This window comes from Streptomyces sp. NPDC030840 (assembly GCF_055572015.1).
In genome coordinates, this window is record NZ_JBVIEE010000006.1 from 186,420 (window position 1) to 241,867 (window position 55,448).

Genomic DNA, 55,448 nt, shown 5'->3' on the forward strand with positions numbered 1-55,448 from the left:
TCCAGGTGACCGCGCCGCCGTTCGGTGTCCGCGTCCACGTCGAGCCGGTCGAGGTACGGCTGAGGGATCATCCCCACGTAGGCGGTCCGCCAGCCGCCGATCCGGATCTCGGACACCGGACGGCAGTCGGCCAGGCTCATCTCACGTATGCGGAGTCCGTCGAGTGGGTCGAGTGGGTCGGCCATGGCGGCACCCTAGGCGGGTGCGGACGTCTCGCGCGCGTCAATTGCCGGGACGGGGCTCAGCCGCGGAAGCCGAGGAGCCCGTGCAGCGTCGCACCCCGTGAGGACGCGGGTGCCTGTTTCGCGGCCGGTGGTTCGGGGTCGGGTGTGCGCTCGCACACCGCGTCGGCCTCGCCGCCGCCACGCGGCACCGTGCCGTCGGTCAGGTACGCCGTCAGGTGCTTGTCGAGGCAGGCGTTCCCGCTGAGCGTGATGCCGTGGTTGCCGCCGCCCTCCTCCACCACCAGGCTGGAGTTCCTCAGCAGTCGGTGGACCGTGACACCGCCCTCGTACGGGGTGGCCGCGTCGCCCGTCGCCTGGAAGAGCAGCACTGGTGGCACCGCCTCGTTGGAGACGTCCACGGGCTCGGGAGTACTCGCCGGCCAGAAAACGCACGGCGCGTTGTACCAGGCGTTGTTCCAGGTCATGAACGGCGCCTTCGCGTACACACCCCAGTTGTCGCCGCGCCACTGCTTCCAGTCGCGAGGCCAGGCCGCGTCACGGCACTGCACCGCCGTGTAGACGCTGTAGCCGTTGTCGCCCGCCGCGTCGACGGCGCCGAAGCGCTCGTAGGCCTTGACCAGCGGGGCGGCGTTCTTGTCGTTCACGTAGGCCGCGAACGCCTGGGCGAGGGAGGGCCAGTAGCCGTTGTAGTAGCCGCCGGGGACGAAGGTGTCCTCCAGCTCGGCCGCACCGACCCTCCCGTCCGCGGGCTTCCTGGCGAGGGCCGCGCGCATGGCGTACCACCTGGCCTCGACCTTCGCCGGATCGGTGCCCAGCCTGTACCTCGCGTCGTGTTTCGCCACCCACGCGGTGAACGCGAGGTGGCGGTCGTTGAACGCGTAGTCCTGCCGGATGTTGTCGTCGTACCAGACGCCCGTGGGGTCGACGACCGAGTCCAGCACGGCCCGCCGCACGCGGCCGGGGAAGAGCTTCGCGTAGACGGCGCCCAGATAGGTGCCGTACGAGTACCCGAAGTAGTTGATCCTCCTGGCGCCGAGCGCCCGCCGGATCGCGTCCATGTCCTTGACCGCGCTGACCGTGTCGATGTACGGCAGCACGTCGGCGTACTTGGTGACGCACGCCTTGGCGAAGGCGGCGGCGCGTCGGAGGTTGGCCTTCTCCACGGTCCGGGAGGCCGGCAGGGAGTCGGGCCGTAACGGCGCGAAGTGCTTCGGCACGCAGTCCAGCGCGGGCTTGCTGGCGCCCACACCGCGCGGGTCGAAGCCGATGACGTCGTACTGCGCCGCCAGCTGCTTGGGCAGTGAGGACGCGACGAACCCGGCCAGCGTCAGCCCGCTGCCGCCGGGGCCGCCGGGGTTCACCAGCAGGGGCCCCTGGTACTTCTTCGCCGTGTGGGGGATCCGCGAGAGGGCGAGCGTGATCCGCCTGCCGTGCGGGTTTCCGTGGTCGAGCGGCACCTCCAGGGACGCGCACTGGAGCGCCGGGTACTCGCTCGTCCCGCACTTCTTCCAAGTGGGCTTCGCCATCGGGTCGTTGGGTGTGTCGGACGGGTCGGGCGGGTCCGGCGCGGTGCGCGGTGCGGAGGCGGGGCCGGCGCTCGCGTCGGCCTGCACACCCGTGACCATCCCGGCCACCACCGCGGCGGTACCGCACAGTGCGACTGCGCGTTTCCTCATCGTCGGGCTCCCAGGGCGGAGGAGTCGAGCCGTGCACACCACGGCCCTCGTCGCACTCGTCCCGGCGAGGACGTCCGCAAGAACGCGTTCTGCTCTGACGTGACCCGAACGGGCCGGGAGAAGCACCCGGACGCCCCTGCCGTGCCCGCCCGCCGTCCCGGCGCCCGTGCGCCGAGGTCAGAGCAGGGTCAGCTGGGTCGCCGTGGGCTCCGGTGTCCGGAGTTCCGGCGCCTCGGGCCCGGGCACCGGGATCCGGCGGGGCAGGCCCGCGCGCGTGGGGCCCATGCCGTACTCCTGGGCCAGGTCGTGGACCTGACCGGTGATCCGGCGCTGGTACCACTTCGGGGCGTACGCGCCCTCCGCGTACAGCCGCTCGTAACGCCGCACGAGATGCGGGTGGTAGCGCTCCAGCCAGGCCATGAACCACTCCCGGGCGCCCGGCCGCAGATGCAGCACCAGTGGTGTCACGGAGGTGGCCCCCGAGGCCGCGATCGCCCGTACGGTCGCGCGGAGCCGGTCCGGGCTGTCGCTCAGGAACGGGATCACCGGGGCCATCAGGACACCGCAGCCGATGCCGTGGTCGGTGAGGGTGCGCACCACGTCCAGACGGCGCTCCGGGGCGGGCGTGCCCGGCTCGACGGTGCTCCACAGCTCCTGGTCGGTGAAGCCGACGGAGACGGAGATGCCGACCTCGGTGACCTCGGAGGCCTGCCTCAGCAGGTCCAGGTCGCGCAGGATCAGCGTGCCCTTGGTGAGGATCGAGAAGGGGTTCGCGTGGTCGCGCAGGGCGGAGAGGATGCCGGGCATCAGCCGGTAGCGGCCCTCGGCGCGCTGGTAGCAGTCGACGTTGGTGCCCATCGCTATGTGCTCGCCGTGCCAGCGGGGTGAGGCGAGGTGGCGGCGCAGCAGCTCGGGGGCGTTGACCTTCACGACGATCTGCGAGTCGAAGTCGACGCCGGTGTCGAGGTCCAGGTAGCTGTGGGTCTTGCGGGCGAAACAGTAGACGCACGCGTGCGTGCAGCCCCGGTACGGGTTGACGGTCCACTCGAAGGGCATGCGGGAGGCCCCCGGCACCCGGTTCACGATCGACTTCGCCCGGATCTCGTGGAAGGTCACGCCGGCGAACTCCGGGGTGTCGAAGGTGCGGGTGGTCACCGCGTCCGCGCCGAACAGCGCGGCGTCGCGGGCCTGGGGGGAGTTCTCGGCCAGCTGGTCCCAGCGCATGGGCGCCTCCTCGGTAGCACTGACCACAGAATAGAACACACGTTCCCTTGATCGTGCGAACCTGTTTTCGAATGTCGTGTGAAGGTCTCTGTCGGTCCTGCTCGTGGCGGTGTCCACGGGTGTCGTCCGAGGCCCTCGGCGGACCCCGATTTGGGCGGCTCGGCCGCCTGATGGTTGGCTTTCCCCGACCCGAGCAACAGCGAGTGCTGGAGGAAGTGCAATGGCGCAGGTCGAGGCCACCACGGAGCGAGTCGTCGCGGCGGACGCGGAGACGGTGTTCGACACCATCGCCGACTACAGCGGCACCCGCGGGAAGCTGCTGTCCGAGCACTTCAGCGAGTACGAGGTGCGTGAGGGCGGCGACGGCGAGGGCACCCTCGTCCACTGGAAGCTCCAGGCCACCAGCAAGCGCGTCCGCGACTGCCTGCTGGAGGTCACCGAGCCCACCGACGGCGAGCTCGTCGAGAAGGACCGCAACTCCTCCATGGTCACGACCTGGCGGGTCACGCCGGCGGGTGAGGGGAAGTCGCGCGTCGTCGTCACCACGGTGTGGAACGGCGCGGGTGGGATCGGCGGGTTCTTCGAGAAGACGTTCGCGCCGAAGGGGCTGGCGCGGATCTACGACGTGGTTCTGGCGAAGCTGGCGGCCGAGGTCGAGAAGTAGGCGGTTCCCTGCGGAGGTTGGGTTCCTCTCGTCCGCCGGGTCCTGTGCGTTGGCGGCTGCGGGCCGTCTGTGGCTGTCGCGCCCAGGCGGCGGAGCCGCACCACGGACACAGCCCCGCGGCCCTCTCACCGGTTCGAGTGGACCTCCCCCGGCCCCCGGCCGTTCGCCGTAACTCGTCGTACCTGTTCCTGGTTGTCGCGTAACGCGGGAATCGCGCGGCAGGTGCGACGAGGGGAGCGGCACGTGGGCGGGATCATTCTGACGAGGGCCGAGAAGGCCGAACCGGCCGCCACGCCTTCGCAGTCGACGTCCCGGCCGCGGACCCCGTCCCCCCGGCTCTCCCGGGTTCGGCGGTGGCTGGTGTCCTTCGGGCTCCTGCTCGCGCTGACGCTCGCCGCGGTGGAGCAGATGGTGGTGGCCACCGCGCTCCCGGCGATCGCCGGCGAGCTGCACGGCCCGGAGCGGATGTCCTGGGTGGTCACCGCGTTCCTGCTCGCCGCCACCGTCACGCTGCCGATCCACGGCAGGTGCGCGGAACTGCACGGGCGCAAGGGTGTCCTGCAGTGCGCGGTCGCCGTCTTCGTCGTCGGCTCGGCGCTCGCCGGCCGGTCGCGCACGATGGAGCAGCTCATCGCCTTCCGGGCACTCCAGGGCGTCGGCGCCGGCGGTCTCCTGATCGGCGTACAGGCGATCATGGCGGACCTCGCGCCGGCCCGTGGGCGCGGCCGCTTCGTGGGGCTCGCCGGTGCCGTCTTCGGATTCGCCTCCGCCGCCGGTCCGCTGGTGGGCGGCTACGTCACGGACCACTTCTCCTGGCGGTGGTGCTTCTACGGCAACGTGCCTCTCGGGCTCGTGGCCCTGGTGCTCGTCACCCTGGCCCCGAAGCCGCCGAAGCACGGGGTGAGGGCCCGCTTCGACGTCCTCGGGGCGCTGCTGCTCGCCATCGGGTCCACCTGCCTGGTGCTGCTGGCGAGTCGGGGCGGCGGCGGGTACGCCTGGGAATCGCGTGCCGTCCTGGGCCTGGCCGGGGGAGCCGTCGGCGCGACCGTCCTCTTCCTGGTCGTCGAGCGTCACGTCCCCCAACCCCTTGTTCCGCTACGGCTGTTCAGGGACCCCGTCTTCCATGTCACCGGCTTCGTCGGCCTGGTGACCGGGATCGCCCTGTTCACGGCCGGCTCCTGCCTGCCGGTCTTCCTGCAGCTGGCCGACGGCGCCTCGGCCACCGAGGCCGGGCTGCTCATGCTGCCGATGACGGGCGGCATCGTCGTCGCGTCGGTCGTCGTCGGCCAACTCGTCGGGCATACCGGGCACTACCGGGCGTACCCGATCCTCGGCGCTGCCCTCGCCGCCGCAGGCATGGGGCTCCTCGCCGGCCTGGAGACCGACACGCCCCAGCTGCACTTCGCCGTCTGGACGGCCGTCCTCGGCGCCGGCATCGGCATGGTGATGCCGGTCCTGGCCCACGCGATGGAGAAGTCCGTGCGCCCCGCCGACCTCCAGGCCGCCACCAGCGCGAACAGCTTTCTCCGGCAGATCGGCGGCAGCGTCGGCGTGGCCGTCTGCGGCGCGCTCGTCGCGGCCCGGGTCACCGAGGTCCACACCCGGCCCGCGGCGCTGCGCGACGAACACGCCGAGGCGTACGCCGACACCCTGCCGAAGGTGTTCCTGTACCTCGTGCCCCTGCTCGTCGTCGGCGTGCTCGTCGCCTGCTTCCTCAAGAGGAGGCCGGCGGTCTCCGACGACGCTCCGGCCGAGCCCGCGGCTGCTGTCCGCGTACCGCACGCCCGGTCCCCGCGGAGCCCCGGCGTCCCCGTACGGGGCATCGTCCGGACCTACGAGGGAACCGTCGTGCCACGTGCCGCGCTCACCCTCATCGACGCGACCGGCCGGCAGATCGGGCGCGGGACCAGCGGTGAGGACGGGCGGTACGCGCTGCCCACGCCCGGGGCCGGGGCGTACATGCTCATCGCGGCGGCGGGCGGTCACCAGCCGCAGGCGGTGACGGTGATGCTGGGCGAGGGGCCCCTGGAGATCGACGTGGTGCTCGGCGGCACGGGCCGGCTCGCCGGGCGTGTGGTCACCGCTGACGGGCGGCCCCTGCGGGACGCGACCGTCACCCTCACCGACGTCCACGGACAGGTCGTCGCCACCACCCGCAGCGGGAGCGAGGGAGGCTACCTCGTCACCGAGGTGCCGGCCGGTGAGTACACCCTGGCCGCCGGCGCGCACACCTTCCGCCCGGCCGCCCTCCGCGTCACCGTCCGGGCCTCCCGCGAGACCCGCAAGGACATCGAGCTCGCGGGCGGCGCGGTCCTGTGCGGCACGGTCCGCGCCGGCGGCGGGCGCCCCGTCGAGGACGCCCGCGTCACCCTCCTCGACACCACCGGCACCGTCGTCGGAACCCTCACCACCGGTGCCGACGGCGAGTTCCGGTTCGGCGACCTCGCCCCCGGCGAGTACACGGCCGTCGCCTCGGGCCACCCACCCGTGGCCACCGTCCTCCGGATCGCGGGTGGCGGCAGCACGGAACGGGACCTGCGACTGGGGCACGCGGACTGACGCGCGGTCGCCGCAGGAGTCGCCACCGCAGTCGCGTACCGCAGTCGTGCGCCGGGGTGCGCGCGCCGGAGGCGACCCCGGGCGTCAATTTCGCGCATTGCCACACATCGCGACCGGACGTGGCCGTACGGTAGTGGCGGCGGCACAGATCTTGCGGAGCCGTGGGGAGAGAGGGCCTGGCCATGGACCGTGGCGGAGAGAGCGGCACACCGCCCAGCCGCGGGGCTGGAGAGGAGGCGCCGGCGGGGCAGGCCACCGTCGGCCGTATCCCGCTCGCCGTGATCGTGGTCGACCGCGAGGGACTCGTCTCGCACTGGAGCACCGGCGCGCGTCGGCTGTTCGGCGCCGTGAAGGAGCAGGCGGTGGGCCGCCCCGCCGTGGACCTGCTGCCCGTGTCCGGCGTACTGCCCGAGCCGGACGAGGCCGCCCCGTCGCACGACGAGGCCGACCCGTACGGGGCGTACGCCGCGTACGACGGACTCGGCCCCGACCTGGAGTCGTCCCTGGACGGGCGGCTCTCCTACCCGGCGGCCGGGCGGGCCCGCCTGACGGTCGTGGAGCGGGACCGGGGCCGCGTCGACGTGCTGTGGTGGGCGTACCCGCTGGTCGGACCGGGGCGGGAGCGGCTGCTCGTGCTCGCCGCCGACGCGGACGGTGCCCGGCTCGACGACGAGGACGGTGAGGCCGCCGTCGAGCGGATCGCCCCCGGCTTCGCCCTGCACACCGACTTCCCCGGCGCCGAGGAGCTCGCCCGCAGGCTCCCCGAGATCCTGCCCAGCATGAGCGTCGGCGAGAGCGCCCGCATCGTCGCCCAGGTCCTGGAACTCGGCTACCCCGTCCTGGAGTTCAGCCAGAACGACCGGGTGCCGGTCACCCCCGACTGGGGCGTCCCGCGCCGCGCCGAGCGCAGGGCGCGCCGGGAGCGGGCCGCCCGGGCCGTCGCGGAGGGCCTGCCCGTGCCGGACGACCTCCGGGACGACGGCGAGGACCTCGAGTACGCCGCGGTGCGCGAGCGCCTGGAGTTCCTCAACGAGGTCAGCTCACGCATCGGCACCTCACTCGACCTGTCCCGGACCATCATCGAGGTCAGCAAGGCGGTCGTACCGCGGTTCACCGACGTCGCGGGCACCTATCTGCGCGAACAGGTCGTCGCCGGTGAGGGCTTCCCCGACGGCGTACCCGACACGACCACCATGTGGCACCGCGTGGCCGTGGAGCACACCGACGAGCCGGGGCGCTGGGACGACGTCGTCCCGGTCGGCGAGGCCATGCCGTTCCCCGCGCACACGCCGTTCTTCCAGTGCATGACCACCGGCGAACCCGTCCTCGTGCCGCGCATCAGCGAGGAGATGGGGCACGCGATCGCCGCGCAGTTCGAGAAGCGCGACATCCGGCCGCTGATCACGGGCCGCTCCATGCTGGTCGTGCCGCTGAAGGCGCGCAACGTGGTGCTCGGCTTCATGATCCTGCTGCGCCACCCCGAGCGGCCCGTCTTCAACGACATGGACCGCGTCACCGGCGCCGAACTCGCCGCCCGCGCGGGCCTCGTCCTCGACAACGCGCGCATGTACACGTACCAGGAGAACGTCGCCGAGACGCTCCAGGACAGCATGCTGCCGCAGATAGCGGCCCGCATGCCGGGCTGCGACATCGCCACCCGCTATCTGCCGGGTACGTTGCTGGGACGCGTCGGCGGTGACTGGTTCGACTCCGTGAAGCTGCCCGGGGCCCGCACCGCCCTCGTCGTCGGCGACGTCATGGGGCACGGCCTCAACTCGGCCGCGATGATGGGCCAGTTGCGCACGGCCGTCCAGACCATGGCCGGACTCGACCTGCCGCCCGCCCAGCTTCTGCGCAACCTCGACGACCTCGCCCAGCGCCTCGGCGAGCACTACCTCGCGACCTGCCTGTACGCCGTCTACGACCCGATCGCGAGCGAACTGCACCTCGCCAACGCGGGCCACATCCCACCCGTGCTGGTCCGCGCCGAGGACGGCTCCAGCGAACTGCTCGACCTGCCCACGGGCGCGCCCGTCGGCGTCGGCGGGGTGCCCTTCGAGGCCGTACGGGTGCGGGTGGAGCCCGGCGACCGGCTCGTGATGTGCACCGACGGCCTGGTCGAGGTGCGCGGCGAGGACATCGGCGTCGGTCTGGCCACGCTCTGCGAGTCCGCCGCCCACCCGGCCGCGTCCATGGACGACGCCTGCGACACCATCATCCGCGCCCTCAACACCCGCGGCGGCCGCAAGGACGACGTGGCCCTGCTGATGGCCAGGCTCAACGGCATCGAACCCGAGGACGTCGCCGAGTGGCGGCTCGCCCGGGACCGGGCCGAGGTCGCCAGGGCCCGTGCCGCCGTCCGTGAACAACTCCATGTGTGGGGCCTGGCTTCGCTCGTGGACACCGCCGAGACGCTGGTCAGCGAGCTGGTCACCAACGCCGTACGGCACGGATGCGGCCACCGTGTCGGGCTGCGTCTGGTCCGGGGCGACACCCTGCTGTGCGAGGTCGAGGACGACGAGCCCGTTCTGCCGACGCTGCTCAGCGCCGGCCCCACCGAGGAGAGCGGCCGGGGGATGCGCGTGGTCAGCACCCTGGCCCGCGAGTGGGGGACCAGCCGGACCAGCACCGGCAAAACGGTGTGGTTCGAGCTGACGCTGCCGCGCCGCTCCCGCTGAACGTCCCACACCGCGCCCCAACCAGGCGAGCCCGCTTGTGAGTTCACCCTCGGCGCGATACACCCGACCTGGCCCGCCACCACCGGTGGGCCGCGGTCGCACCCAGGGGAGTGGGCATGAGCGTGACGAGTCGGTACCGGGAAGCCTGGGAGGGCTTCTGGAGCGAGGCGCCCGGGGAACAGGGGGCCGTCTTCTGGGACGCGGAGCCCGCGCTGACCGCGGGTGTCCACCTCGTTCTCTTCGAGCCGTACCTGCGGGACCCCGGCCTGCCCCTGGTGGACCTGGGCTGCGGCAACGGCACCCAGACGCGGTTCCTGGCCGACCGCTTCCGGCACGTCGTGGGAACCGACCTGTCGGCCGCCGCGCTCGACCACGCCCGGCACGCCGATCCGGCGGGACAGGCCCGGTACCGGCAACTCGACGCGGTGGAGAAGGCGGAGGTGCAGGCGCTGCACGCGGAACTCGGCGACGCCAACGTCTACATGCGGGGTGTCCTGCACCAGTGCGAGCCCGACGACCGCCAGCCGCTCGTCGACGGCCTCGCGACCCTGGTGGGCGAGCGCGGCCGGGTCCTCCTCGTCGAACTCGCCGAAGCCGCCCGCCCGCTGTTGCTGGGCCTGGCCCAGGGCGCCGACGGGCCGCCTCCCAAGCTCGCCCCCGTCTTCCGGCACGGCATCGCCCCCGGCGCGGTCGCCGACGACGCGGTTCCCGCATACCTCCGGGCGGCCGGGCTCACCGTCCTCGCCGAGGGCGAGGTGCCCCTCGTCACCACCGAGTACGCACCCGACGGCACCCGGGTGGAACTGCCCTCGAAGTGGCTGGTGGCGGGGCGAACGGCGTAACCGGAGGCGAGGACGCGGCACGGCTGCCCGGTGCCCGATCCGTCGGCGCGTACGGGAAGTGGGCGCCCGTGCTCACGGCCGGGGATTGGTGCGGTGCCACCGTGGGCGCGCGTCACTCCCACGGCGTCCGGCGACGGAGGCGCAGCGCGGGCACTGGCGCTGGACCCGGTCGGCCGCGCCGCCGGACTCCGGGAAGGTGTCCAGCCAGGTGACGTGCGGGAAACGGGCCAGCTGGGAGCGGCTGAGGGACAGACCGCAGACGGTCTGGTTCAGGCCCGGCTCCCAGGCATGTACCTCACCGGCGGGCAGACGACGGCCGTCCTCCTCGTCGGTCCACTGTCCGGACGCGGCGACGGCGTACCGTGTGGCGCGTGCCATGTCGTACCCGGGCCGCCGGTCAGCCGGCCGCGTTGTCGACGCGCAGCCGCACCTGTTCCTCCAGGCGCCGAAGGCTGGTGTCCAGGGCGTCCCGCACGGCTTCGCCGCCCGGATCGTGGCTGTCGTCGAGGAACGACAGGTGCACCGTCACCTCACTGGCTCCGCTGCCGATGCCGGCGACCTGGAGCCAGCCGGTATAGCTGCCCTGCTCCCGTGTGCCCCATTCGAGCCGCATCTGGTCACGCTGGGCGCGCAACAAGGCAGGGGTGTCCTCATCGGTGCGGTCCTCGTGCACGGTGACGGCGGGAAGATCCCCGGCGTGCACGTGCAGGTCCTGCGGGAGCCAGGTCTCCAGCTGGTCGACATGGGCGGCCTGGTCGAAGACGTGTTCGGGCTGTGCGGGCATCGTGCGCGAACGCTCGTACTCGGTCATCGCGGTACTGTCCTCGGCTCGGTGTCGTACAGCGGAACGCCCGGGCGGCAGTGCCCGGCGTTCCGGTCCATGGGCGCGGAGCCGCGTGGACGCGCCGGGTACCCAGCGGCTCGGGCCCTGAATCCGTCCCGCTGCCTCGTAGGGCGCCCGGCGGGCACGGAGTCGGACAACCGGCCGGAGACGATGCCTGTGGCTGCGCGACCACGCGCAGCCGACCGCGGCTCGGGCCGGGGCTCGCGTGTCAGAATGAAGGCGCCTGTTCCGTCCTGCCGTCATCGAGGTCGCTCCGTGTCCCAGCCCGCCGGTCGCGTGCCGCAGCGACGCAACGCACGGTCCAACCGGGCGCGCATCCTGGCCACCGCGCGCCAGGAGCTCGGGCGGAACCCCGACATCACCCTGGAGGAGCTGGCCCGCGCCTCCGGTGTCGTCCGGCGCACCCTTTTCGGGCACTTCCCCGGACGGGCGGCGCTCCTGGAGGCGCTGGCCGAGGAGGCCGCCGAGGCTCTCCGGGCCGCCGCGGCGGTCGGAGGGAGGACGACGGGGCGCTCGGAGCGGGCGCTCGCGCACTTCTCGCTGTCGATGTGGCCGGTGGGTGACCGTTACCGGATGCTCCTGGCGCTCGCCCGGCGGGACCTGGGTATGGAGCGCGTCGCGGAGATCCTGGAGCCCGCCCGTGTCAAGGTCGCGGCCATTCTGGAGCAGGGGCAGCGGGAGGGCGTCTTCCACTCCCATCTGCCGCCCGCGGTGCTGAGCGCGGGTCTGGAGGCGATGACGGTGGCCCTGCTGGAAGAGGTCAACACCGGGGCGCTGGAGGACGACGGCACGCGGGTGGCCGTCGCCACGCTCATCGCGGCCGGTGTGCCGGAGAAGCAGGCGCGCGTCGTGGTCGACGAGGTGGCCGCCACGGCCGCCGCGGAGGCTGCCGCCGACGACTGAGCCCGCGGCAGGCCGAGCCCGCGGCACGGCAACGGGAAGGCACGAATGGCACGAAGGGACGGTGCCGGGCGTCCCCTCCCGGCACCGTCCGGGGCCGTGCGCCGCTCAGGCACGGCCCGTCCTGAGAGGAGGCGGGAAACGCGTTCCCGCGTCCGGTCGGCGGCCGTGGGCCGCGTCCACCTCGTGGGCTCAGGAGGTGCCCACGGTCTCGGTCTCCTTCGAGGTGTCCACCGTTTCCCGCTGGTCCTCCTGGCGGTGCTCGCCGGTGTGCCTGCGGCCGGGCAGGACGGCGATGACGATCATGCTTCCGGCGGCCATGATGATGCCGCCGATGAGGCTGGTGTGGGCGATGGCGTGGGCGAAGGACTCGTGCACCGCTTCCACCAGGGCCTGGGCCTGCTGGGCGCCGCCGCCCGGAGTCCTCGCGACCTCCTCGGCGACCGCGAGGCCGCCGCCCACCGAGTCCTTGGCGGTGTCCATCGCGGAGGCCGGGAGGTGGCCGCCGACCAGGCCGGTCAGCTTGTCCTTGTAGGACGTGGCGAGGAGCGAGCCGAGGACGGCGATGCCGAGGGAGCCGCCGAGTTCCAGCGCGGTGTCGTTGGCGCCACCGCCGACGCCCAGCTCGGACTCGGGGAAGGAACCCATGATGGTGTCGGTGGCCGGGGACAGGCTGAGGCCGATCGCGAAGCCCAGCAGCACCATCGGCGCCAGGAAGTCCGTGTACGTCGAGCCCGTGCCGACCCGGGTGAGCAGGAAGACACCCGCCGTGCCGAGGACCATGCCGATGCCCACGACCGCCTTCACACCCAGCCTCGGCGCCAGCTTCGCGGTCACCGCGGCGCCGGCGAAGACGGCTCCGGCCAGCGGCAGCAGTCGTACGCCGGTCTCCAGGGCGTTGTAGCCGAGGACGAACTGCAGGAACTGGGTGGAGTAGTAGATCGAGCCGAAGGTGCCGAAGAAGAAGAACAGCACCGCGAGCATCGAGCCGCTGAAGGGACGCTCGGTGAACTTGCGCACGTTCAGCATGGGGTTGGGGTGGCGCAGTTCCCAGGCGACGAAGGCGAGCAGACCGACACCGGCGACGACGGCCGCGGTGATCGGGCCGGTGCCCCAGCCGAAGTGCGGGCCCTCGATGGTCGCGTAGACCAGGCAGCCGACCGAGACGATCGACAGCAGACCGCCGGCATAGTCGATCCGGCCCATGCCCGCGGCCTTGGACGGCGGCACCAGGAGCAGTGCGCCGACGACGCCGGCCACGGCGATGGGGACGTTCGTCAGGAAGGTGGAACCCCAGGCGTGGTCCTCAAGCAGCCACCCGGCGGCCAGGGGGCCGGCGGCGATGGCGAGGCCGGAGGTGGCGGACCACGCGGTGATGGCCTTGGCGCGCTCAGCCCTCGGGAACATCGCGACCAGCAGCGACAGTGTGGCCGGCATGACCACGGCGGCGCCGACGCCCATGATCGCGCGGGCGGTGATGACCAGGCCGGTCTCGTCGACCAGGCCGCCCATCACCGAGCCGCCCGCGAAGACCAGCAGGCCCACTATGAGGGCGCCGCGGCGGCTGTACTTGTCGCCGATCGCGCCCAGCACCAGCATCAGCGCCGCGTAGGGGACGGTGTAGCCGTCGATGACCCACTGCAGGTCACTGCTGGACAGGCCCAGGTCCTTCGTCATGTCCGGCGCCGCCACGATCAGTGACGTGTTCGCCATGACCACGATCAGCAGGCTCAGGCAGAGCACGAGCAGGGCCCACCAGCGCCGCGGATAGGGCTTTGTCATCTTCTCGACGGGTGTGTTCAGAAAGAGCGGCAACGGAAACTCCTCGGCTGAGGGTGATGCGGAGGCTTTGGGGGCAGGGGCGTCGGCCATGGGTCGGCGACGCACCGGGGCACTTAATTGCCCATCCGTGTGCAGGCTAGTTTATTGCCCGCTGGTGTGCAAATATTGGGGTTGCCCTCCCACCGCCGACCGGAGGCCCCGCCATGACCCCCGCACGCGTCGCAGGCCCGCAGGGCCGCACCCGGACCCGCCTCACCCGGGCCCGCATCCTCGAGGCGGCCAGGCGGGAACTCGGCCGTGACCCCGACAGCAGCCTCGGTGACATCGCCGAGGCGGCGGGCGTGGTGCGGCGTACCGTCTATGGGCACTTCGCCGGCCGGGCCGCGCTCGTGGAGGGGCTGGTGGAGGACGCCGAGCGGGCGTTGCGGGAGGTGCTGGCGGTCCCGGAGGTGCCAGGACCGGACGCCGTCACGGCCCTGGCGCGCTTCGTGCTCGCCGTGTGGCCCGTCGGTGACCGCTACCGCATGCTGCTCGGCCTCGCACCCCAGGACCTCGGCGCCGGGCGGGCCGACGAGGTCCTCGCCCCCGCGCGCGAGACGATGGCGGAGATCATCGCCCAGGGCCAGCGGCAGGGGGTCTTCCAGACCGGCGTTCCGCCCGGCCCGCTGAGCCGGGCGCTGGAGGGGTATCTGCTGGGGCTCCTGGAGTGCGTGAACGCCGGGACCTGGACGGACGACGGCACCCGCGCGGCGGCCGCCACGCTGGTCGCCGTTGGCGTGGATCGGGAGCTCGCCGCCGCGGAGGTGCGCGCGGCGGTTCGCCGGTAGTGCCGTGGTGTGTCGTGGTGTGTCGTCGTTGTGCTGCGCTGGCGCCCGCTTCACCGGCCGCGCGTCGCCTTCCGCCCGAGCCCGTCGTCCGTGTGGACGCGGATGGTCGGCGGATGGTCAGGAGGTCGGGGAGGGGGCGCCGGGCGACGTCGTGGACGTCGTCCGGCGGGACGCCCGGCATTGTCAGTGAGGCGCTCGTCATCGGCGCGGAGGAACTGAACGCGGCTACTGGATGCCGCTGTTCGTGGTCCCGGCGGCCGGGGTGACGCTGGACGACGGCCTGCGCGAGCGCATCCGTGATGCCATCCGCACCGGCGCCTCACCCCGCCACGTCCCCGACGAGATCATCGAAGTGCCGGGCATCCCGCACACCCGCACCGGCAAGAAGCTGGAGGGCCCCGTCAAGCGCATCCTCCAGGGCGGAACAGGTCGCCCATCCCGCGACGGTGGACGTGCCCGACCTCATCGGCCACTACGTCCGCATCGGCGCCGCACACCGGGAGCGTTCGGCATGACGACCGCGCAGACCACCCTCGCCGTCGCGCTGTCCCTGGTCTTCGCCGCGTAGGGCCTCGCGAAGATCGCCGCGGTGCCGTTCACGCGCCGGACGGCGGCGCATCTCGGCATGTCACCGGGCCGGCACCGCGTCATCGGCTCCCTGGAGGCGGCCGGTGCCGTCGGTCTCCTCCTCGGCCTGGCGTCAGCCCCGCTCGGGGTCGTCGCCGCGACCGGCCTGGCGCTGCTCACGGCCGGGGCGGCGGCCCACCCGCGCCACGGCGACCCGCCCCTGCGAGCCCTGCCCGCCGCCGTACTCGCCCTGCCGGCGATGGCCCGCGTCGGCGCGGCGGTCGCGGCCGGCTGACGTCCCGGGCCCCGGCCCCTTCCGCTTCGCCTCGTGGGAAGTTCTCCTGCCGGCGCGTAACGTGAGGCACCATGAAGATCCTCATCAGCGCCGACATGGAGGGCGCCACCGGCGTGACCTGGCCGGCCGATGTGCTGCCGGGGACACCGCAGTGGGAGCGGTGCCGGTCGATGTTCACCTCCGACGTGAACGCGGCGGTGCTCGGCTTCTTCGACGGCGGGGCGGACGAGGTGCTGATCAACGAGGCGCACTGGTCGATGCGCAACCTGCTCCTCGAGCGTCTCGACGAGCGGGCCGAGATGCTGACCGGACGTCACAAGTCCCTGTCCATGGTCGAGGGCGTGCAGCACGGGGACGTGGACGGCATCGCGTTCGTCGGCTACCACGCGGGCGCGGGCATGGAGGGCGTCCTCGCCCACACCTACCTCGCGAACCAGATCACCGGGGTGTGGATCAACGACGTACGCGCGAGCGAGGGGCTGCTGAACGCGCACGTCGTCGCCGAGTACGGCGTCCCGGTCGTCCTCGTCACCGGCGACGACGTGGCGTGCGAGGACGCCCTCGGCTACGCGCCCGAGGCACTCAAGGTCGCGGTCAAGGACCACGTGTCGCGGTACGCGGCCGTGTGCCGGACACCGGCCAGAACGGCCGCCGACATCCGCGCGGCGGCCAAGGAGGCGGCCCGGCTGGCGGTGCGTCACGACCCCGTCCACGGCGGGCCGTTCACCGTGGCGCTGGAGTTCGACGCCGAGCACCTGGCGATGGCGGCGACCGTCGTCCCGGGCGTGGACCGGATCGGGGAGCGGAAGGCCGCCTACACCAGCGCGACCATGTACGAGGGCATTCGCACGTTCAAGGCGGTCACCACGATCGTCTCGGCCGCCGTGGAGGAGCAGTATGGCTGACAACACGCGACGACAGGTCGACCAGCAGGCGCTCGACGAGGTCGTGCGGTTCACCTCCGACCTCATCCGCATCGACACCACCAACCGCGGCGGCGGGGACTGCCAGGAGCGCCCGGCCGCCGAGTACGCCGCCGGGCAACTGGCGGGTGCCGGTCTTGAGCCGACGCTGCTGGAGCGCACCAAGGGGCGCACGAACGTCGTCGCGCGTGTCGAGGGCACCGACCCGTCCGCCGGCGCGATGCTCGTCCACGGTCACCTGGACGTCGTGCCCGCCCGGGCGGAGGACTGGACCGTGCACCCGTTCTCCGGTGAGATCCGCGACGGCGTCGTCTGGGGCCGGGGCGCGGTCGACATGAAGAACATGGACGCGATGATCCTCGCCGTCGTGCGCGCCTGGACGCGCCTCGGGGTGCGGCCCCGGCGTGACATCGTGATCGCCTTCACCTCCGACGAGGAGGCCAGCGCCGAGGACGGCTCCGGGTTCCTCGCCGACCGGCACGCCCCGCTGTTCGAGGGGTGCACCGAAGGCATCAGCGAGTCCGGGGCGTTCACCTTCCACGACGGCGCGGGCCGGCAGATCTACCCCATCGCGGCGGGCGAGCGCGGCACCGGCTGGCTGAAGCTCACCGCGCGCGGCCGGGCGGGCCACGGCTCCAAGGTGAACAACGCCAACGCCGTCACCCGGCTGGCGGAGGCCATCGCGCGCATAGGCGCCCACGAGTGGCCCGTCCGGCTCACCCCGACCGTGCGCGCCTCCCTCACGGAGCTCGCCGCGCTGTACGGCATCGAGCCCGACCTCGGCGACGTCGACGGACTGCTCGACAAGCTCGGCCCGGCCGCCGCGTTCGTCGAGCCCACGGTCCGTAACAGCGCCAACCCGACCATGCTGAACGCCGGTTACAAGATCAACGTGATCCCGGGGGAGGCCGTCGCGTACGTGGACGGCCGGTATCTGCCCGGCGGCGAGGACGAGTTCCGCACCACCCTGGACGAGCTCACCGGGCCCGACGTGGAGTGGGAGTTCCACCACCGCGAGGTGGCCCTCCAGTCGCCCGTGGACTCGCCGACGTACGCGCGGATGCGGGCCGCCGTCGAGGAGTTCGCGCCCGAGGGCCACGTGGTGCCGTTCTGCATGTCGGGCGGCACGGACGCCAAGCAGTTCTCCCGGCTCGGCATCACCGGCTACGGCTTCACCCCGCTGAAGCTGCCGGAGGGCTACGACTACGGGGCGATGTTCCACGGTGTCGACGAGCGCGTACCGGTCGAGGCACTGCACTTCGGGGTAGAAGTCCTGGACCGCTTTCTGCGGACGGCCTAGGACCACACGACCGAAATGGGGGATCAGGTGCACACGCTGGCGTACGGTTCGTGGCCCTCGCCGATCGACGCGAGGCTCGCCGCCACGCACGACGGCCACGCCGAGTTCGTGGGCTTCGTCGGCGAGGAGGCCTGGTGGACCGAGCCGCGGCCCACCGAGGGCGGCCGGCGCACCCTCGTCAGACGCCGGGCCGAAGGCACCGAGGAGTCGGTGCTGCCCGCGCCGTGGAACGTGCGCAGCCGCGTCATCGAGTACGGCGGACAGCCCTGGGCCGGAACGGTACGGGACGGCGAGCCCCTGGTGGTGTTCGTGAACTTCGCCGACCAGCGGCTCTACCGGTACACGGCGGACGGCGAGCCGCAGCCCCTGACCCCGCTGTCCCCGGTGGGCGGCGGCCTGCGCTGGGTGGACCCCCTGCTCCGGCCCGACCGGGACGAGGTGTGGTGCGTCCTGGAGGAGTTCACCGGCGACGGCCCCACCGACGTACGGCGCGTCCTCGCCGCCGTACCCCTGGACGGCTCGGCGGCCCAGGACCAGGACGCCGTACGGGAACTGACCGACGCCCGCCACGGCTTCGTCACGGGCCCCCGCGTGTCACCCGACGGGCGGCGCGCGGCCTGGCTCGCCTGGGACCACCCGCGGATGCCCTGGGACGGCACGGAACTGGTCGTCGCCGACGTGACCGAGGACGGCGCGTTCCGGGAGCCGCGGACCGTGGCGGGCGGCCCGGAGGTGTCCATCGCCCAGGTGGACTGGGCCGCCGACGGCACCCTCGTGTACGCGGGCGACCGAACGGGCTGGTGGAACCTGTACGGAGTGGGGCAGGACGGCCGGGAGAGAGCCCTCTGCCCGCGGGACGAGGAGTTCGGCGGGCCGCTGTGGCAGATCGGGCTGCGCTGGTTCGCCCCGCTGGAGAACGGACTGATCGCGGTCGTGCACGGGCGCGGCGCCACCGTGCTCGGCATTCTCGACCCGGAGACCGGCGAGGTCGTCGACGCGGCCGGCCCCTGGACGGAGTTCGCACCGTCGCTCGCCGCGCACGGCAGCCGCGTCCTCGGCATCGGGGCGAGCCCCCGCAGCGCCTACGAGGTCGTCGAGCTGGACGCCGTCCCCCACGCTCGAACGAGCTCGCGCGGGGGCACCCCCATCGGCCACGCCCGGGTGATCGGTGCCGCGCACGACGACCCGGTGGACCCGGCGTACTACCCGGAACCGCAGATCCGCACCTTCCACGGACCCGCAGGACGCGAGATCCACGCGCACGTGTACCCGCCGCACCACCCGGACCACGTGGCACCCGGCGACGAACTGCCGCCCTACGTGGTGTGGGCCCACGGCGGCCCCACCAGCCGCGCCCCGCTGGTCCTGGACCTGGCGATCGCCTACTTCACCTCCCGCGGCATCGGCGTCGCCGAGGTCAACTACGGCGGGTCCACCGGGCACGGCCGGGCCTACCGCAACCGGCTGCGCGAGCAGTGGGGTGTCGTCGACGTCGAGGACTGCGCGGCCGTCGCCCTCGCGCTCGCCGACGAGGGCACCGCCGACCGCGCGCGGCTGGCCATCCGGGGCGGCAGCGCCGGCGGCTGGACCACGGCCGCGTCCCTCGCCACGACCGACGTCTACGCCTGCGGCACGATCCTGTACCCGATCCTCGACCTCACGGCCTGGGGCTCGGGGGAGACCCACGACTTCGAGTCGCAGTACCTGGAGACCCTGGTCGGCCCGCTCGCCGAGGTGCCCGCACGGTACGCGGAGCGCTCGCCCGCCGAGCACGCCGAGCGGGTCACCGCGCCGTTCCTCCTCCTGCAGGGGCTCGACGACGTGATCTGCCCGCCCGCGCAGTGCGAGCGGTTCCTGGCGAGGATGGAGGGACGGCGCGTGCCCCACGCGTACATCGCGTTCGAGGGCGAGGGGCACGGATTCCGGCGGGCCGACACCATGGTGCGCGTGCTGGAGTCGGAACTCTCCCTGTACGCACAGGTCTTCGGCCTGAACCCACCCGGAATCCCCACCCTGGAGCTCGCCAAGTGACACCACCGAACCCCCAGGCCCCCCTGGCCCCGCTGACCCGGCCCGCGCGCCTCGCCTCCGGAGCCCGCGTGGCGGTCGTCGCGCCCAGCGGACCGGTGCCCGAGGAGCGGTTGAGCACCGGGCTCGACCTCCTGCGCGGCTGGGACCTGGACCCCGTCGTGGCGCCCCATGTGCTCGACCGGCATGCCCGGTTCGACTACCTCGCGGGCACGGACGCCGACCGGGCCGCCGACCTCCAGGCCGCCTGGTGCGACCCGTCCGTGGACGCCGTGCTGTGCGCCCGCGGCGGCTACGGGGCGCAGCGCATGGTGGACCTGCTCGACTGGGACGCGATGCGGGCCGCGGGCCCCAAGGTGTTCGTCGGGTTCAGCGACATCACCGCGCTGCACGAGGCGTTCGCGACCCGCGCCGGGCTCGTCACGCTGCACGGGCCGATGACGGCGGGCGTCGACTTCCTCAAGAACGCACGGGCCCAGGAGCATCTGCGGGCCACGCTCTTCGAGCCGGAGACGGTACGGACCATCGCCCCCGCCGGCACGACCGCGCTGGTGCCCGGGCGGGCCCGGGGCGTCCTGCTCGGGGGCTGCCTCTGCCTGCTCGCCGCCGAACTGGGCGGCCGTCACGCCCGGCCCTCGGCACGCGGAGGGCTGCTCTGTCTGGAGGACGTCGGCGAGGAGACGTACCGCCTCGACCGCTACCTCACCCAGCTGCTGCGCGCGGGGTGGCTCGACGGCGTCAGCGGGATCCTCCTCGGCTCCTGGGCCGAGTGCGCTCCGTACGACGAGGTGCGCGCCCTGCTCACCGACCGGATCGCGGGGCTCGGAGTTCCGGTCGTGGAGGAGTTCGGGTTCGGGCACGGGGAGGGAGCACTGACGATCCCGTTCGGAGTGAGCGCCGAACTGGACGCGGACGCGGGCACCCTGACGCTGGACGAGCCGGCACTGGTGTGAGCCGCGAGCAGTCGCCGACGGGACCCTCCTTCACCGAATCTCCCTCAGGAAACGCACGAACCGGTGATTGACCCTTCCTCGCCGGTGTCACAACATGACTACCGACAGTTACTGACTGGTTGGTAGTCGCGTGTCCTCTGCGTGGAGGTCCTCGTGTCCCGTCGCCGCACTCGTGCGTCCAGAACCCGATCCCTGCTCACCCTCGTTCTCGGCACGGCGCTGACCGTTCCGCTCCTGACCGCGGCGCCCGCACCGACGGCCGGTCAGTACACCGTCACCCCGCTCAGGTTCACCGTCCAGGCAGGCGGCCGGACCTGCGCGATCGACGCCGACCTCTACCGCCCGGCGGGCGTGGACCGCGCCCACCGGGCGCCCGCCGTGCTCGCCACCAACGGCTTCGGAGGCAGCAAGTCGGACGGCTCGACCGACGCCATCGGCAAGGCGTTCGCGGCCCGGGGCTACGTCGGACTCGTCTACTCCGGCCTCGGCTTCGGCCGGTCAGGCTGTCTGATCTCCCTCGACGACCCGCGTGTCGACGGCGCGGCGGCCTCCCGGCTCGTCGACTTCCTGGCGGGCACGCGAGCCGCCGACGACGGTACGAAGGCCGACTTCGTCACCCGGGACGGCGAGAAAGACCCGAGGGTCGGCATGATCGGCGCGTCGTACGGCGGCGCCGTGCAACTGGCGACGGCCTCCGTCGACCACCGCGTCGACGCGCTCGTCCCGCTGATCACCTGGAACGACCTCGTCTACTCGCTCGACCCGAACAACGCGGCGGGTGCCGCCGCGGTGCCCGGAGCCTTCAAGTGGCAGTGGACCAACGGCTTCTACCTGATGGGAGAGGGCCAGCCGCTGCTCGCGCCGAACCTCGACCCGTCCCGCGTCAACTCCCTGCGCTGTCTGCACTTCGTGAGCCGGGCGTGCGAGACGATCCGGACGCTGAACTCGGGGAGCTACCCGGCGGACCGGACCAAGCGGCTCCTGGCGTACGCCCGCAGCGTGTCCCCCGTCTCCTACCTCGGCAAGGTCAGGGCGCCGACCCTTCTGGTCCAGGGCCAGGCGGACAGCCTGTTCAACCTCAACGAGGCGACGGCCACGTACCGGACGCTCACCGCGCAGGGCACCGAGGCCAGGATGATCTGGCAGTCGTGGGGCCACAGCGGCGGCGGAACCAACCCGGCGGCCGGCGAACTCGACCTGGCGCGGGGCAACCTGGAGACCAGTTACGTCGGCCGCCGCATCCTCGCCTGGTTCGACCGCCACCTGCTCCGCCGCCCCGTCGACACGGGACCGGCGTTCGCGTACCACCGGGACTGGATCACGGACCCGGGGCGCACGTACGCGACGGCCGCCCAGGTGCCCGCCCTCACCGAGACCCTGTACCTCTCCGGGGACGGCACCCTCGTCGACAGCCGCGAGAAGGTCACCCGGGGCAGCCGCTCCTACACCAACGGGCCGACGCCGACGAGCCATTCCGAGAGTTCCCTCGCCGGGCAGCTGGGCCTGCCCGATCCGGCGCCGTACGACACGCGGGGGACGTATCTCGCCTGGACGACGAGTCCCCTCACCGCACCGGTCGACGTCGTGGGCGCGCCACGGGCCACGCTCCGGGTGACCTCTCCGGATGCCGAGCGGGTGCAGGGCTCGGGGGACGCGGCGGACAGGCTCGTGCTGTTCGCGAAGCTGTACGACGTCGCGCCCGACGGCACGCAGACCCTCGTCCGCCGGCTGGTGGCACCCGTGCGCGTGCCGGACGTCACCAAGCGGTTCACCGTGTCGCTGCCGGGCATCGTGCACCGGTTCGAGGCGGGGCACCGGCTGCGGTTCGTGGTCGCGGCCAGTGACGACGCGTACATCGGCAACCGCGGCACCAAGCGGGTCACGGTCAGCAGCACACCTGAGGACACGGGGCTGCTGCGGCTGCCGGTCGTCCGCTGAACTCCGGCCCGGAGGCCCTCGCCGGGCTCTAGGCCGCCGGCTTCCGGGCCGAAGGTTTCCGGGCGGCGGACGGTGCGAGCACGGCGTACCGTGGCGGAGTGTCCGACACCGCTCCTTACCTCGCCGAAGGCCCCCGCGTGGGAATCCGGCACTTCACGTACGACGACGGCGCCGAGTTCACCGCCCGGGCGCGCGAGAGCAGGGACCTGCACCACCCGTGGCTGTACCCGCCGGTCACCTCCACCACCTACGCCGCCTACGCGGGGAAGCTGATCGAGGACCCGACGAGGGCCGGGTTCCTCGTCTGCGAGAAGGACGACGGGGCCATCGCGGGATACATCAACATCAACAACATCGTCGAGGGCGCGTTCCTGTGCGGGGCCCTCGGCTACGGTGCCTTCGCGCACGCCGCCGGGCGGGGGCTCATGACCGAGGGGCTGCGGCTCGTCGTCGAGTACGCCTTCACCACCATGGGCCTGCACCGGCTGGAGATCAACGCGCAGCCACGCAACGCCGCGTCCATCGCGCTCGCCAGGCGCTGCGGCTTCCGGCTGGAGGGGTTCTCGCCGGACTTCCTCTTCATCGACGGAGCGTGGCGGGACCACGAGCGGTGGGCCATCACCACCGAGATGGCCGCCAGGGAGCGTTAGGGGTCCTCACTCGGGGCCGCGGCGGTCCACGTACTCGTAGATGGAGCCGTCCGGGTGCATCGCGATCAGGTTGCGGCCCACGGGTGTCGCCACCGGGCCCGCCACGATGTGGGCGCCCGAGTCGGTGAGAACCTGGTGGGCCTCGTCGACGTCCTTGACGGCGATGGTGGCGGCGACCTTGCGGAGGACCTCCAACTCGGCCTCGGGGCCGCTCATCAGCAGGAAGCAGCCGACGGCGGCCACCTGGACGCCACCGCGCTCGAAACGCAGGGCTCGGCCGCCCGCGAGCCGTTCGTAGAAGGGGACCGTGGTCTCCAGGTCGTCGACGCAGATGCGCAGCGTGGCTCCCAGAATTTCCATGGGGCCGAGCCTAGTTGGGGCCGACAGAGCAGGAGATCGTTTTCCGTGGATCCTCAGGATCTCCCCGGAATCCACCGGGTGTGACGGGTGCCGTCACACCCGGAGTTAAGCGGGAAGGGCCACGGGTACCCGGTGGGCCATGAATCGCTTGGATCATCTCGAACATCTCGACAGGCACCTGGTCGACGAGCTGGCGCAGGTGGCCCGCGAGACCGTACGCGACGAACTGCGGGAGCAGACCCGCAAGCAGCGCCGTACGGCCATGCTGTACGCCGCGTCCGGCACCGTCGCCCTCTACGCGGGTGCCGCGCTCGCGCTCACCCTCGGACTGCTGCTCGCGCTGGGCCTGCCCGACTGGGCCGCCGCGCTGATCACGGCCGTGGTGCTGGGCGCCGTGGCCTACGCGCTGCGCGCCGCGGCGCGCCCGTCGGCGTCCCGCCCTGCCTCCGCGCACGACGCGGACGTCGTGGCCGGTACGTCCCGCGCGGCGGCCGCGGGCGGGGCGGGCCCGGGCGTTCCGCCGATGCCGTCCGTCGCCCCCGGCCAGGCCGGCGGCACGGGGACGGCGACGCCGCGCCCGGACGACGCCGGCCACGGCGCCCCGCACCAGCGGGAGCGCTGACCGGGGCGGCGGTCCTTCGACACGAACGCCACCACCGCTCGGGACCTCGGGACAGGGAACGGGAACGGGAACGTGCTGCGTCAACGGCGGCTGGTGCGGGGCGCCGTGGCCGGAGGCGGCGTGGGCCGGGCGACGGCCTGCGCCGCCTCCGCGCGGGGGAACCCGGGTCGCCCGGCTCGACCGGGGCCGCGCCCGGGCTCGCAGCGCGCCCTGGGCCAGTCGCGTTGGCGGTGCCGTGCGATCTGTCGGGCCAGGTCGCGCAGGGAGACGGCCTTCCGGGATCGGACCATGGACACCCGGGATCGGACCATGGACAGGGGATCGGACGGACAGGGGATCGGACCACGGTCAGGGTCAGGATCCGTGTGCGTACGACGATGCCGTGCCGGCGGTGGGGCGGCAGGCCGACCGCCGCGGGTGCCTGCGCGGGTGTCTGGCGTGCGGCCGTACTCGGCCCGGACGGCGAGGAGAGGGGAACACCGTCCGGGCCGAGAATCCGCGGTGACATCACCGGGCAGGACCCGGTCAGGGGTCAGGACGCGGCCTGCTGCAGCTGCGGCAGCACCTTCGTGCGGTAGAAGTCGAAGAACCCACGCTGGTCGGGGCCGATCTGGTTGACGTACACACGGTCGAAACCCGCCTCCGCGAAGGCGTTGAGGGCCGCGACGTGTTCGTCGACGTCGTCCCCGCACACCGTGTTCTCGCGCACCATCTCGTCGGTGACCAGCGGTGCCAGCTGCTCGAAGTGACGGGGCGTCGGCAGGATCTGGCCCATCTCGCCGGGCAGGAACTGGTTCGGCCACAGCTCGCGCACCGTGCGGACCGCCTCGTCGCGGTCCTGGCCGTAGCACAGCTTCATGCCGCCGCTGACGAGCTTGCCGCCTCCGCCGCTCTTGCGGAACTGCGACACCATCGGCTCGTCGGGCGCCATCGTGATGTAGCCGTCGCCGATCCGTCCCGCGAGCGCGGTGGCCTTGGGGCCGAAGCCGGAGATGTCGATCGGAATGGGCTCGTCGGGAACCGTGTAGAGGCGGGCGTTCTCCACCGTGTAGTGGGTGCCCTGGTGGTTGACCTCCTCGCCGGTGAACAGGCGCCGCATCACCTGGATCGACTCCTCCAGCATCTCCAGGCGCACGTGCGTGGGCGGCCACCGGTCGCCGAGGACGTGCTCGTTCAGGGCCTCCCCCGTCCCCACGCCGAGACGGAACCGGCCGCCCGTCTGCACCGCGCTGGTCGCCGCCGCATGGGCCACCACCGCCGGGTGCATCCTGACGGTCGGGCAGGTCACGGCCGTCTCGATCGGCAGCGACACGGCTTCGGAGAGCGCGCCGATCACGGACCACACGAACGGGCTCTGGCCCTGCGCGTCGTTCCACGGGTGGTAGTGGTCGGAGATCCACAGGCACTGGAACCCGGCCTGCTCGGCCATCCTCGCCTGCTCGATCAGATCCGCCGGACCGAACTCCTCGGTCGACAGGAAGTAGCCGTACTCGGGCATGGGAGGTACCTCCGGAACGGGGGCGGGTCGGGCAGCGGTACGGGTACCCGGGGGCCGGGGGAGAAACCCACCGGACGTTTGGGTGCCCTGCCCAGGGGGACGCGGAAGGCCCGTACGCGACCTCGCCGGAGGCGAACCGTGAGTCGACCCCGCATTGTGATCGTCGGTGCCGGCTTCGCCGGCTACCGGACGGCCCGCGAACTGTCGCGGCTGACCCGGAACAAGGCCGACATCACCCTGCTCAACCCGACCGACTACTTTCTGTACCTGCCCCTGCTGCCCCAGGTCGCCGCCGGAATCCTGGAGCCGCGCCGTGTCAGTGTCTCCCTCGCCGGCACCCTGCCGCACGTACGGCTGGTGCTCGGCGAGGCCGACGGCATCGACCTCGAGGCGCGCACCGTGCACTACACCGACCCGGAGGGCGACGGAGGCACGCTGGGCTACGACCGGCTCGTGCTCGCCGTCGGCAGCGTCAACAAGCTGCTGCCCATCCCGGGTGTCGCCGAGCACGCGCACGGATTCCGCGGGTTGCCCGAGGCGCTGTACCTGCGCGACCACGTGACCCGGCAGGTCGAACTCGCCGCCGCGTCCGAGGACCCGAAGAGCTGCGCGGCGCGCTGCACCTTCGTGGTCGTCGGCGCGGGGTACACGGGCACCGAGGTCGCGGCCCACGGGCAGCTGTACACCGACGCGCTGGTGCGCAAGCAGCCCCTGCGGGAGGGCATGCGGCCGCGCTGGATGCTGCTCGACATCGCGCCGCGCGTGCTGCCCGAACTGGACCAGCGGCTCTCCCGCACCGCCGACCGCGTACTGCGTGAGCGGGGCGTGGACGTGCGCACGGGGACGTCCGTGCAGGAGGCAACGCCCACCGGAGTGCGGCTCAGCGACGGGGAGTTCGTCGAGACGAACACCCTCGTGTGGTGCGTGGGCGTCCGGCCCGATCCGTTCGTCGAGGGCATCGGACAGCCCCTGGAACGCGGGCGGCTGCTCGTCGACCCGCACCTTCAGGTGCCGGGTCACCCCGAGGTGTTCGCCTGCGGCGACGCGGCCGCCGTGCCGGACCTGGAGAAGCCGGGCCAGTACACGCCGATGACGGCGCAGCACGCCTGGCGGCAGGGCAAGGTCGCCGCCCACAACGTCCTCGCCTCCTTCGGCAGGGGCGAACGGCGCGCCTACCGCCACCGCGACATGGGCTTCACCGTCGACCTCGGCGGCGTCAAGGCCGCGGCCAACCCCCTCGGCATCCCGCTGTCCGGCCCGATCGCCGGCGCCGTCACCCGCGGGTACCACCTCGCCGCCATGCCCGGCAACCGTGTCCGGGTCGCCGCCGACTGGCTGCTCGACGCCGTACTGCCGCGCCAGGGCGTCCAGTTGGGGCTCGTACGGTCCTGGTCGGTGCCCCTGGACACGGCATCGCCGGAGCTGGCGCGGGTGCCGGGAGAACCGAGGTCCGCGGGACGGGAACGGACCGGGGAGGCACCCGGGAAGCCCGGCGCGACCGGCCCGGCCGAGCCGCAGGAGGCACCCGGGAAGCCCGGGCCCACGGCAGTGCCCGGAGCGCCTCAGAAGCCGAGGACGGCCGAGGAGCGGGACAGCGCGAACCAGCCCGCGCCGGTGAAGTCGCCGGATCCCCGGCCGGCGGAGGCGTCCGGAACCGAGCCGGACAAGCCGGGGCCGGTGAAGAAGACGGACAGCGGACCGGCGCGGACCGCGGAGCAGGAAGGGACGGAGGAGGATTCATGAAGACCCGTCAGCTCACCGAGTACGCCCAGCAGTTGCGCGTCGACAGCGTCCGCGCGGCCGCCGCCGCGCACTCGGGCCACCCCACCTCCTCCATGTCGGCGGCCGATCTGATGGCCGTCCTGCTCGCCCGCCACCTCCGCTACGACTTCGAGCGCCCCCAGCACCCTGCCAACGACCGTTTCGTCCTCTCCAAGGGCCACGCCACCCCGCTGCTGTACGCCGCGTACAAGTCGGTCGGCGCCATCAGCGAGACCGAGCTGATGACCTACCGCAAGCTCGGCAGCCGGCTCGAAGGGCACCCGACCCCGCAGCGCCTGCCGTGGGTGGAGACCGCCACCGGCTCGCTCGGCCAGGGGCTGCCCGTCGGCGTCGGCCTCGCGCTGGCCGGCAAGCGGCTCGACCGCACGGGTTACCGCGTGTGGGTCCTGTGCGGTGACAGCGAACTCGCCGAGGGCTCCGTCTGGGAGGCCGCCGAGCACGCCGGGTACGAGCACCTCGACAACCTCGTCCTGATCGCCGACATCAACCGGCTCGGCCAGCGCGGACCCACCCGGCACGGGCACGACCTCGACGCGTACGCCCGCCGCTTCAAGGCCTTCGACTGGCACACCATCGAGGTCGACGGGCACGACGTGGACGCGGTCGACCGGGCGTACGGCGAGGCCCTGTCCACCAGCGGTCAGCCCACCGTGATCCTCGCCCGCACGCTCAAGGGCAAGGGCGTCGAGTCCGTTCAGGACCGCGAGGGGCTGCACGGCAAGCCGCTGCCGGAGGCCGACGAGGCCATCGCGGAGCTCGGTGGCGTCCGCGACCTGCACATCGAGGTCCAGCCGCCGCCCGCCGCCCGGATGTTGCACGCCGTGCGCACCGGCCACCTGGACCTGCCGCGCTTCGAGGTCGGCGAGGAGGTCGCGACGCGTGACGCCTACGGAAAGGCCCTCGCCGCCCTCGGAACGGCACGCGGCGACATCGTCGCCCTGGACGGCGAGGTCAGCGACTCCACGCGCTCGGAGTTCTTCGCCAAGGAACACCCCGACCGCTTCTTCGAGTGCTACATCGCCGAGCAGCAGATGGTCGCCACCGCGGTCGGGATGGCCGCACGCGGCTGGGTGCCGTACGCGTCCACGTTCGCCGCGTTCCTCACCCGCGCCCACGACTTCGTGCGCATGGCGTCGATCAGCGGTTCCGGGCTGAACCTCGTCGGCTCGCACGCGGGCGTCGCCATCGGCCAGGACGGGCCCTCGCAGATGGGCCTGGAGGACCTGGCGATGTTCCGCTCGCTGCACGGTTCGACCGTGCTGTACCCGTGCGACGCCAACCAGACGGCCAAGCTGACCGCCGCCATGGCGGGCCTGGAGGGCATCCGCTACCTGCGGACGTCGCGCGGGGCGGGCCCCGTGATCTACAGCCCGACCGAGGAGTTCCCCGTCGGCGGGAGCAAGGTGCTGAAGGCCAGTGACGACGACCGGCTCACGCTCGTCGCGGCCGGCGTCACCGTTCACGAGGCGCTCGCCGCGGCCGAGGTGCTGGAGGGCGAGGGCATCAGGGCGCGGGTCATCGACCTGTACTCGGTCAAGCCCGTCGACCGCCGCACCCTGCGCGAGGCCGCCGAACGCACCGGGTGCCTGGTGACCGTCGAGGACCACCGTGAGGAGGGCGGCATCGGCGACGCGGTGCTGGACGCGTTCCTGGACGGGCGCCCGGTGCCGCGCCTGGTCCGGCTCGCCGTACGGAACATGCCGGGCTCGGCCACGCCCGCCGAGCAGCTGCACGCCGCGGGCATCGACGCCGAGTCGATCGCGGCGTCGGCCCGGCTGCTGGTGGAGCACGCCGTAGTGCCCTGACCAGCCACGATCCGTGAGAAGGGAACCAGCCGCGATCCGCGGGAGGGAGGCCGGGATGGCCGGCGCGCGCACGGTGCGGGCGGGCCGCCGCACCCTGGAGATCCACCGGCCGGACAAGGTGCTCTTCCCCGGTGGCGGTGGCGGTGGCGGTGGCGGCGACGGCGACCGCGGTGACGCCAAGGAGTACACGAAGGGCGACCTCGTCGACTACTACCGGTCCGTCGCCCCCTTCCTGCTGCCCCACCTGCGCGGACGCCCCCTGATGCTGGAACGGCACCCCGACGGCGTCGACGGGCAGCGGTTCATGCAGAAGAACACTCCGGAGCACTACCCGGAGTGGATCAGGCGGATCGAGGTGCCCAAGGAGGGCGGCACCGTCTGCCACACGGTGTGCGACGACACGGCCACCCTCGTGTACCTCGCCGACCAGGCCTGCCTCACCCTGCACCGCTGGCTGTCCCGGGCCGGCGGCCTCGACCGGCCCGACCGCCTGGTCTTCGACCTCGACCCGGCCGAGGACGACTTCGGCCAGGTGCGGCGCGCGGCCCGGTGGGTCGGCGCCCTGCTCGACGACCTGGGACTGCCGGCCGGCCTGATGACCACGGGCTCGCGCGGACTGCACGTCGTGGTGCCGCTGGGCGGCCGCGACGACTTCGACGAGGTCCGTGCGTTCGCACGGGACGCCGCCGAGCTCCTCGCCCGCGACCACCCCGACGAGCTCACCACGGCCGCCCGGAAGAAGGACCGTGGCGACCGGCTGTACCTCGACGTACAGCGCAACGCGTACGCGCAGACCGCGGTCGCCCCCTTCACCGTGCGGGCCAGGCCTGGAGCGCCCGTGGCCACCCCGCTCGCCTGGGACCAGCTCGACGACCCGGGTCTCGACGCCCGCCGCTGGTCCGTGGCGGACGCCGTCGACCAGGCCCGTACCGACCCGTGGCGGGGACTGATGCGGCGCGGCCGGGCCCTGGGGCCCGCCCGGCGGAGGCTGGACCGCCTGCGCGGATGACGCCGTAGGGCGATGTGGAGGTTTGGTCAACGTTCGGGGGGCCACTCGGAGACAGAGGTGGCCATGGCGAACACATCGAACACATCCAACACGTCGAAACCACAGAGTTCACGGAAGTCACGGAGCTCTCAGACGGAGAGCGAGGAGAGCACGTCGTCGAACAAGCGGGAGAGCGACACGGCGGACCACCGGCCCGGCGCGATGGAGGTGCTGCGCAACGCGCGCGCCCAGTTCGCGGAGCTGACCGGCATGACGCCGGAGTCCGTGACGTCCTTCGAGCAGAGCGAGGACGGCTGGACGCTGGAGGTCGAGGTCCTGGAGCTGGAGCGGGTCCCGGACACGATGAGCCTGATCGCCGGTTACGAGGTCGAGCTCGACCGGGACGGGGAGCTGACCGGTTACCGGCGGGTCCGACGCTACGAACGCGGGCGGGCGGACTCACATCGGCGGGGCGGCCGATAGGCCGCCGTCCCGCACAGCAGCGCAAAGACACATCCGCGCATCCCGGGAGCGACAGTCCCAGGACAGGCAATCCCGAGACAGGCAATCCCGAGACAGACAAGGAGGAACGGTCGGCATGACCGTAGTACCGGCACAGCAGTCCGGTGGCGGAGGCGGTTCCAGCGGCCTCTACGACGTCCTGGAGCTCATTCTCGACAGGGGGCTGGTCATAGACGCCTTCATACGGGTCTCCCTCGTCGGTATCGAGATCCTCAAGATCGACGTCAGGGTCGTCGTCGCCAGCGTCGACACGTATCTGCGCTTCGCCGAGGCCTGCAACCGCCTCGACCTGGAGGCCGGGCCGCGCAAGAGCCCCGGCCTGCCGGAAATCGTCGGTGAGGTCACCGAGTCCGGAGCGCGTGGCAAGTCCAAGGGGGCGCTGTCCGGCGCCGCCGAGACGATCTCCGGCGCCTTCAAGCAGGCCCGGGAGGAGGGCCAGGCCGAACCGCGGCCGCGTGCCCGCAAGGCCACGAGCTCGCGCAAGAGGGAGGAGGAGCAGGAGTGAGCACCTATGTGTACGGCATCGCCGCGAGTTCGCACCCCGCACTCCCCGAGGGCATGGGCGGGGTCGGCGACCCGGCGCGTCCGGTGCGCGTGCTGAAGGAGGGCGGACTGGCGGCCATCGTCAGCGACGCCCCCGAGGGACTGCGCCCCAAGCGCAACGACCTGCTCGCCCACCAGAACGTGCTGAGCGAGGCGGGTGCGGGTGGCGCCGTACTGCCCATGCGGTTCGGCAGCGTCGCCCCGGACGACAGTGCCGTCACGGGGGTGCTGGCCGAGCGTGCCGAGCACTACCAGGAGCGGCTCCGGGCTCTGGACGGCAGGGTCGAGTACAACGTCAAGGCCAGCCACAACGAGGAAGCCGTGCTGCACCGGGTGATGTCGCAGAACCCGGACATCCGGGCTGCCGCCGAGGCCAACCGGCAGGCAGGCGGCGGGAGTTACGACCAGCGGCTGCAGCTCGGCGAGATGGTCGCGGCCGCGGTGCAGGGACTGGAGGCCGAGGACGCGGCCCAGGTGCAGCAGGCGCTGGAGCCGGCCGCCGAGGCGGTGAGCGCGGGCCCCGAGTCCACCGGCTGGCTCGCCAACGTGTCGTTCCTCGTGGACCGCGAGGCGGCCGACACCTTCCTCGCCGCCGTGGAGGAGGTCCGCAAGAGCAATCCGCACCTCGACGTGCGGGTGAACGGGCCGCTGCCGCCGTACAGCTTCGTGGAGCCGGGGCCGTCCGAGCCCGCGGAGGCGGAGACACACGTGTGAGATCGGGTGAGGTGCAGTCATGGGACTGATCAGCGAGGTACTGCTGCTGCCGTTCGCGCCGGTGCGCGGCAGCCTCTGGGCGGTGAGACAGGTGGTGGCCGAGGCCGAGCGTCAGTACTACGACCCGGCCGCCGTCCGCGCCGAACTCGCCCGGCTCGAGCAGCGGCTCGAGGCGGGCGAGATCGGTGAGGAGGAGTTCGACCGTCTGGAGGACGAACTCCTGGACCGGCTGGAGATCGCTGTGAGCAGGAGTACGGGAACGAGCGGGGGAACGACGAGCGAGGGGACGACAGGATGAACCGTGTGGGACTGGGCCTCGCTGTCGGGGCCGGATACGTTCTCGGACGGACGAAGAAGGCGAAGCTCGCGTTCGCTCTCGGCACCCTTGCCGCCGGCAAGAAGATGCACCTGAGCCCGCGGGCGCTCGCGGACATGGTGTCCCAGCAGCTGCAGAGCAACCCGCAGCTCAAGGAGATGGGCGACCAGATCCGCGAGGACATGCGCGGTGTCGGCAAGGCGGCCGGCGGCGCACTGTTCGAGCGGCAGATCGAAGGACTGGCCGGCCGGCTGCACGGACGGACCGCCGAGGTGCGCGACAAGCTCGCGGGAGTGACCCCGGACGTGCCCGGCGGCGAGGCCTCCGACACCTCCGACGAGGAACGGGACGAAGAGTCCGCCGAGGAGCCTCGGGGATCCGATGAGGAACAGGAGGAGGAGCCCGAGGAGGAGCCGTCGGCTCGGAAGGCTCCGGCGAAGAAGGCCGAGGCCGGACAGCCGGCGAAGAAGGCTCCGGGGAAGAAGGCAGCGGCCAGGAAGACGCCTGGGCGCAGGGCCCCCGAGAAGAAGGCGCCCGCCAAGAGGACGGCCGCCGCGAAGTCGGCTCCGCGCAAGGCCACGCGGGATGCGGGGCGTGAAGGGAGGCGGGGACGTTGACTGATGGATTTCGTCTGCCGGGTTCGGCCGGTGGCCGGGTGCGGGACGTCTGCGGCTGGGCGCGCAGTTCCCCGCGCCCCTTTCGGGGCGCCCCTTGGGCGCCGGGTGTTGACGCGGCAAGTCCGCGTGAAAGGAGGCGGGGGCGATGACTGACACTGTCGGTTCCGTGACGGGGCGGACCAAGGATGCTGCCGGCTCGGCCGCGGGCGGGGCGAAGGAGACTCCGTTCGGCGGGCTGGCCCACAGCCCCGCCGTCGACCATCTCAAGGCCGAGGCTCAGGAGTATCTGGCCGCGCAGGCCCAGCGTCTGCTCGTGGGCACCGGACGCAAGCTCGGTGAGGCGACCGCGAAGCTCACCGACATCGCCGACGGCAACAGCCCCGGTTTCGCCCGGCTCGCCCTCGACGGCGGCCGCAAGCTCGCCGAGGGCAAGGGGCCGCTGCGTTCCGCCCTGGAAGTCGGCGCGGGCCGGGCCAAGGAGAGCGTGACCGGAGCCCTGAAGAACCTGGGCGGCGGCAAGGGCGAAGGCAAGACCAAGGGCAAGGGCCGGTCGGGCCACAAGCCCACGGTGATCATGGAGTCCATCGACATCGGCGTGCCGCTGCGCACCGCCTACGACCAGTGGACCCAGTACCAGACCTTCAGCACCTTCGCCAAGGGCGTGAAGAGCGCGCAGCGCGACGACGACACGCACTCCGACTGGAACGCCAAGATCTGGTGGTCCAGCCGCAGCTGGAAGGCCACCACCCGCGAACAGGTGCCGGACGACCGGATCTCCTGGACGTCGGAGGGCGCGAAGGGCACCACGAAGGGCGTGGTCTCCTTCCACAGCCTCGGCGAGAACCTCACGCGGGTCCTGCTGGTGATCGAGTACTACCCCTCGGGGTTCTTCGAGAAGACCGGCAACATCTGGCGGGCCCAGGGCCGCCGGGTCCGGCTCGACCTCAAGAACTTCGCCCGCTTCATCACGCTGCGCGGCGAGGCGGAGGAGAGCTGGCGCGGCGAGATCCGCGACGCCGAGGTCGTCCGCAGCCACGAGGACGCCGTGGCGGCGGAGGAGTCCGAGGAGTCCGAGGAGTACGAAGAGGGTGAGGGCCGCGAGGAGCCCGAGGACTACGAAGAGGGCGAGGAGCCCGAGGAGCCCGAGGAGTACGAAGAGGGCGAGGAGTACGACGAGGGCGACGAGGAGGCTCCCGAGGCCGAGGCCGAGGGTGACGAGGAGGCTCCCGAAGGCGTCGCCGAGGAGGACTACGAGGAAGAAGAGGACGAGGACAGGGCCGCCGTGGGCGGGAGCAGGCGATGACGTTTCCCAGCCGGGCCCCGGAACCGTACGGCCAGGGCGGCAGCAGTGCCAACCTGGCCGACATACTCGAACGCGTGCTCGACAAGGGGCTCGTGATCGCGGGAGACATCCGCATCAACCTGCTGGACATCGAACTGCTCACCATCAAGCTGCGGCTCATCGTCGCCTCGGTCGACAAGGCGAAGGAGATGGGTATCGACTGGTGGGAGAGCGACCCGATGCTGAGCTCGAAGGCGCGCCGCGAGGAGCTCAATCGTGAGAACGCCGAGCTGCGCGCCCGGCTCGCGGCGATCGAGGAGGGACGCCTGGAGAGCGAGGCGTTGCCGGAGGGCCGTGGCCGCTCCCGGGCCGAACCGTCACTGGAGGAGGGCGAGCGGAGCCGCCCCCGGGAGGAGGAGTCCTGATGACCGGACTGCGGTACGTCTACGCCGTATGCCGCCCCTTCGGCGCCGCGCTCCAGTCCCAGCTGACCGGGGTCGCCGGCGCGCCGCCGAAGCTCCTGAGCCACCACGGCCTGATCGCCGTCGTCAGCGAGGTGCCCGAGCGCGACTTCGCCGAGGGGCCCCTGAAGGCGCACCTGGAGGACCTGGACTGGCTGACGGCCACGGCCCGGGCACACCAGGGGGTGATCGACGCGCTCACCGCGGTCACCACACCGCTGCCGCTCCGGCTCGGCACCGTGTTCCGGGACGACAGCGGCGTCCGCGTCATGATGGAGGCGGGCGAGGAAACCTTCCGGCGCACGCTGGACCGGCTGGAAGGACGGGTGGAGTGGGGCGTCAAGGTCTACCTCGACACGGATGCCGCCGAGGCCGACCGCCCGCCCGAGGAGGCCGCGAAAGCCGCGTCCGGGCGTGACTATCTGCGCCAGCGGCGCATGCGCAACAGGTCCCACGAGGAAATGTGGCAGAGGGCGGAGACATTTGCCCGTCGACTGCACGAGACCCTTTCCGAACGTGCCGAGGATTTCCGGTTGCACGCGCCCCAGAATCCCACGCTTTCCGGAGCCGCAGGCCGGAACGTACTGAATGCCGCCTATCTTGTCCCGCGTAAGAATTCCGAGGAATTCGTGGAAGCCGTGGACCGTACGAAGGACGACGCCCCCGGACTGCGTGTCGAGCTCACCGGGCCGTGGGCGGCCTACTCCTTCACCGAGGAGACGCAAGGGGCCGAGCGGCCCGGGGAGCGCGAGGAGGAGGACGCGTGACCGTCGTCGAACGCCGTGAGATCGCCCTCGTCGACCTGCTCGACCGACTGCTCGCGGGCGGGGTCGTCATCACCGGAGACCTCACCCTGCGCATCGCCGACGTCGACCTCGTCCGCGTCGACCTCAACGCGCTCATCAGCTCGGTGAACGAGCAGGTCCCCGCACCGTGGGGGGAGTTGGAGTGAAGTGACCACCGGCAGGAACCGCACCACCGGCAGGAACCGCACCACCGGCAGGAACCGCACCACCGGCAGGAACCGCCTCGACCTCGAACCCGACACGGTAGAGCGCGATCTTGTGAAACTCGTCCTGACCGTCGTCGAACTGCTCCGCCAGCTCATGGAGCGGCAGGCCATACGCCGCTTCGACACAGGGGAGTTGACGGAGGAGCAGGAGGAGCGCATCGGGCTCACCCTGATGCTGCTGGAGGACCGCATGGCCGAGCTGCGCGACCGCTACGGCCTGCGGCCCGAGGACCTGAACCTGGACCTCGGGCCGCTCGGACCACTGCTTCCCCGGGACTGACCCTCACCAGCGCCCGTCCCGGGGGACCCGTGTCGCCGGGGCCGGGGCCGCTACCAGCGGTACCAGCGGCCCCGGGTGCCGGCCGCGCTCGTACCGCGCACGAGGAACCCCAGCAGCCAGACCACGAGGACGGCGAGGGCGATCCACCAGAGCACCTTCACCGCGAATCCGGCACCGAAGAGAATCAGGGCCAAAAGCAGAACAAGCAGGATGGGAACCATTCTTGCACCTCCTGCCTTACGGGTGACCCGAATTCTCGGAATCAGACCTCACAGAGGCATTTCACTTTCGGCCACGATTTCACTTCCGGCACAGAATCTCCCCGTGCAGAACGGAGAACCAGCCGTCCTCCTGGCGTCCCCACGCACGCCAGGCCTCCGACACCGCCCCGAGTTCGTCGGGTGTCGCGTGGCCGCCCTGCGTGGCGCGCTCCGCGTACGCGGAGGCCAGGGTGCGGTCCGCCCACAGCCCGCTCCACCAGGCCCGCTCCTCGGCCGTGGCGAACGTCCAGGTGGCGGACGTGGCGGTGATGTCGGTGAGGCCCGCCCGCAGCGCCCAGGACCGCAGCCGCCGCCCCGCGTCCGGCTCGCCGCCGTTGGCGCGGGCGACCCGCCTGTACAGGTCCAGCCAGTCGTCCAGGCCGGGGGAGAGCGGGAACCAGGTCATCGCCGCGTAGTCGGAGTCCCGGACCGCGATGTGACCGCCCGGCTTCGTCACCCGGGCCATCTCGCGCAGCGCCCGCACCGGGTCGCCCACGTGCTGGAGCACCTGGTGGGCGTGGACGACGCAGAAGGTGTCGTCCGGGTAGTCCAGCGCGTGCACGTCCGCCACCGCGAAGTCGACGTTCGTGAGGCCCCGCGCGGTGGCCGTGTCCCGCGCCTGGTCCAGGATGCCCGGAGCGCGGTCCACGCCGGTGACGTGCCCGTCCGGGACCAGCTCGGCCAGGTCCGCGGTGATGGTGCCGGGGCCGCAGCCGATGTCCAGGACCTTCATGTGGGGCCGGAGCGAACCGAGGAGGTAGGCGGCGGAGTTGGCGGCCGTCCGCCAGGTGTGCGAGCGCAGCACCGACTCGTGGTGGCCGTGTGTGTAGACGGCGGTGTCCCGTGGCTTCGGCATTGACCGTTCCCCTCGTCGCGTCCGGGTCCCGCGGAGCGGTCGGGCTCCGCGGGACGGTACACGGCACGGTACGCCCACGTGTCGAATATTGAGACCTGCGTCTCGCTATATGGTCAGCCCGGCTTCATTCACAGGGCGCCGCGTCCCATGAGCGGGCGGTAGACCGTCAGCGCCTCCGGGAGCTTGCTCAGGGTCAGGTCGCCGGAGATCTCGGTGACTTCGCCGTCGTAGGCGAGGAGGGTGCCGGGGCTGATGCCCTCCACGTGGAGGCGGTCGACGCGGACCGCGGCGTGGCCGGGGGAGCGGGTCAGCGGGCCGGCCGCGGCGGCGGCGAGCAGGCGCAGGGCCGGGTGGCCGTCGCCGTGCACGACACGGACGTCGAGCAGCCCGTCGGCGAGGTCGTAGCGGCGGCCGGGGACCGGGCCCAGGCGGTGGTACGTGCCGTTCCCGGCGAACAGCAGCCACAGCGGGCGCGTCCGTTCCTGGAGGCGGGCCTGCAGGGGGTGGTGGTCCGCGCGCAGGACGCGGGCCGCGCCGAGCACGCCGGCCGGCCAGCCGCCGATGAGGCGCGACCAGCGCTCGCGTTCGCGGACCAGCTCCGGATACACGCCCAGGCTGCACGTGTTGAGGAACACGCCCTCGGTGTCACCGGAGGAGAACCGCCCCACGTCCACCCGGACCGCGTCCCCGTCGCGCAGGGCCCGGGCGAGGTCCCGCGCGTCCTCGACGCCGAGGTCCTGGGCGAAGTGGTTGAGGGTGCCGCCGGGAAGGACGGCGAGGGGGAGACCGTGCCGCAGGGCCACCTCCGCCGCCGCGTTCACCGTGCCGTCGCCGCCGCACACGCCGAGCACCCGGGCGTGAGTGGCCGCCTTCTCCAACTCGGTCCGTACGTCGCCCGGTGCACACTCCACGACCTCGGCGCGGGGCAGGGCGGACTGCAGCGCGCGCACGCGGTCCGAGGTCGCGGCGCCCCCGTTGGCGACGACGACCAGCCCGTCGCCGTCGGGGAGCAGGGGAGCCTCCGCGCGCGGGCGGCCGGGCGGCGGGAGCAGGTCCCGGGTCGGCACGAGTCCCCGAACGGCGTAGGCGGCGCCGACACCAAGGGTGGCGCCCACCAGGACGTCGCTCGGGAAGTGGACGCCCGTGTAGACGCGGGACAGCGCGACCGCGGCGGCCACCGGTGCGACGGCCGCACCCCAGCCGCGGGACTCCAGGGCGACGCCCGTCGCGAAGGCCGCCGCGGAGGCCGAATGCCCCGACGGGAACGACGTGGTGATCGGCTGTCGCTTGAGCTGCCGGACCATCGGAACGTTGTCGAGGAGCGGACGCGGACGGCGGACCGAGCGCTTGCCGAGGGTGTTGATGGCCGCCGAGGCGAGGGCGAGCGACGCCACGCCCCGGGCGGCCGCCCGGCGGGCCCTCGGGCTCCGCGTCGCGGCGAGGGCCGCCGCCGTGGCGAACCACAGCACGCCGTGGTTCGCGGCACGGCTCAGCCGGGGCAGCACCGGGTCGGCGCCCGGCCAGTGACGGGCCGCCACCGCTTCGAACAGGCGGCTGTCCGCGGCCAGGAAACGGTCCCGGAGGATGTGGTGACCCGGGGGGCGGGCCGTGAGATCGACATCTGGGCTCATGGGGCACGGGTACCCCAGGGCAGCCACTTCCTGTCAAGTCGCCGGGCGCCCGGGGCGAGGTCGGGCACCGCTCGAAAAGTGTTTGCCCGGCGGCCCGTGCGCCCCGGAGAATGCCCGCTCATGGGACACCTGGAAGCCGCGCACCTGGAGTACGACCTCCCCGACGGGAGGACGCTGCTCGGCGACGTGTCGTTCCGGGTGGGCGAAGGAGCCGTCGTCGCCCTCGTCGGGCCCAACGGAGCGGGGAAGACCACGCTGCTGCGGCTGCTCTCGGGCGAGCTGAAGCCGCACGGCGGGAGCGTGACGGTGAGCGGCGGGCTGGGGGTGATGCGGCAGTTCGTGGGGTCCGTGCGGGACGAGACGACCGTGCGCGACCTGCTGGTGTCCGTGGCGCCGCCGCGCATCCGGCAGGCGGCCGAGGCCGTCGACGCCGCCGAGCACGCCATCATGACCGTGGACGACGAGGCGGCCCAGCTCAGGTACGCGCAGGCCCTCGCCGACTGGGCCGAGGCGCGCGGGTACGAGGCGGAGACGCTCTGGGACATCTGCACCACGGCCGCGCTCGGAGTGCCGTACGAGAAAGCGCAGTGGCGGCAGGTGCGCACCCTGTCCGGCGGTGAGCAGAAGCGGCTCGTGCTGGAGGCCCTGCTGCGCGGCACCGACGAGGTGCTGCTCCTCGACGAGCCCGACAACTATCTCGACGTCCCCGGCAAGCGCTGGCTGGAGGAGCGGCTGCGGGAGACCCGCAAGACCGTGCTCTTCGTCTCGCACGACCGGGAGCTGCTGGCGCGTGCCGCCGAGAAGATCGTGAGCGTGGAACCGGGCCCCGCGGGCGCGGACGCGTGGGTGCACGGCGGCGGCTTCGCCACGTACCACGAGGCACGGCGGCAGCGTTTCGAGCGGTTCGAGGAGCTCAGGCGCCGCTGGGACGAGAAGCACGCCCAGCTGAAGAAGCTCGTGCTGAACCTGCGTCAGGCCGCCGCAGTGAGCCACGAGATGGCCTCCCGGTACGCGGCCGCCCAGACCCGGCTGCGCAAGTTCGAGGAGGCGGGACCGCCGCCCGAGCCGCCGCGCGAGCAGGACATCAAAATGCGGCTCAGGGGAGGCCGCACCGGCCTGCGGGCGGTCACCTGTGAGGGACTCGAGCTCACCGGGCTGATGAAACCCTTCGACCTGGAGGTCTTCTACGGCGAGCGCGTCGCGGTCCTGGGCTCCAACGGCTCCGGGAAGTCGCACTTCCTGCGCCTGCTCGCGGGCGACGACGTGGCGCACACGGGACAGTGGAAGCTGGGGGCCAGGGTCGTACCCGGCCACTTCGCCCAGACCCACGCCCACCCGGAGCTGGAGGGCCGCACGCTCCTCGACATCCTGTGGAAGGAGCACGCCCAGGACCGTGGCGCCGCCATGTCCCGGCTGCGCCGCTACGAGCTGACGGGCCAGGCCGAGCAGCGTTTCGACCGGCTCTCCGGCGGCCAGCAGGCCCGCTTCCAGATCCTGCTCCTGGAACTGGAGGGCGTCACGGCGCTGCTGCTGGACGAGCCCACGGACAACCTGGACCTGGAGTCCGCGGAGGCGCTCCAGGAGGGTCTGGAGACGTTCGAGGGCACGGTCCTCGCGGTCACCCACGACCGCTGGTTCGCCCGATCGTTCGATCGCTTTCTCGTCTTCGGTTCCGACGGCCGTGTACGCGAGACGCCGGAGCCGGTGTGGGACGAGCGGAGGGTGGAGCGCGCACGATGAGCCGCCGGCGACGGCACCGACGGCAGAAGTAAGCCCCCTGACCGCGTCAGGGGGCACTTCCAACGGTTACTTCAGCTACGTCAGCGGGTGCGTCCCGCGGTGGCGTCGATCGTCACTTCCAGCGCAACAGCGCCCCCAGTCCGCCCACGGGCACCTCGTCCGCCGTGGCCGCCCTCACCGAGAGCGCCGGCGCGTCCGTCGCGACCGCCGAACGCAGCAGGGCGTCGTCCGCGCGGGCCGCCCACGAGTTCTGCTCGCCCAGCGTCTTCAGTTCCGTGCGCCGCACCGCCAGCTGGTCCGGGTCCTCACCGATCCACACCTCTCGGTGCGCGTCGGACCCGTCCGGGCGGACCAGCAGCTCGTCGATACGGTGCTCACGGGCCGCCTCCACGAGTGCGGGCACGCCCTCGACGGCGGCCGTGCGCCCCTCGGCGTCCGGGGACCGCCCCGCCAGGAACCGCTCCAGCTCCTCCGCGGCCCGCCGGTGCACGTGCTCGGCACGCGCCCGCTCCACGTCCTCGTCCAGCAGCCGGCTGCCGGCGCCGTGCCGGGCCTCCACCACGCGGTCCTGCAGCCGCTGGGGCAGCCGCTCCCGCACCGAGCGCCGCTCGCGCTCCTCACCGACGAGGACCAGCAGGTCGGCCCTGGTCTCCTCCTGGCACACGGCGAGCGCGTCGGCGATCTCCGCCGCGTTGTGCTCCCACGTGTTCTCCACCCGCAGCTGGAAGTGCCGCTCCGACCAGTCGGACGAGCTCGTACGGTGCACGGGCCACTGCCGCCCGGCCACCGCGCCGGCGTCCTGGCTGCCCCGCGAGCCGCGCAGCTCGAAGTCCGCGCCCCGGCGGTCCACGTACGCCACCACGCACACCGGGTCCTCCCCGGCCAGCTCCAGCAGCGGGGTGGCACGCGGCAGCGGCGCCCAGTGGGCCGACGTACCCGGCGGCGCGTACGCGAGCGGCGGATCGAGCACCACCTCGCCGGACCGGGCGAAGAAGGCCCTGCCGTGCGGCTCGGAGGCGTGGCGCAGCTCGTCCACCGCCTGGTGGACAGCCGCGCAGGTCGGCTCGTCGGCCCCCTGGGCGGCGAGCTCCCGGGAGACCGCCTGGGCCACCAGGGAGCGCTCGTGAGCAGTGGACTCCGTGTGCGAGGACGTGTCGACGTACACGGAGGCCCAGGGCCCCGGATGTTCGTAGAGTGGATGCAGAAAGGCGAGATCCATGGCTCCCTCCCGGATGCCGCTCGGGTAATGCTTGCCGGGCGGGTACCCGGACGGCACCGATGGACACGACGAGTGGGGTACCACCATGAACGGAGTCGACCCGGGCCGGCTGGACGACCAGCAGCTGATGAAGGAGCTGGAGACGATCCACCGCACACGCCATGACACGCTGCTGTACGGATCGAACGACGCGCTGCGCGCCCACAACGTGCGCATGGCGCAACTGGAGGGCGAGTACCTGCGCCGCAACCCCCGCCGCCCGGTGGCAGCCGGCCGTACGCGCGAGGGTGCGCGGTGCCGGGGACTCGCTGAGTCATGACCCGCAGAGCGGACGCGAACCCGCTGCTCACCCGGCTGGGGGAGGCCCACGGCCTGTTCGGTGCCCGCGTCCACGCCGTCCGCGACGACCAGTGGGAGGCGGGCACGCCCTGCACCGAGTGGACGGTGCGCGACCTGGTCAACCATCTCGTCTCCGAGCAGCTGTGGGTGCCGCCGCTGGTCCGGGACGGCTGCATGATCGAGGAGGTCGGCGACACCTTCGACGGCGACATGCTCGGCTCCGACCCGGCAGCCTCCTGGGACACGGCGGCCCGCGCCGCCCGTGACGCGTTCACCGCGCCGGGGGCGCTCTACCGCACGGTCCACCTGTCGTACGGCGACACCACGGCCGCGAACTACTGCGCGCAGATGGTCGCCGATCTCGTCGTCCACAGCTGGGATCTGTCGCGTGCGATCGGGGCGGAGGAGGCGCTGCCGGACAGTCTGCTTCGATTCGCTGTGCGTGAAGTGACGCCTTACGCGGCTGAGTTGGCGAAGAGTGGGTTGTTCGCGGAGCCGGTGGAGCCGCCTCCGGGGGCGGATGTGCAGACCAAGTTGCTGTGTTTGCTCGGGCGGCGGCCCTAGAGAGCTCGGGACTTGCTGTTGTTGCGGGGCTGCGGGTCGTTCGTGGTTGCTCGCGCCCACGCGGCGGAGCCGCATATGAAACACAGCCCCGCGCCCCTGACCGACGGCGGTGCCGCGCCCCCCAACGGGGCGCGGCACCGCCGTCGGCCGGGTTTTCAGCCGCGCACCTGTGGCCTGTCCCAGTGGCGGTGTGCTCCCATCGCCTCCACGAACGACCGCAGGAACTCCTCGCTGGGCGTGCCCGGGGCCGTGTCCGTGACCACGCCGCGGTCGGCGACCACGTGGTGGAACTCGGAGGACAGCCGCAGCCCCTCGGCCCCCAGCGCCGAGACCAGGCCGACGCCCGAGCCGAGGGCCCCGACCGGCTTCCCGTGCCGGTAGGCGCCGCGGACGAACCGCATGACGTCCGGGTCGCCCGCGTGGGCCGGGGTGCCCGTGGGGCCGCCGGGCAGCAGTACCGCGTCGTACAGCACCGACGCCACGGTCGGCAGCGCCCGGTCCACGGCGTAGCTCTCGCCGTCCGAGCCGAGAACGGTTCCGTCCTCGGCGGCGATCGCCTCCACGATCGCTCCCTCGGCGGCCAGGGCGTCGCGCGTGGTGGTGACCTGCTCGGCGTCCACGCCGTCGCAGACGAGTACCGCGACCTGCCGGGTCCGGATCGAGCCGCCGCCGCGCAGCGACTCCAGGCTCAGGGCGGGGGAGACCAGCTTGTGGGCCACCGACTCGTTCCGCTCCGGCGCGGGCACCCCGATGCCCTGCGCCACCTGCGTGGCCAGCTCCGGGTCGACCTTGTTCAGTTCCTCCACCGTGCGGGCACGGACCGTCCGCGCGCCGACCTTGCCGAGTTCGAAGCGGAAGGCCTCCACGATGTGCTGCTTCTCCCAGTCGGCCATGCTGTTCCAGAACATCGCGGCCTGGCTGTGGTGGTCCTTGAAGCTGTCGCTGCGGCGCCGGATCTTGGCGCCGTCCACGCGTTCCGCGAGGTGCGTGTACGCGCTGCCGCCGGCGCCCGCGTGGGCGGGGCAGCCGCCGCCGAGGGAGTTCGGGAAGTAGTTCGTGCCCGAGTGGATCCTGCTCTGGTGGTAGCCGTCACGCTGGTTGTTGCGCACGGGGGCTACCGGGCGGTTCACCGGCAGCTGGGAGAAGTTGGGGCCGCCGAGCCGGATCAGCTGCGTGTCCAGGTAGGAGAAGTTGCGGGCCTGGAGCAGCGGGTCGTTGGTGAAGTCGATGCCCGGGACGACGTTGGCCGTGTGGAACGCGACCTGCTCGGTCTCGGCGAAGAAGTTCTCCGGGTTGCGGTCCAGCACCATCCGGCCGATCGGCCGCACCGGCACCTGCTCCTCCGGGATGATCTTCGTGGCGTCGAGCAGGTCGAAGTCGAACGCGAACTCGTCCTCCTCCGGCACGAGTTGGACGCCCAGCTCCCACTCCGGGTACTCGCCCGCCTCGATCGCGTCCCACAGGTCCCGCCGGTTGAAGTCAGGGTCCCGGCCCTGGCACTCCTGCGCCTCGTCCCACACCAGCGAGTGCACGCCCAGCTTCGGCTTCCAGTGGAACTTCACGAACGTGCCCTTCCCGTCCGCGTTCACGAACCGGAAGGTGTGCACGCCGAAACCCTGCATCATGCGGTAGCTGCGCGGGATCGCCCGGTCCGACATCAGCCACATGATCGCGTGCAGCGTCTCCGGCTGCAGCGACACGAAGTCCCACAGGGAGTCGTGCGCGGACGCCCCGGTCGGGATGTCGTTGTGCGGTTCGGGCTTCACCGCGTGCACGAAGTCGGGGAACTTGATGCCGTCCTGGATGAAGAAGACGGGGAAGTTGTTCCCGACGAGGTCGTAGTTGCCCTCCGACGTATAGAACTTGGTCGCGAAGCCCCGCACGTCCCGCACGGTGTCCGCCGAGCCCTTCGGGCCCTGCACCGTCGAGAACCGCACGAACACCGGCGTCCGCACCGACGGGTCCTGGAGGAAGGCGGCACGCGTGAACTCCGCGCAGGACTCGTACGGTTCGAAATAGCCGTACGCGCCCGCGCCCCGCGCGTGCACCACCCGCTCGGGGATCCGCTCGTGGTCGAAATGGGTGAGCTTCTCCCGGAAGTGGAAGTCCTCCATCAGCGTGGGCCCGCGCTCGCCGGCGGCCAGCGAGTCGTCGGTGTGGTCGACCTCCACGCCCTGGTCGGTGGTGAGCGGCCCGCCGGCGGGGTCGTCCGCCTGGGAGGCCTGGCGCTGCTGCTGCTTCCGGTCGGAGGAGAACGTCATCAGGCGGCCCCCTCGGAGAACACCTGCAGGAACGCGTCGCAGAACGCCTTCAGGTCGGCCGGCTTGCGACTGGTGACCAGCTTGTTGGTGCCGTTGTCGTCGATCTTGACCTCTTCGTCCACCCAGGTGCCGCCGGCGTTGCGGATGTCGGTCTGCAGGCTCGGCCAGGACGTGAGCGTGCGGCCCCGTACGACGTCCGCCTCGACCAGCGTCCACGGGGCGTGGCAGATCGCCGCGACCGGAAGGCCCCGTTCGAAGAAGTCCCGGACGAACGACACGGCCTTCGGGTCCATGCGGAGGAAGTCCGGGTTGGCCACGCCGCCCGGCAGGACCAGCCCGCCGAAGGAGTCCGCGGAGGCCTCGCCCACGATCTCGTCCACCGGGAACGTGTCCGCCTTGTCGAGGTGGTCGAAGGCCTGGATCTCGCCGGACTTCGTCGACACCAGCACGGGCTCGTGGCCGGCGTCCTTCGCGGCCTGCCACGGATCGGTGAGCTCGATCTGCTCGACGCCCTGGGGTGCGGTCAGAAATGCGATACGCATGATGTCTCAGTGTCCTTTCGTGGCATGCGGTGCTTGCCCGGCACGCCAGTTCGCTTCGTCTGCCGTGCGCTTCCTGTTCCGGCGGCCCGCGCGCACGCAGCGCAGCAGCTCCTCGCCGTACGGCAGCAGGACGCACGTGCCGATCGCCGCCGCGATGCCCGTGAGATAGCCCCGCGAGAGCGGCTTGCGGCGCGGTACGAGCCGCCACGCGTCCGGATCCGAACGGCCCCCGCGCAGCAGTGACTTCACCTGGTCGGAGTGCAGGCACATCAGCGAGGCGAGCGCCGCGAAGGGCAGCGACTCCAGGAAGCTGTGGATGTGCTGCTCGATCGGCTTGACCTCGCGGTCGCTCTTGACGGCGGTCCGCACGTCCCACAGCGCGGTCGCCTCGTGCACGGCCGCACCGCCCAGCTGCACGGACAGCAGCAGCGGGTTGACCTCGTAGCGCAGGGTCAGCGCGATGGGGAGGCCGACCTCGGCCATCATCAGGGAGTGGATGAGGGACTCCTTCGTCCCGGCCGTTTCCTCGATGCGGGTGCGCCGGTGCATCACCCAGTCGGCCACGCCCGGCACGAACCAGGACGGCAGCAGGCCGTACAGGAGGTAGCGGGTCGTCGCGTCGCCGACGTCGACGGTCGCGCTCGACGCGCTGATCCCCGCTGCCAGGTCGCGGGTCATTCGGCCACCACCCTCAGCGTGCGCAGGGACTGGTCCGAGGCGTCCGGCACGAACATGCCGTGCTCCACCCCGGACGACAGGTACTCCCTGACCTCCTGGTTGATCCGCTCGCCGGGGCAGATCACCGGCACCCCGGGCGGATAGGGGCTCGCGGGTTCGGCGGCGACGCGGCCCACCGCCCGCTCGACGGGCACGTCCTCCGCGGGCCCGAAGAAGGCGTCGCGGGGCAGCATCACCTGCTCCAGCTCCAGCCCCTCCGGGGCCGGCAGCCGCACCGGCACGGGCGGTGGCAGCGTGTCGCGCTGCTTCACGAGTTCCGTCAGGGCCTCCAGCAGGACCACGCAGGTCTCCTCCGTGTCGGCGTGGGTCAGTTGGGCGACGACGCGGCGGTGGTCGGCGAGTCCGACGTCCACCTGGCGGTGCTGCCGCAGCCAGTCCGCGGCCGCGTAGCCGCTCGTGCCCAGGCCCGAGACGTCGATCACCACCATCAGCGGGTCGTACGCGAACGCCCGCTCGTGCCCGACGAGTTCGTCGGCCTCAAGGGGGACGAGCCCGGAGAGCGAGGCGATCTCCTCGCGCACGCGGCCCGCCAGCTTCAGGGTGTCCTCCAGCAGGTCACGGCCGTGCTCGACCATCTGGCGCCGCCAGCCGTCGAGCGCCGCCCACATCAGCACCGACGGACTGGTCGTGTTGAGCAGGTCGCCGCGCAGCCGCAGCACCGCCGGATCGACCAGGCCGCCCCGCAGATGGAACACCGAGCCCTGCTCCAGGCCCGCGCCCATCTTGTGCACGGACGTCACGCACAGGTCCGCGCCCGCGTCCATGGCCCAGCTCGGCAGGTCCTCGTGGAACGGCAGGTGGGCGCCCCAGGCCTCGTCCACGATCAGGGGGCGGTCCCGCTCGTGGCACACATCGGCGATCGCGCCGATGTCGGCGCACGTACCGTACGCCGTCGGCGTGACCAGCAGCATGCCCTTGGCGTCGGGCGCCCTCCGATACGCCTCCTCGACCTGCTCGGGGCCCGGCGGATGCGACAGATGGTGCCCGGCGTCCCAGCGCGGGCGCACCCACACCGGGTCGATCCCGGCGAGGATCACGCCCGCGATCACGGACTTGTGGGCGTTGCGCGTGATCAGCAGCTTCTCGCCGGGGCCCGCGACCGCCAGCATCGCCGCCTTCACCGACAGCGAGCTGCCGCACGTGGAGAAGTACGCCCGGTCCGCGTCCACGGCGTCGGCCATCAGCTTCTCGGCCTGCTCCAGATAGCCTCCCGACATCCGCCGGTCGTCCAGTCCGTTGAGCGCCAGCACGTCGGAGGCGAACACGTCCCGGCCGAGGGTCAGGGCGACCCGCCCGTCGACACCGGAGCCACCCTTGTGACCGGGGGGCGAGAAGGCGTACCGCCCGGAGCGGTGATGCCGCTCGAGCGCTTCCAGGACGGGGGCGCGTGAGTGATCGGGGGCGGAACCGGTGCCGTCGTCCGAGGTGTCCCCGGCGTCCGGGGCTTCCGGGACGTGTCGGTCCTCCGGAGTCGGCGGGGCGTCCGCCGCCCGTCGGGTCCGCCGTGTCTCCCCCGAGGGGGGCTGGGGCCGGTTCATGTCCGTCCCACCCCGCTCACGCGGGGGTCGTGCCCGGCCAGCTGTCCGGCATGGCACGACTGATGTCGGCGAGGGCCGACTCCGGGTCCTGCGCCGCCGCGAGGTCCCCGAGGCTCACCATCCCCACGGCGTGCCCGTTCTCGACGACCGGGAGCCGCCGTACGGCGTGGTCGCGCATCAGCTCCACCGCCACCGACACGGCGTCGTCGGGGCCGATCATGACCGGGTCGGGCGTGCAGACGGCCTGGGCGCTCACCGTGAGCGGGTCGGCGCCGTCGGCCACGGCACGCAGCGTGATGTCGCGATCGGTGAGGACTCCGACGACCTCCTGGTCGGTGGCCACGAGGACGTCTCCGATGTCCTGCGCCCGCATCAGCTGCGCGGCTTCCACGAGCGAGGCGTCCGGGCGGACCGCGACGACGCCGGGGGTCATGACCTCCCTGACGAAATCAGCCATGGTGTGGTCCTTTCATACGTTCCCCGGGCTGTCGGGGTACGGGGCGGCACGTCGGCGTGACGAGGCCGCGGTACCCCCCAGGGGAGTGCCTATGCGTCCTGGTCGTGTGCGGGGTCCGGGCTTTCCTCAGCGCCGCTCCCCGCCGCCTTCTCCGGCCCGTACGACCGCTTCCGCGAGTTCGTGCGCGGTGCCGTACCGCGTGTTCCTCGGGAGCTGTTCCAGGGACTCGACGAGGGCGTCCGGGGCGTGCTTCTCACGCAGGACGCCGATCAGCTCGCGGGGCCGTGCGGGGAACGAGGTCCGGCCCAGGATGCGGCCCAGCTCGAAGCGCAGTGCCTCGATACGGGCGGGTGAACGGGCCGGAGTGACAGGGCCGCCCGCCACCTCCGGGTCGTCGTCGGCGGTCGGCTCCGGGTCGTGCCACTCCTCCGTGCGGGTGGGGTGGCCCGATCGGAGCAGACCCTGCAGTTCGTGCTTCATCTCGTCGTCGCGGTGGACGCTCAGGCGGTCGCTGCCTCGCTGCATGACTCCCTCCAGATCTTCGGGGGTGGCGACCGCGTACCCGTTGACCGGACGTCGACACGGGCAGTCCGGCGGGTTTACCCGTCCGTCCCCGGGAGACCCGGATCACACCCCCCATCGCACTGTTTCCGGGGAAGGACACACCATGGCGGTACTCGCTGTGATCACCCCGGTCCTGATGCTCGGCGTTGTGCTGGCACTGGGCCGGTATGAGGAGATGTTGCTGCCGACGACCGAGGAGCCGGAGCGGCGCTAGCACGCCGCGCTGGGCTGAGCCGTCGGTTCCGGCCGGGCCGCGAACGGCGGCCGAGGCCGGCGCGGAGCACGGGCCCCGCACCACGAGATTCTCCCGCTCGTGGTGCGGGGCCCGTACGCGTGTGCGGCGCTCCGGGAGGGACGCCTGACCCGTATCCCGGAAGAGCGTCGAGAAATACCCTTTTATATTTCTTCGACGGAAAAGATGAGTGCCGGTTGCTCCGAGTGGCGGGCCGGTCCGGAGGCCGAGGGCTCCGTTGTTCCGTCAGCCGACAGGGGCGGTGCGAATGGCGGCGATATCGAACTGAAGGCGCACTTTCTCACTCACCATGGCCCCGCCCTCGGCCAGTCTGGTGTCGTACGTCAGGCCCCATTCGGACCGATTGATGGTGGTCGTGCCGTCGAATCCGGCCCGCTGATAACCGAAGGGGTCCGTCACCTGTCCTATGTAGGTGAGTTCCAGAACGACGGGGCGGGTGGTGGCCTTGATGGTGAGGTCGCCGGTCATGCGGTACACGTCGGTGCCCACGGGGTGCACGGCCGTGCTGGTGAATCGCATACGCGGGTATCTCGCGGCGTCCAGGAAGTCGCGGCCGACCAGGTGGGCGTCGCGTTGTTCCACGCCGGTGTCCACGCTGGCGGTGGACAGGACGATCTCGGCCCGCGAGCGAGCCGGGTCGCGGCCGTCGAAGAAGAGCCGGCTCTGGTACTCGGTGAACGCCCCGCGGACCGTTGTCACCATGGCGTGCCGGACGGAGAAGCCGATCCGGCTGTGCGCCGGGTCGATCACCCATTCTCCGGTCAGCGCGGCCAGGGCGGGATCCGGCGGACCGGCGGGGGCGGCGGCCGGCGAGTGGGCAGGGTCGTCCAGGGCGGTGGGGGGTGCCGGCCGGCGGAGCGACGCGGCGCGGTGGAACAGGTTCATGATTCACCTGGTTACTGGACGGATGTTTTCGCCGCAAGCCTTCTCCGGGTACCGCAACGGTTCGAATCGGCATTGACAGGCCTATACGGCCCCCACCGCGTGACGCACGGGTACACGATCCACACATGTTCACCACGGAATCGGCAAGTGATGGGTGATGAGGCTCACAGGAACGCGGCTTGATCGGTGCGAGGGGATTTCTCCGGCAACGGATGCACCAATTTCCGCTGCATTTCCCTTTCGGTGTGTTCTGTAATTCCCGGCTGTTGACCAGGGCCGGGGGGATCACACGATCGGGTCGATTTGCCCGCGTGAGGGGCTGTCAGCCTTCCTCCCGGAGTTCACTCCGCTCACAGTGTGATCATGAAGACTTCGCGATTGCACTCCCCGCACCGATCCCTCGCTCATTCGGCTGCCGCGGTCGTCATCGGCCTCGCGGCGGCCATGACCTTCGCCGCACCTGCCGCGGCCCACGCCGCCGCGGCGGCCGGCCAGGAAGACTGCGCGGTGTCCGTCAAGCCGGGCCAGGGCATCGAAGGCCTCCTCTGGGCTGTGGCGTTGGGGCCCTCGAACAGCACGAGGAACCTGCAGAACTGCAGAACCATCGAGAAGTCCCAGACCGAGGGCTCCCGCAGCGGGGGCTCGGGGAACGGGAACTCCCAGGGCGGCGGCTCCCGCAACGGCAGCTCCCAGGAGGGAGGACCGCAGAGTGGGGGCCTCAGCCCCCAGGGGGCCCTGAGCGGAGGGTCTCAGTCCGAGGGCGAAGCCTGACGGTCGCCGCACAGCCCGCACGGTGCGGGGCAGTTCCTGGCACCCGCGCCCGTCGAGCCCTCACGTAGCGCGACGTACGCCGCTCGGCCCCGCCGCGCCCGCCCAGGCCGCCACGGCCGTCCGGCTGGAGTGGCCGACCGCCCGGGCCACAAGCGACACGCCCGTCGCCCCCTCCCGAAGAGGGGGCGACGGGCGCGCGTCTGTCAGGGCGTCAGTGCTCCGGCCGCTAGCGCTTCTTCTCCCGCCCCGGCAGGAACTCCTGCATCTTCGCCTTGAAACCCTGGCGCACCATCGCGCCCCGGTCCGCGTCGCCCTTGAGGACGGCCGCCGCGGTGGCCTCCATCTGGTCCCAGGTCGCGTGCGGAGGGATCGGCGGGACGGCCGGGTCCGTCAGGAACTCGACCACCGCGGGCCCGTCGGCCCCCAGACCCGCGCGCCAGCCGGCCTCGACGTCCTCGGGCTTCTCCACGCGGATACCGGTCAGGCCCAGCGAGCGGGCGAACGCGGCGTACTGGACGTCCGGGAGCTCCTGCGAGGGAAGGAAGGACGGTGCGCCCTCCATCGCCCGCATCTCCCACGTCACCTGGTTCAGGTCGTGGTTGTTGAAGATGCCCACCACCAGCCGCGGGTCCTCCCAGAGGTCCTGGTACTTGGCCGCCGTGATCAGCTCCGCCATCCCGTTCATCTGCATCGCGCCGTCCCCGACCAGGGCGATCGCCGGCCGGTCCGGATGCGCGAACTTCGCGCCGATCGCGTACGGCACCCCGCAGCCCATCGTCGCGAGCGTCCCCGACAGGGACCCCCGCATGCCGTCCCGCATCGTCAGGTGCCGCGCGTACCAGTTCGCCGCGGAACCGGAGTCCGAGGAGACGATCGCGTTGCCGGGCAGCAGCGGATCCAGTGCGCGGGCCACGTACTCCGGGTTGATCGGGTGCGCCGACTGCTCCGCACGCCGCTCCATCACGTCGCGCCAGCGGGCCACGTTCGCGCACACCGTGTCGTACCACTCACGGCCCCGGTCCTCGTCCAGCATCGGGATCAGGCGCTGCAGGGTCGCCTGCGCGTCACCGACCAGGTTCACCTCGTACGGGTAGCGCATGCCGACCATGTGCGGGTCGATGTCGATCTGCACCGCCCGCGCCTTGCCGAACTCCGGCAGGAACTGCGAGTACGGGAACGACGAGCCGATGGTCAGCAGCGTGTCGCAGTCGCGCATCAGCTCGTACGAGGGACGCGTGCCCAGCAGGCCGATCGCGCCCGTCACGTACGGCAGTTCGTCGCTCACCGCATCCTTGCCCAGCAGCGCCTTCGCGACCCCCGCGCCCAGCAGCTCGGCGATCCGTTCCACCTCCGCACGGGCCCCGCGGGCACCCTGGCCGGCCAGGATGGCCACCTTGTCACCGGAGTTGAGGATCTCGGCGGCCCGCTCCAGCGACTCCTGCGAGGGCGTCGCGGTCCACGCGCTGCGGTCCAGGCTGGAGGGGACCATCTTGAACTCGTGGGTGGGGGCCGAGTAGTCCAGCTCCTGAACGTCACCGGGGATGATCACGGCGGTGGGGGCGCGGCGCGCGTACGCCGTGCGGATCGCCCGGTCCAGTACGTTCGGCAGCTGTTCCGGCACCGTCACGGTCTCCACGAAGTCCGAGGCGACGTCCTTGAACAGCGTGTGCAGGTCCACTTCCTGCTGGTACGAGCCGCCCATCGCCGTGCGGTGCGTCTGGCCCACGATCGCCAGCACCGGCACATGGTCGAGCTTGGCGTCGTACAGGCCGTTGAGCAGGTGGATCGCGCCCGGCCCGGACGTGGCCACGCACACACCGAGGCGGCCGCTGAACTTGGCGTAACCGACCGCCTCGAAGGCGGACATCTCCTCGTGCCGCGACTGCACGAACCGCGGATGGTTCTCGGCCCGTCCCCACGCGGCGAGCAGGCCGTTGATCCCGTCGCCGGGGTAGCCGAAGACGTCCGCCACACCCCACTCGCGCAGCCTCTCCAGGATGTGGTCGGCGACCTTGGTGCTCATGGACCCTCCAGTACGGAAGAGCGGGGAAACGGCACCTTCCGAGTCACCACAGCGCCTGCCGGAAAACCTGGCGCGGATCCGGGGCGTTTGCCGCGCGGCCGCCCGGGCAGGCGCACACACAGTGCTTCGGACCGGAGGCACGTCCGTGGGAGTGGTGACTCTCACCACGGGTGTGCCCGGCCGAGCATGGGTGCGCTCCCACCCACGGTGACCGTCCAACCAGAGCACCTGCAAGGGAGTTGCGACGCACCATGCGAACTCAGGCAAGCGCGAAGCACCACCCCCACGACGACGCCCCGGACACCGCGGAGGCGTTCCGCAAGCTCGCCTCACTTCCCCCCGGGCCGCAGCGGGACGCACTCCGCGAGGAGATCGTCGAGGCGTGGCTGCCCATGGCCGAACGGCTCGCGGGACGGTTCCGCAGCCGAGGCGAGAACTACGAGGACCTGCGCCAGGTCGCGGCCCTCGGCCTGGTCAAGGCCGTCGACCGCTACGACCCCGAGCGCGGCAACGCCTTCGAGAGCTACGCCGTCCCCACCGTCACCGGTGAGATCAAGCGTCACTTCCGGGACCACATGTGGACCCTGCACGTGCCGCGCCGGGTCCAGGACCTGCGCAACCGTGTGCGCTTCGCGAGCCAGGACCTGTCCCAGACCATCTCCGGCCGGCGTCCCACCGTCGCCGAGATCGCCGAGCACGCCGGCATGAGCGAGGAGGACGTCCGGGTCGGCCTCGAGGCCCTGGAGAGCTTCACCGCGCTGTCCCTGGACGCGGAGCTGCCCGGCAGCGAGGACGGGTACTCGCTGAGCGACGCGCTCGGGTCACCCGACCCGGCGCTCGACACCGTGGTCGACCGCGAGGCGGTCAAGCCGCGGCTGGCGGCGCTGCCGGAGCGGGAGCGGGCCATCCTGTACATGCGCTTCTTCGACGACATGACGCAGAGCCGGATCGCCGAGCAGCTGGGGATCTCGCAGATGCATGTGTCGCGGTTGATCAGCCGGTGCTGTGACCGGCTGCGGGAGCAGGTCATGCGGGAAGCCGCGTAGCGCAGTTGGGGTGCGGGACGTCTGCGGACTGCCGGTTGTCCGGTGCTTGTCGCGCCCACGCGGCGGAGCCGCAGGATGGCACCGTCCCGCGCCCCTTACTTTGCGCCTCCCATCGCCAGTGCCACGTGCCTGGCCATCATGTCCATCGCCTGGGCCTCCGCCATCGAGAAGGCCAGGCGGGCGCCCGAGCGGAACAGGGTGAGGACACCGCGGACCGGGCCCTCCTGGGCGGCCAGAGGTACGCACAGCAGTGAGGTGACGTCGGCCCGGAGGAGCACGGGGGCGCCCGAGGAGTCGTGTCCGAAGGCGCCGGGGTCCTCGGGTCGCACCCGCAGTGACGTGGAGCCACCGCGAGCCGCCTCCACCACGAGTGGGCACGTGGCGGGGTCCTGCGCCGCCACGGCCGTCGCCTCGTCGCCCGACGGGGCGAGGACCGTCGTACGGGAGAGCCGGGTGGCCCCCGCGTCGGCCACCACCCAGTCCGCGAACCGTCCGTGCAGCACGCGCGCGGCCCGGTCGAGGGCCTGGTCGGCGGGCACGGTGAGCAGCGCCGTGGTCATCGTGTCCAGCAGGTCCATCAACGCCGCGTGCCGGGTCGTCTCGCTGAGGTTCGGCAGCGGGCTCACGGGACTGCCGGTGGCCGGGACGCGGGTGTCCGCCGGCTGCAGGACGACGAGGACGCCGGTACGCGGCTCGTTGCTGGGCCGCAGCGCGGTCAGCGTCGCGCGCACCGGCACCGCGGGGCGCTGCTGGAGGTGGACGGTGAGGCTGCGGTCGCCCTCGCCGCGTGCCACCGCGGCGGCCTGCGTGCGGAACGCCACCCGGTCCGCGTGGGCGAGGAACCCGGTCAGCGGCCGGCCTGTGGCGTAGCCCGCCCGCACGCCGGTGAAGTAGGTCGCCGCGAAGTTCAGGCGGCGCACCACGGTCTCGCGGTCGACCAACGCGACCGGCAGCGGCAGCCGTTGGAAGACGGCCTTCAGCAACTGGAGTTCCTGGCGGTCCGCGGAGGCGCCGCCGGACGGGCCGGACGTGGCGATCCGTTCGTACCAGGGCCACAACTGGTCGGCCACGTGGTCGAGTTCGAATATCGCCGCGTCGAGTACCGTCGGCAGATCGTCTCTCGGTACCGACCGGGCCGCTTTGAGCTCCGCGACGCGGCGTACGAAATCCGCGAGCTCCTCACCGAATTCGCCCGTCTGCGTCATGCGTCGAACGTAACGTGTCCGGGCCCCGACGGGGGCGGGGGCACACGAACATGTGAGAACGGTTTTCCCCGCAGGTGAGCGGGAACGCGCCGGGGGAGAGGAGGCGTGCGGCATGCCGGAACCCGAGCACCGCGGTCGTCTGGACATGGAGTCACCTGAATCCGCCCTTCCCGGAAGGAGGCTGTCCGAGCTCGTCGAACAGGCCGCCCGTTGCACCAGCGAGTGCTGCGGCGCGAGCAGCACAGTGTCGGAAGGGGGCGTGGTGTCCGAGAGCGGCATGGAACGACCCGCCGCGGTCACCCACCCGGACCTCGCCCGACTGGTCTCGGTCCAGCTCAGCTCCGGCGACGGGCCGATCCCCGCCGCCCTGGAACGCGGCGAGCCCGTCAACTCGGCGGATCTGCTGTGCGAGGAGCGCTGGCCGGAGTACCGTGCCGTCGCGCTCGACTCGGGAGTACGGTCCAGCGTCACCATCCCGTTCCGGCGCTCGGGGCTGACCGTGGCCCTCAGCCTCTACAGCTTCCGGCCCGGCGCCCTGGAGGACGCCCCGCACGGCCCGGCCCGCGCGCTCGGCGATCTCGCGGTGACCTGCCTCGTCCGTGACCGCTCCTACCGCGCCGCGCTCATCGAACTCGACCAGCTGGGCGCCGCGCTGCGCTCCCGGCCCGTGGTCGACCAGGCGTGCGGCATCGTCATGCACGTTCTGGGCTGTGACGCGGACGCCGCGTTCGGCGTGCTCCGCCGTATCTCCCAGGGCACCAACCGCAAGCTCACGGAGGTCGCGGGCGCCGTGGTGGACAAGCGGGGGCGGGGGCTGGAGAAGGAACTGGTCTCGTTGTCGAACTAGACAGGGCCCCGGGCTGGACAGGGCCCCGCGCCCGGGGGGCCGTACCGCTGCCGTGGGGCCGGTGCTCCGGTC

At 72.2% G+C, this 55,448-nt stretch carries 54 protein-coding genes and 1 pseudogene (1 of these 55 only partly in view); 34 read left to right on the top strand and 21 right to left on the bottom strand.

From position 1 onward, the window contains the following. The 3 genes from ACZ49J_RS16040 to ACZ49J_RS16050 all read right to left on the bottom strand — a co-directional run. Positions 1-185: the start of a GNAT family N-acetyltransferase gene (locus ACZ49J_RS16040; RefSeq protein ID WP_467453060.1), read on the bottom strand. 382 nt of this gene lie to the left of the window's left edge; 185 of the gene's 567 nt are visible here — the first part of the coding sequence; its start codon is at positions 183-185; its stop codon lies beyond the left edge, outside the window. 56 nt (positions 186-241) lie between these two features. After that, on the bottom strand, positions 242-1,861 hold the full coding sequence (locus ACZ49J_RS16045; RefSeq protein WP_467453059.1) for an alpha/beta hydrolase: 1,620 nt from the start codon (positions 1,859-1,861) through the stop codon (positions 242-244). Between the two features lie 177 nt (positions 1,862-2,038). Beyond that, complete coding sequence (locus ACZ49J_RS16050; RefSeq protein ID WP_467453057.1) at positions 2,039-3,085, bottom strand: Rv2578c family radical SAM protein; 1,047 nt, start codon at positions 3,083-3,085, stop codon at positions 2,039-2,041. A 220-nt stretch (positions 3,086-3,305) separates the two neighbouring features. Between ACZ49J_RS16050 and ACZ49J_RS16055 the strand changes: the two genes are divergently transcribed. The 4 genes from ACZ49J_RS16055 (at position 3,306) to ACZ49J_RS16070 (ending at position 9,828) form a co-directional block, all read left to right on the top strand. Continuing rightward, positions 3,306-3,749: an SRPBCC family protein gene (locus ACZ49J_RS16055; RefSeq protein ID WP_467453056.1), complete on the top strand. Its 444-nt coding sequence runs from the start codon at positions 3,306-3,308 to the stop codon at positions 3,747-3,749. A 243-nt stretch (positions 3,750-3,992) separates the two neighbouring features. Continuing rightward, complete coding sequence (locus ACZ49J_RS16060) at positions 3,993-6,308, top strand: MFS transporter (RefSeq protein WP_467453055.1); 2,316 nt, start codon at positions 3,993-3,995, stop codon at positions 6,306-6,308. A 182-nt stretch (positions 6,309-6,490) separates the two neighbouring features. Beyond that, positions 6,491-8,986 carry a SpoIIE family protein phosphatase gene (locus ACZ49J_RS16065; RefSeq protein ID WP_467453054.1) on the top strand — a complete coding sequence of 832 codons (2,496 nt, stop codon included), beginning with the start codon at positions 6,491-6,493 and terminating at the stop codon, positions 8,984-8,986. 116 nt (positions 8,987-9,102) lie between these two features. Further along, positions 9,103-9,828 carry a class I SAM-dependent methyltransferase gene (locus ACZ49J_RS16070; protein WP_467453053.1) on the top strand — a complete coding sequence of 242 codons (726 nt, stop codon included), beginning with the start codon at positions 9,103-9,105 and terminating at the stop codon, positions 9,826-9,828. A gap of 72 nt (positions 9,829-9,900) precedes the next feature. Here ACZ49J_RS16070 and ACZ49J_RS16075 read toward each other — a convergent pair whose 3' ends face one another. Beyond that, on the bottom strand, positions 9,901-10,206 hold the full coding sequence (locus tag ACZ49J_RS16075) for a hypothetical protein (protein ID WP_467453051.1): 306 nt from the start codon (positions 10,204-10,206) through the stop codon (positions 9,901-9,903). 19 nt (positions 10,207-10,225) lie between these two features. Beyond that, positions 10,226-10,639 (bottom strand): SRPBCC family protein, encoded by a 414-nt coding sequence (locus ACZ49J_RS16080; RefSeq protein WP_467453049.1) that lies wholly within the window; start codon positions 10,637-10,639, stop codon positions 10,226-10,228. Between the two features lie 288 nt (positions 10,640-10,927). On the opposite strand from ACZ49J_RS16080, the gene ACZ49J_RS16085 reads away from it, so the two are divergent. Further along, the gene (locus ACZ49J_RS16085) at positions 10,928-11,575 is read left to right on the top strand and encodes a TetR family transcriptional regulator (protein ID WP_467453048.1); all 648 of its coding nucleotides are present in this window, start codon (positions 10,928-10,930) and stop codon (positions 11,573-11,575) included. Positions 11,576-11,764: 189 nt separating this feature from the next. On the opposite strand, the gene ACZ49J_RS16090 is transcribed toward ACZ49J_RS16085, so the two are convergent. Then, the gene (locus tag ACZ49J_RS16090; RefSeq protein WP_467453046.1) at positions 11,765-13,387 is read right to left on the bottom strand and encodes an MFS transporter; all 1,623 of its coding nucleotides are present in this window, start codon (positions 13,385-13,387) and stop codon (positions 11,765-11,767) included. 170 nt (positions 13,388-13,557) lie between these two features. Here ACZ49J_RS16090 and ACZ49J_RS16095 point away from each other — a divergent pair, with 170 nt between their 5' ends. From ACZ49J_RS16095 to ACZ49J_RS16135, 9 genes and pseudogenes are all read left to right on the top strand, one after another. Then, on the top strand, positions 13,558-14,181 hold the full coding sequence (locus ACZ49J_RS16095) for a TetR/AcrR family transcriptional regulator (protein WP_467453045.1): 624 nt from the start codon (positions 13,558-13,560) through the stop codon (positions 14,179-14,181). Positions 14,182-14,363: 182 nt separating this feature from the next. Further along, a pseudogene (locus ACZ49J_RS16100) lies at positions 14,364-14,696 on the top strand (AMP-binding enzyme); the annotation flags it as partial. Between the two features lie 65 nt (positions 14,697-14,761). Further along, complete coding sequence (locus tag ACZ49J_RS16105) at positions 14,762-15,043, top strand: DoxX family protein (protein WP_467453250.1); 282 nt, start codon at positions 14,762-14,764, stop codon at positions 15,041-15,043. 71 nt (positions 15,044-15,114) lie between these two features. Further along, positions 15,115-15,948, top strand: coding sequence for a M55 family metallopeptidase (locus ACZ49J_RS16110; protein ID WP_467453044.1), 834 nt, complete (start codon positions 15,115-15,117; stop codon positions 15,946-15,948). After that, positions 15,941-17,266: a M20/M25/M40 family metallo-hydrolase gene (locus tag ACZ49J_RS16115; protein WP_467453043.1), complete on the top strand. Its 1,326-nt coding sequence runs from the start codon at positions 15,941-15,943 to the stop codon at positions 17,264-17,266. Before ACZ49J_RS16110 ends, ACZ49J_RS16115 begins: the two co-directional genes overlap by 8 nt. Before the next feature lie 15 nt (positions 17,267-17,281). Beyond that, complete coding sequence (locus ACZ49J_RS16120; RefSeq protein ID WP_467453041.1) at positions 17,282-19,297, top strand: dipeptidyl-peptidase 5; 2,016 nt, start codon at positions 17,282-17,284, stop codon at positions 19,295-19,297. A gap of 23 nt (positions 19,298-19,320) precedes the next feature. After that, positions 19,321-20,247 carry a S66 peptidase family protein gene (locus ACZ49J_RS16125; RefSeq protein WP_467453249.1) on the top strand — a complete coding sequence of 309 codons (927 nt, stop codon included), beginning with the start codon at positions 19,321-19,323 and terminating at the stop codon, positions 20,245-20,247. 141 nt (positions 20,248-20,388) lie between these two features. After that, entirely contained in the window at positions 20,389-22,185 is a 1,797-nt protein-coding gene (locus ACZ49J_RS16130; RefSeq protein WP_467453040.1) for a CocE/NonD family hydrolase, read from the top strand. 98 nt (positions 22,186-22,283) lie between these two features. After that, the gene (locus ACZ49J_RS16135) at positions 22,284-22,835 is read left to right on the top strand and encodes a GNAT family N-acetyltransferase (RefSeq protein WP_467453039.1); all 552 of its coding nucleotides are present in this window, start codon (positions 22,284-22,286) and stop codon (positions 22,833-22,835) included. Positions 22,836-22,841: 6 nt separating this feature from the next. On the opposite strand, the gene ACZ49J_RS16140 is transcribed toward ACZ49J_RS16135, so the two are convergent. After that, positions 22,842-23,195: a VOC family protein gene (locus ACZ49J_RS16140; protein WP_467453038.1), complete on the bottom strand. Its 354-nt coding sequence runs from the start codon at positions 23,193-23,195 to the stop codon at positions 22,842-22,844. 139 nt (positions 23,196-23,334) lie between these two features. Between ACZ49J_RS16140 and ACZ49J_RS16145 the strand changes: the two genes are divergently transcribed. Further along, positions 23,335-23,817 carry a phage holin family protein gene (locus ACZ49J_RS16145; protein ID WP_467453037.1) on the top strand — a complete coding sequence of 161 codons (483 nt, stop codon included), beginning with the start codon at positions 23,335-23,337 and terminating at the stop codon, positions 23,815-23,817. Positions 23,818-24,349: 532 nt separating this feature from the next. Here ACZ49J_RS16145 and ACZ49J_RS16150 read toward each other — a convergent pair. Then, positions 24,350-25,315: a TIGR03557 family F420-dependent LLM class oxidoreductase gene (locus ACZ49J_RS16150; RefSeq protein ID WP_467453036.1), complete on the bottom strand. Its 966-nt coding sequence runs from the start codon at positions 25,313-25,315 to the stop codon at positions 24,350-24,352. 138 nt (positions 25,316-25,453) lie between these two features. Between ACZ49J_RS16150 and ACZ49J_RS16155 the strand changes: the two genes are divergently transcribed. The 13 genes from ACZ49J_RS16155 to ACZ49J_RS16215 all read left to right on the top strand — a co-directional run bounded on the left by ACZ49J_RS16155 (position 25,454) and on the right by ACZ49J_RS16215 (position 35,637). Further along, on the top strand, positions 25,454-27,058 hold the full coding sequence (locus ACZ49J_RS16155; RefSeq protein ID WP_467453034.1) for an NAD(P)/FAD-dependent oxidoreductase: 1,605 nt from the start codon (positions 25,454-25,456) through the stop codon (positions 27,056-27,058). Next, positions 27,055-28,902 carry a transketolase gene (locus ACZ49J_RS16160; RefSeq protein WP_467453033.1) on the top strand — a complete coding sequence of 616 codons (1,848 nt, stop codon included), beginning with the start codon at positions 27,055-27,057 and terminating at the stop codon, positions 28,900-28,902. The genes ACZ49J_RS16155 and ACZ49J_RS16160 overlap by 4 nt, the downstream gene beginning before the upstream one ends. A gap of 55 nt (positions 28,903-28,957) precedes the next feature. Then, positions 28,958-29,911, top strand: a complete 954-nt coding sequence (gene ligD, locus ACZ49J_RS16165; protein WP_467453032.1) for a non-homologous end-joining DNA ligase — start codon at positions 28,958-28,960, stop codon at positions 29,909-29,911. Positions 29,912-29,974: 63 nt separating this feature from the next. Next, positions 29,975-30,373, top strand: coding sequence for a gas vesicle protein GvpO (locus tag ACZ49J_RS16170; protein ID WP_467453031.1), 399 nt, complete (start codon positions 29,975-29,977; stop codon positions 30,371-30,373). A 115-nt stretch (positions 30,374-30,488) separates the two neighbouring features. Next, complete coding sequence (locus ACZ49J_RS16175; RefSeq protein WP_467453030.1) at positions 30,489-30,917, top strand: gas vesicle structural protein GvpA; 429 nt, start codon at positions 30,489-30,491, stop codon at positions 30,915-30,917. After that, positions 30,914-31,669: a GvpL/GvpF family gas vesicle protein gene (locus ACZ49J_RS16180; RefSeq protein WP_467453029.1), complete on the top strand. Its 756-nt coding sequence runs from the start codon at positions 30,914-30,916 to the stop codon at positions 31,667-31,669. The genes ACZ49J_RS16175 and ACZ49J_RS16180 overlap by 4 nt, the downstream gene beginning before the upstream one ends. A 19-nt stretch (positions 31,670-31,688) precedes the next feature. Then, on the top strand, positions 31,689-31,967 hold the full coding sequence (locus ACZ49J_RS16185) for a gas vesicle protein GvpG (protein WP_467453028.1): 279 nt from the start codon (positions 31,689-31,691) through the stop codon (positions 31,965-31,967). Next, complete coding sequence (locus ACZ49J_RS16190; RefSeq protein ID WP_467453027.1) at positions 31,964-32,602, top strand: DNA primase; 639 nt, start codon at positions 31,964-31,966, stop codon at positions 32,600-32,602. Before ACZ49J_RS16185 ends, ACZ49J_RS16190 begins: the two co-directional genes overlap by 4 nt. Positions 32,603-32,747: 145 nt before the next feature. Then, the gene (locus ACZ49J_RS16195; RefSeq protein WP_467453026.1) at positions 32,748-33,905 is read left to right on the top strand and encodes an SRPBCC family protein; all 1,158 of its coding nucleotides are present in this window, start codon (positions 32,748-32,750) and stop codon (positions 33,903-33,905) included. Next, complete coding sequence (locus ACZ49J_RS16200) at positions 33,902-34,309, top strand: gas vesicle protein (protein WP_467453025.1); 408 nt, start codon at positions 33,902-33,904, stop codon at positions 34,307-34,309. The genes ACZ49J_RS16195 and ACZ49J_RS16200 overlap by 4 nt, the downstream gene beginning before the upstream one ends. Next, entirely contained in the window at positions 34,309-35,112 is an 804-nt protein-coding gene (locus ACZ49J_RS16205) for a GvpL/GvpF family gas vesicle protein (RefSeq protein WP_467453023.1), read from the top strand. Before ACZ49J_RS16200 ends, ACZ49J_RS16205 begins: the two co-directional genes overlap by 1 nt. Further along, complete coding sequence (locus ACZ49J_RS16210) at positions 35,109-35,297, top strand: gas vesicle protein (protein WP_467453022.1); 189 nt, start codon at positions 35,109-35,111, stop codon at positions 35,295-35,297. The genes ACZ49J_RS16205 and ACZ49J_RS16210 overlap by 4 nt, the downstream gene beginning before the upstream one ends. Positions 35,298-35,409: 112 nt before the next feature. Then, complete coding sequence (locus ACZ49J_RS16215) at positions 35,410-35,637, top strand: gas vesicle protein K (protein ID WP_467453247.1); 228 nt, start codon at positions 35,410-35,412, stop codon at positions 35,635-35,637. Between the two features lie 50 nt (positions 35,638-35,687). On the opposite strand, the gene ACZ49J_RS16220 is transcribed toward ACZ49J_RS16215, so the two are convergent. The 3 genes from ACZ49J_RS16220 to ACZ49J_RS16230 all read right to left on the bottom strand — a co-directional run bounded on the left by ACZ49J_RS16220 (position 35,688) and on the right by ACZ49J_RS16230 (position 38,384). Continuing rightward, positions 35,688-35,858 (bottom strand): hydrophobic protein, encoded by a 171-nt coding sequence (locus tag ACZ49J_RS16220; protein ID WP_467453021.1) that lies wholly within the window; start codon positions 35,856-35,858, stop codon positions 35,688-35,690. A gap of 79 nt (positions 35,859-35,937) precedes the next feature. Further along, the gene (locus ACZ49J_RS16225) at positions 35,938-36,753 is read right to left on the bottom strand and encodes a class I SAM-dependent methyltransferase (RefSeq protein WP_467453020.1); all 816 of its coding nucleotides are present in this window, start codon (positions 36,751-36,753) and stop codon (positions 35,938-35,940) included. 128 nt (positions 36,754-36,881) lie between these two features. Continuing rightward, on the bottom strand, positions 36,882-38,384 hold the full coding sequence (locus tag ACZ49J_RS16230) for a phosphatase PAP2 family protein (protein ID WP_467453019.1): 1,503 nt from the start codon (positions 38,382-38,384) through the stop codon (positions 36,882-36,884). Positions 38,385-38,504: 120 nt separating this feature from the next. Here ACZ49J_RS16230 and ACZ49J_RS16235 point away from each other — a divergent pair, with 120 nt between their 5' ends. Then, complete coding sequence (locus tag ACZ49J_RS16235; RefSeq protein WP_467453018.1) at positions 38,505-40,124, top strand: ABC-F family ATP-binding cassette domain-containing protein; 1,620 nt, start codon at positions 38,505-38,507, stop codon at positions 40,122-40,124. A gap of 112 nt (positions 40,125-40,236) precedes the next feature. Here ACZ49J_RS16235 and ACZ49J_RS16240 read toward each other — a convergent pair whose 3' ends face one another. Next, the gene (locus ACZ49J_RS16240) at positions 40,237-41,343 is read right to left on the bottom strand and encodes a baeRF2 domain-containing protein (RefSeq protein ID WP_467453017.1); all 1,107 of its coding nucleotides are present in this window, start codon (positions 41,341-41,343) and stop codon (positions 40,237-40,239) included. An 85-nt stretch (positions 41,344-41,428) separates the two neighbouring features. On the opposite strand from ACZ49J_RS16240, the gene ACZ49J_RS16245 reads away from it, so the two are divergent. Next, positions 41,429-41,662 (top strand): DUF6158 family protein, encoded by a 234-nt coding sequence (locus tag ACZ49J_RS16245; RefSeq protein ID WP_152770868.1) that lies wholly within the window; start codon positions 41,429-41,431, stop codon positions 41,660-41,662. Then, positions 41,659-42,246: a TIGR03086 family metal-binding protein gene (locus ACZ49J_RS16250; protein ID WP_467453016.1), complete on the top strand. Its 588-nt coding sequence runs from the start codon at positions 41,659-41,661 to the stop codon at positions 42,244-42,246. The genes ACZ49J_RS16245 and ACZ49J_RS16250 overlap by 4 nt, the downstream gene beginning before the upstream one ends. Before the next feature lie 155 nt (positions 42,247-42,401). On the opposite strand, the gene ACZ49J_RS16255 is transcribed toward ACZ49J_RS16250, so the two are convergent. The 7 genes from ACZ49J_RS16255 to ACZ49J_RS16285 form a co-directional block, all read right to left on the bottom strand. After that, positions 42,402-44,507, bottom strand: coding sequence for a catalase (locus ACZ49J_RS16255; RefSeq protein WP_467453493.1), 2,106 nt, complete (start codon positions 44,505-44,507; stop codon positions 42,402-42,404). After that, positions 44,507-45,049 carry a type 1 glutamine amidotransferase domain-containing protein gene (locus ACZ49J_RS16260; protein ID WP_467453495.1) on the bottom strand — a complete coding sequence of 181 codons (543 nt, stop codon included), beginning with the start codon at positions 45,047-45,049 and terminating at the stop codon, positions 44,507-44,509. Before ACZ49J_RS16260 ends, ACZ49J_RS16255 begins: the two co-directional genes overlap by 1 nt. 6 nt (positions 45,050-45,055) lie before the next feature. Next, complete coding sequence (locus ACZ49J_RS16265) at positions 45,056-45,727, bottom strand: diguanylate cyclase (protein WP_467453496.1); 672 nt, start codon at positions 45,725-45,727, stop codon at positions 45,056-45,058. Then, on the bottom strand, positions 45,724-47,325 hold the full coding sequence (locus ACZ49J_RS16270; protein WP_467453497.1) for an aminotransferase class I/II-fold pyridoxal phosphate-dependent enzyme: 1,602 nt from the start codon (positions 47,323-47,325) through the stop codon (positions 45,724-45,726). Before ACZ49J_RS16270 ends, ACZ49J_RS16265 begins: the two co-directional genes overlap by 4 nt. A 16-nt stretch (positions 47,326-47,341) precedes the next feature. Further along, complete coding sequence (locus tag ACZ49J_RS16275; protein ID WP_467453498.1) at positions 47,342-47,782, bottom strand: CBS domain-containing protein; 441 nt, start codon at positions 47,780-47,782, stop codon at positions 47,342-47,344. Between the two features lie 126 nt (positions 47,783-47,908). Beyond that, entirely contained in the window at positions 47,909-48,307 is a 399-nt protein-coding gene (locus tag ACZ49J_RS16280) for a DUF2795 domain-containing protein (protein WP_467453500.1), read from the bottom strand. 517 nt (positions 48,308-48,824) lie between these two features. Continuing rightward, positions 48,825-49,484: a YceI family protein gene (locus ACZ49J_RS16285; protein WP_467453502.1), complete on the bottom strand. Its 660-nt coding sequence runs from the start codon at positions 49,482-49,484 to the stop codon at positions 48,825-48,827. A gap of 363 nt (positions 49,485-49,847) precedes the next feature. Between ACZ49J_RS16285 and ACZ49J_RS16290 the strand changes: the two genes are divergently transcribed. Beyond that, a complete protein-coding gene (locus ACZ49J_RS16290; RefSeq protein WP_467453504.1) occupies positions 49,848-50,255 on the top strand; it encodes a hypothetical protein in 408 nt (135 codons plus the stop codon). 226 nt (positions 50,256-50,481) lie between these two features. On the opposite strand, the gene ACZ49J_RS16295 is transcribed toward ACZ49J_RS16290, so the two are convergent. Further along, entirely contained in the window at positions 50,482-52,278 is a 1,797-nt protein-coding gene (locus ACZ49J_RS16295) for a thiamine pyrophosphate-requiring protein (protein ID WP_467453505.1), read from the bottom strand. A 251-nt stretch (positions 52,279-52,529) separates the two neighbouring features. Between ACZ49J_RS16295 and ACZ49J_RS16300 the strand changes: the two genes are divergently transcribed. Next, positions 52,530-53,324: an RNA polymerase sigma factor SigF gene (locus tag ACZ49J_RS16300; protein WP_467453506.1), complete on the top strand. Its 795-nt coding sequence runs from the start codon at positions 52,530-52,532 to the stop codon at positions 53,322-53,324. Between the two features lie 95 nt (positions 53,325-53,419). Here the strand turns inward: ACZ49J_RS16300 and ACZ49J_RS16305 are convergent, their stop codons facing one another. Further along, positions 53,420-54,529: a PAS domain-containing protein gene (locus tag ACZ49J_RS16305; RefSeq protein WP_467453507.1), complete on the bottom strand. Its 1,110-nt coding sequence runs from the start codon at positions 54,527-54,529 to the stop codon at positions 53,420-53,422. Between the two features lie 112 nt (positions 54,530-54,641). Between ACZ49J_RS16305 and ACZ49J_RS16310 the strand changes: the two genes are divergently transcribed. Beyond that, on the top strand, positions 54,642-55,376 hold the full coding sequence (locus ACZ49J_RS16310) for an ANTAR domain-containing response regulator (RefSeq protein WP_467453509.1): 735 nt from the start codon (positions 54,642-54,644) through the stop codon (positions 55,374-55,376). Positions 55,377-55,448 lie beyond the last annotated feature (72 nt).

What these genes read in the sequence shown, in the direction of transcription:
- ACZ49J_RS16170 (WP_467453031.1), top strand. Translation starts at nt 29,975, where the DNA reads ATGGCGAACACATCGAACACATCCAACACGTCGAAACCACAGAGTTCA.
- ACZ49J_RS16245 (WP_152770868.1), top strand. Translation starts at nt 41,429, where the DNA reads ATGAACGGAGTCGACCCGGGCCGGCTGGACGACCAGCAGCTGATGAAG.
- ACZ49J_RS16290 (WP_467453504.1), top strand. Translation starts at nt 49,848, where the DNA reads ATGAAGACTTCGCGATTGCACTCCCCGCACCGATCCCTCGCTCATTCG.
- ACZ49J_RS16280 (WP_467453500.1), bottom strand. Translation starts at nt 48,307, where the DNA reads ATGCAGCGAGGCAGCGACCGCCTGAGCGTCCACCGCGACGACGAGATG.
- ACZ49J_RS16240 (WP_467453017.1), bottom strand. Translation starts at nt 41,343, where the DNA reads ATGGATCTCGCCTTTCTGCATCCACTCTACGAACATCCGGGGCCCTGG.
- ACZ49J_RS16185 (WP_467453028.1), top strand. Translation starts at nt 31,689, where the DNA reads ATGGGACTGATCAGCGAGGTACTGCTGCTGCCGTTCGCGCCGGTGCGC.
- ACZ49J_RS16305 (WP_467453507.1), bottom strand. Translation starts at nt 54,529, where the DNA reads ATGACGCAGACGGGCGAATTCGGTGAGGAGCTCGCGGATTTCGTACGC.
- ACZ49J_RS16050 (WP_467453057.1), bottom strand. Translation starts at nt 3,085, where the DNA reads ATGCGCTGGGACCAGCTGGCCGAGAACTCCCCCCAGGCCCGCGACGCC.
- ACZ49J_RS16260 (WP_467453495.1), bottom strand. Translation starts at nt 45,049, where the DNA reads ATGCGTATCGCATTTCTGACCGCACCCCAGGGCGTCGAGCAGATCGAG.
- ACZ49J_RS16250 (WP_467453016.1), top strand. Translation starts at nt 41,659, where the DNA reads ATGACCCGCAGAGCGGACGCGAACCCGCTGCTCACCCGGCTGGGGGAG.
- ACZ49J_RS16200 (WP_467453025.1), top strand. Translation starts at nt 33,902, where the DNA reads ATGACGTTTCCCAGCCGGGCCCCGGAACCGTACGGCCAGGGCGGCAGC.
- ACZ49J_RS16095 (WP_467453045.1), top strand. Translation starts at nt 13,558, where the DNA reads ATGACCCCCGCACGCGTCGCAGGCCCGCAGGGCCGCACCCGGACCCGC.
- ACZ49J_RS16065 (WP_467453054.1), top strand. Translation starts at nt 6,491, where the DNA reads ATGGACCGTGGCGGAGAGAGCGGCACACCGCCCAGCCGCGGGGCTGGA.
- ACZ49J_RS16120 (WP_467453041.1), top strand. Translation starts at nt 17,282, where the DNA reads ATGGGGGATCAGGTGCACACGCTGGCGTACGGTTCGTGGCCCTCGCCG.
- ACZ49J_RS16255 (WP_467453493.1), bottom strand. Translation starts at nt 44,507, where the DNA reads ATGACGTTCTCCTCCGACCGGAAGCAGCAGCAGCGCCAGGCCTCCCAG.
- ACZ49J_RS16055 (WP_467453056.1), top strand. Translation starts at nt 3,306, where the DNA reads ATGGCGCAGGTCGAGGCCACCACGGAGCGAGTCGTCGCGGCGGACGCG.
- ACZ49J_RS16080 (WP_467453049.1), bottom strand. Translation starts at nt 10,639, where the DNA reads ATGACCGAGTACGAGCGTTCGCGCACGATGCCCGCACAGCCCGAACAC.
- ACZ49J_RS16115 (WP_467453043.1), top strand. Translation starts at nt 15,941, where the DNA reads ATGGCTGACAACACGCGACGACAGGTCGACCAGCAGGCGCTCGACGAG.
- ACZ49J_RS16285 (WP_467453502.1), bottom strand. Translation starts at nt 49,484, where the DNA reads ATGAACCTGTTCCACCGCGCCGCGTCGCTCCGCCGGCCGGCACCCCCC.
- ACZ49J_RS16295 (WP_467453505.1), bottom strand. Translation starts at nt 52,278, where the DNA reads ATGAGCACCAAGGTCGCCGACCACATCCTGGAGAGGCTGCGCGAGTGG.
- ACZ49J_RS16310 (WP_467453509.1), top strand. Translation starts at nt 54,642, where the DNA reads ATGCCGGAACCCGAGCACCGCGGTCGTCTGGACATGGAGTCACCTGAA.
- ACZ49J_RS16150 (WP_467453036.1), bottom strand. Translation starts at nt 25,315, where the DNA reads ATGCCCGAGTACGGCTACTTCCTGTCGACCGAGGAGTTCGGTCCGGCG.
- ACZ49J_RS16045 (WP_467453059.1), bottom strand. Translation starts at nt 1,861, where the DNA reads ATGAGGAAACGCGCAGTCGCACTGTGCGGTACCGCCGCGGTGGTGGCC.
- ACZ49J_RS16205 (WP_467453023.1), top strand. Translation starts at nt 34,309, where the DNA reads ATGACCGGACTGCGGTACGTCTACGCCGTATGCCGCCCCTTCGGCGCC.
- ACZ49J_RS16265 (WP_467453496.1), bottom strand. Translation starts at nt 45,727, where the DNA reads ATGACCCGCGACCTGGCAGCGGGGATCAGCGCGTCGAGCGCGACCGTC.
- ACZ49J_RS16270 (WP_467453497.1), bottom strand. Translation starts at nt 47,325, where the DNA reads ATGAACCGGCCCCAGCCCCCCTCGGGGGAGACACGGCGGACCCGACGG.
- ligD (WP_467453032.1), top strand. Translation starts at nt 28,958, where the DNA reads ATGGCCGGCGCGCGCACGGTGCGGGCGGGCCGCCGCACCCTGGAGATC.
- ACZ49J_RS16190 (WP_467453027.1), top strand. Translation starts at nt 31,964, where the DNA reads ATGAACCGTGTGGGACTGGGCCTCGCTGTCGGGGCCGGATACGTTCTC.
- ACZ49J_RS16075 (WP_467453051.1), bottom strand. Translation starts at nt 10,206, where the DNA reads ATGGCACGCGCCACACGGTACGCCGTCGCCGCGTCCGGACAGTGGACC.
- ACZ49J_RS16235 (WP_467453018.1), top strand. Translation starts at nt 38,505, where the DNA reads ATGGGACACCTGGAAGCCGCGCACCTGGAGTACGACCTCCCCGACGGG.
- ACZ49J_RS16140 (WP_467453038.1), bottom strand. Translation starts at nt 23,195, where the DNA reads ATGGAAATTCTGGGAGCCACGCTGCGCATCTGCGTCGACGACCTGGAG.
- ACZ49J_RS16175 (WP_467453030.1), top strand. Translation starts at nt 30,489, where the DNA reads ATGACCGTAGTACCGGCACAGCAGTCCGGTGGCGGAGGCGGTTCCAGC.
- ACZ49J_RS16220 (WP_467453021.1), bottom strand. Translation starts at nt 35,858, where the DNA reads ATGGTTCCCATCCTGCTTGTTCTGCTTTTGGCCCTGATTCTCTTCGGT.
- ACZ49J_RS16300 (WP_467453506.1), top strand. Translation starts at nt 52,530, where the DNA reads ATGCGAACTCAGGCAAGCGCGAAGCACCACCCCCACGACGACGCCCCG.
- ACZ49J_RS16145 (WP_467453037.1), top strand. Translation starts at nt 23,335, where the DNA reads ATGAATCGCTTGGATCATCTCGAACATCTCGACAGGCACCTGGTCGAC.
- ACZ49J_RS16070 (WP_467453053.1), top strand. Translation starts at nt 9,103, where the DNA reads ATGAGCGTGACGAGTCGGTACCGGGAAGCCTGGGAGGGCTTCTGGAGC.
- ACZ49J_RS16160 (WP_467453033.1), top strand. Translation starts at nt 27,055, where the DNA reads ATGAAGACCCGTCAGCTCACCGAGTACGCCCAGCAGTTGCGCGTCGAC.
- ACZ49J_RS16275 (WP_467453498.1), bottom strand. Translation starts at nt 47,782, where the DNA reads ATGGCTGATTTCGTCAGGGAGGTCATGACCCCCGGCGTCGTCGCGGTC.
- ACZ49J_RS16195 (WP_467453026.1), top strand. Translation starts at nt 32,748, where the DNA reads ATGACTGACACTGTCGGTTCCGTGACGGGGCGGACCAAGGATGCTGCC.
- ACZ49J_RS16225 (WP_467453020.1), bottom strand. Translation starts at nt 36,753, where the DNA reads ATGCCGAAGCCACGGGACACCGCCGTCTACACACACGGCCACCACGAG.
- ACZ49J_RS16110 (WP_467453044.1), top strand. Translation starts at nt 15,115, where the DNA reads ATGAAGATCCTCATCAGCGCCGACATGGAGGGCGCCACCGGCGTGACC.
- ACZ49J_RS16230 (WP_467453019.1), bottom strand. Translation starts at nt 38,384, where the DNA reads ATGAGCCCAGATGTCGATCTCACGGCCCGCCCCCCGGGTCACCACATC.